This is a genomic window from Nonomuraea sp. B5E05, from assembly GCF_039880665.1.
Taxonomy (GTDB): Bacteria; Actinomycetota; Actinomycetes; order Streptosporangiales; family Streptosporangiaceae; genus Nonomuraea.
Map to the genome: position 1 here is coordinate 1 of NZ_JBDPMJ010000042.1, position 50,943 is coordinate 50,943.

Here is a 50,943-nt window from a genome sequence, read left to right on the forward strand (position 1 = left end):
CTTCCGGGACTTGAACGTGGGGTACTTGGCGCGCTTGGCGAAGAAGTTCGCGAACGCGGCCTGAAGATGCCGGAGCGCCTGCTGAAGAGGGACCGACGACACCTCGGACAGGAAGTCGTGGTCGCCGGTGCGCTTCCATTCCGTCAGGCGCGCGGAGGACTCCACGTAGGAGACGCGGCGGCCTTCCAGGCGGTAGGCGCGGGTGCGCTCTTCGAGTGCCTTGTTGTAGACGAGGCGGACGCAGCCGAACGTCCGGGCAAGCTCGGAGGCTTGCTCGGGGGTCGGGTAGAAGCGGTACGTGTAGGCCCGCTTCACGATCTGCGCCACGCCTCACATGCTACCCCACGATCGGCTAAGGGACGAGTGTGTGTTCGATACGCCGGTTCGCCTGACGGCGAATCGGCTGCCCCTATCCTGCTCCGCAGGGGTCCGATTCCTCCCCCGCCTGAAGGCGGGGGTTTCCACGGAGGTATCTGATGCACGCGAGCCCGCCGCGCGTCGGCCGGAGCAGGCCGCCGGGGTCCTCGGTCATGGTGCCTTCGCGCAGGTGGTCGCCGAGTTCGCGGAGCGCGGCGTCGCCGTAGCGGTAGAGCGTGGCCAGCAGTGGCCGGGTGAGCGGGCGCAGGGGGAGGGTGAAGCGCAGGTCGACCAGCAGGCCGGGGGTCACGCCCGACGACTCGGCCAGGTCGGTGACCGATCGGAGTGCCGCGGCGTGCAGGTTGACGTGGGCCGCGTCGATGATCGGGGCGATCGTCGCCGCATATTCCGACAGGTCATGAAATTTCGGCATCAGGTGGATTATGCCGGTGTGTAGGGAGATCGAGGAGTGCCGAACGGACCGGCCGGACCCCATGGAATGCTGAGCGTATGGCCACGCCGCTCCGCCTCGCCCGTACCACGGTGTTCGCCGTGGTCTGCCTGGGCCTGGGCGTGGCGGCTCACGTGCTCGGCGGCGCCACCGTGCCGGCTCCGGCCATGGCGGGCGGGCTGGCGGTGGCGTTCGTGGCCGCGTACGCGCTGGCCGGGCGCGAGCGCTCGATCACGGTGATCCTGCCGCTGCTGGCCGCGCTGCAGGTCGTCATGCACGTGCTGTTCTCGATGTCGCACGCGGCCATGCCGCACCAGATGGCCGGCCACCTCCACTCCGGGCTGGTCCCCGACCTCGGCATGCTGGTCGCCCACGGGTGGGCGGTCGCGATGACCGCGTTGTGGCTGGCCCGCGGCGAGGCCGCGCTCTGGTCGCTGCTGCGACGCCTGGTCGTGCGGCTGCTGGTCATCTGGCTGCCGCTGCTCACGACTCCTTTCTCCACACCCCTGTGGACGGCGGAGTCGCGCGAGCTCCGCCCGGCCGTGCTGCGCCACGTGGTCAGCAGGAGGGGTCCGCCGCGGGTTGTCGCCGCCTGACCTCCGGGTCGCGGCAGGACGGTTTCTTCCCATAGACAACCCCACGCCCGGCAGGGCCAGCTTCGGCATGCCGGGCGGAGAAAGGCCATGCCATGTTCTCTCGTCATGCCCTCGTGCTCGCCGCCGCCGTGGTGGCGCTGGCCGGCTGCGGCGGCGGCTCGACCACCGCGTCCGCGCCCGCCGCCACCACCGCCACGACAGCGGCCGCGGCCGCGCCCGCAGGGCTCTCCATCACCGACCCCTGGGTGAAGACCGTCAAGAAGGGGATGACCGCGGCCTTCGGGACGCTGGTCAACAACGGCGACACCGACGTCACCATCGTGTCCGGCACGTCGCCGCTGTCGCCTGTCATCGAGCTGCACGAGGTCGTCGAGTCCGGCGGCAAGATGGTCATGCGGCCGAAGGAGGGCGGCTTCGTGGTGCCCGCGCGCGGCACGCACCAGCTCCAGCCCGGCGGCGACCACATCATGCTGATGGGCGTCACGGAAGAGGTGAAGCCCGGGGCGAAGGTGCCGTTCACGCTCCAGGTGAAGGGCGGGCAGCCGCTCGAGTTCAGCGCCGTCGGCAAGGACTTCGCCGGCGGCGAGGAGGACTACCAGCCGGGGCACGAATGATCAGCCGTAGGGGGCTGCTGGCCGGGGGCGCCGCCACCGCGGCGGGCGCCTTCACGCGCCGCGAGACCCCGCCGCCGACCCATGCCGAGCGGGCGAGGGTCGAGCCGTTCCACGGCCCGCACCAGGCGGGCGTGGCGACGGCGCCGCAGCTCCACGCCGCGTTCCTCGGGTTCGACCTGCGCAAGGGCATCCTCAAGGAGGGTGTCGTCCGGCTGCTCCAGCTGCTCACCGACGACGCCGCCCGCCTCACGCAGGGCCGGCCCGCCCTGGCCGACACCGAGCCGGAGCTGGCCGCCGCCCCCGCCGGGCTGACGATCACCTTCGGGTTCGGGGAGGGGCTGTTCGACAGGGCCGGGGTGGACTCGCCGGTCCGCCCGCTGCCCGCGTTCGAGACGGACAAGCTGGACAAGCGGTGGAACGGCGGCGACCTGCTCGTCCAGGTGTGCGCCGACGACGGCCTGACCGTCGCGCACGCCGTACGGATGATCGTGAAGGACGCGCGGTCGTTCACCCGCGTGCGCTGGACCCAGCGCGGGTTCCGTGGCGGGTCCGGAGGGGAGACGCAGCGCAACCTGATGGGCCAGGTCGACGGCACCGTGAACCCCACCGACCTGGACAGGGCCGTCTGGATCGGTCAGGGCCCTGCCGGGATGCGCGGCGGCACCACGATGGTGTTGCGCAGGATGCGCATGCACCTGGAGACGTGGGACGCCGCCGACCGCGTGGCCAGGGAGTTCACCATCGGCCGGCGGCTCGACACCGGCGCCCCGCTGACGGGCGCGGCCGAGCGCGACGAGCCCGACTTCGACCGGAAGAACCATCTGGGGTTCCCGGTCATCTCGGAGTACGCCCACATCAGGCGGGCCCACGTGGCGGATCCGGCGCAGCGCATCCTGCGCCGGCCGTACAACTACGACGAGGGTCTGACCGAGGACGGCGAGTCGGACTCCGGGCTGCTGTTCGCCTCCTACCAGGCGGACGTCGAGCGGCAGTTCGTGCCGATCCAGCGGCGGCTGGCCGAGGGTGACCTGCTCAACGAGTGGGTCACCGCGATCGGCTCGGCCGTCTTCGCCATCCCGCCGGGGTGCGCGCCGGGCGGGTGGATCGGGGAGGGGCTGCTGGGTTAGCCGCTAGCCGTACCGGCCGGTCGAGGCGGGACGCAGGGCGGCGGCGAGGTCGTCGGCGAGCCCGACGATCTCGTCCTGCCCGAGCGTGGCCGCGGTGAGGCGCAGGGCCGGCGGCGTGGCCACCCGGTTGCGGGCCCCGGGGGCGGCCGCCCAGCCGCGGGCCAGCAGCCGGGTGATCGCCGTGGACTCGTCGGCGACGGGGACCCACACGTTGAGCCCGGTGCGGCCGTGCGCGGTGATGCCGCGCGCGGCCAGCGCCTCCACCAGGCCGTCCCGGCGCCGCGCGTATGCCGCGGCCACCGCCCCGGTGTCGACCGCCTCCGTACGCCAGAGGTGGGCGACGGCGCGCTGCAGCAGGTGGCTGACCCAGCCGGTCGCGAGCCGCTGGCGCCCGCGCAGCCGGTCGAGCGTGGTCGGGTCACCGGTGACCAGGGCGAGGCGGAGGTCGGGGCCGAGGGACTTGGCGGTCGAGCGGACGAGGATCCACCGCCGCGTGACGCCGGCCAGCGGGTGCAGCGGCAGGTCCACGAAGCCCGAGCCGTGGTCGTCCTCGACGAGGAGCACGTCCGGGTGCGCGGCCAGCAGCTCGCGCAGGCCGGCGGCGCGGGCTGCGGAGACGGCGGCGCCGGTCGGGTTCTGCGCGCGGGCCGTGACCACCACGGCGCGGGCCCCCGCCCGCAGGGCCCGGCCGAGCTCGTCCGGCAGCGGCCCGTCGTCATCCAGCCTCATCGGCACGATACGCAGCCTCATGGCGGTGACCAGGTCGAGCAGTGAGGTCCAGCCGGGATCTTCGACGGCGACCGCGTCACCGGGGCGCAGGTGGGCGGCGAGCACCCGTTCGACGGCGTCGAGGGTGCCCGACGTGATCGCCAGCGGCGCGGGCGGCAGGCCGTCCGCTCGCAGGCGGACCCCTGCCAGGGCGAGCAGTTCCTCGTCGTCGCCCGTCCCGTACAGCGCGGGTCGTTCCTCGTGCGCGCGGGCCGCGGCGGCGAGGGCCTCGTGCAGGGCCGGCAGCAGGGCGGGGTCGGGGTTGCCCTGGGACAGGTCGCGCACGCCCGGAGGCACCTCGATGCGGATCTCCTCACGGAACGTGCTGGCCGGGCGCGGCCTGACCCGCGTGCCACGCCGCCCGGCCGTCTCGACGACCCCGCGCTCGCGCAGCAGCCGGTACGCCGCCGCCGCCGTGCCGGGGCTGACCCCGGCCGACGCGGCCGCCTCGCGCACCGGCGGCAGCATGCGGCCGGGCGGCAGCCGCCCTTCGGACACGGCGGCCTCGACCCCCGCCGCTATCTCGCTGGCCGACCCACCGGCAATCGTGTACGTTTCTAGCACAAATCCAATTATGTACTAATACAAAGAGGTTCGGGTGCTGATTCATCCGTGGGACGCGGCCCGCGACAAGGAAGAGTGGCAGACCTGGCTCCGTACGCGGGATTTCGGCCAGCTCGCCGCCAACGGCGTGAACGGCGGCCCGCCGATCCTGGTGCCCACGCATTTCCTGTTCGACGGCGGCAAGGAGGTCGTGCTCCACCTGGCCAGGCCCAACCCGATCTGGCCGGCGATCGAAGCCTGCCCCACGGTCGTGGTGAGCGTGCACGACGACTACGCCTACATCCCCACCGGCTGGCGTGCCGACTCGCCCGAGACCGGCGTGCCGACCAGCTACTACGCGTCGGTGCAGCTCACCTGCGTGGCCGAGATCGTGGACGACGGGGAGGGCAAGATGGAGATCCTGCGCCGCCAGCTCGCCCACCACCAGCCGGACGGCGACCACGGCGAGACGCGCGCGGACGCGGGGCCCTACCACCGGATGTTGTCGGCCATTCGAGGGCTGCGGCTGGAGGTGGTGGGGGTGCGGGCCAAGTTCAAGTTCGACGACCACCGGCCGGTGGAGCAGCGCGAACGCATCGCCGCCGAACTCGCCGCACGCGACCTGCCGCACGACGCGGGTGCCAGGGAGCAGCAGCTCAGGCGGATGAGCAGGGCGGTATAGGACAGCGGAAAGTACCGATATGACTGCTTAACGTTACAATGTCCACATGAGCGAGCAGGATGGTCCCGGCCGTGAGCGGGTCCTCGCCTGGGTCGAGCGGGTGGCGGCGTTCGTCTCCGAGGAGTGGGGGCTCGCCCCCATCAGCGGCCGGATCCTGGGCTGGCTCATGGTGTGCGACCCGCCGGAGCAGACCGCGTCCGACATCGCCGGGACCATCGGGGCCAGCCGCGCGTCCCTGACGACCAACCTGCACCTGCTGACGTCCCACAGGCTCATCCGCCGTTTCCGCAAGACCGGGGAGCGCAACGTCTACTACGCGATCGAGGACGACGCCTGGGCCAAGATCGTCCGGCAGAAGCTGGCCGTGTTCGCCGCGTTCGACGAGCTGGCCGCGGAAGGCCTGCGGCTGGGCTGGCGCGACCTGGCCCGGACGGCGCGCATCCGCGCCGCCCGGAAGTCCATCGCCGAGGCGCTCCACCAGGTCGAGGCGGGGACCGAGTGAACAACGCTGTGGATAACCGACCCTCCCTGTGGATAACACCTTCACCCAGGGAGCCTTGACCCGGCCCGGCGGCGACAGCGCCGCGGCACGGCCTGCGGTCTCCACGTCGCCGGAGAACCCGTCGCCCGAACCACCGGACACACCCTTTGACCTTGCATCATCACGTAATGCGATGATTAGTCACGCTCCGACTCGGACGTGTAACAACCTGATATCGCCTCGCCCGAATGGGCTGACAAGGGCTCTGTCCACCGTGCACCGGCCTGTCCACAACCCTGTGGACAACCAGCCCGTCAGGCGCGGGTCACCAGGTCCAGTAGTTGCGCCCTTCCGAGGTCCAGCTCTTCGGGAAATACTGCTGGATCTTGAACGCCATGCCGAGCCCGCGGGCGATGTACTGGTCGCGCTCCAGCTTCCTGGCGATGGGCTTGCCCGGCTTGCCGTTGTTGTCCCACCAGGACTCCCACTGTTTGATGCAGGTCCGCCCGCGGTGATACTTGTTCGAGCAGGAGGCGGGCGGCGACCAGATCTGGGTGTGCCCGAAGTCGACGACCTTGCCCGAGGACTGCTCGGTGATCGTCCCCCACGCCTTCAGGCAGTAGCCCGTCGAGGGGATGCCCCACTTCACGTAGTGCTGCCGGCCGGAGGTCGCGAACGTGCGCAGATTTTTGCACTTCGCGTCGCCTATCTGCTCCTTCGTCACCCGAACCGTGTAGTAGGTGCCATTGTCGCGCCAGCCGTCCAGCATCAGCCAGTTGCCGACGCGGACGAACTTCTCCGCGTAGCTGGGCGGCCACTTCTTCGGGTCGCCCCAGCTGATCTCGGAGGTCCCCGGCCCCAGCGGCTTCCACGTCCACTGCCCGCCGACCTGACCACCGGACCAGTGCTGCCCCGCGCTGCGCTTGGCGAACTGCGAGTACTGGCCGTAGTTCTCCGCGGCCTGAGCCGGCCATGCCATCCCGGACAGTACGGTGATGGCCGCCGTTCCGGCGACGAGAAGCGGCTTCACGCCCACGTCATAGATCTTCACGGCCCGCACGCTACCGACCCTTATGGACCGATCCACCACGCATGAAAAATCTTCGAACCATAGGGCGGGGTACGCGGTGTCCGCCGCGCACCCCGCCACGCTCACATGCCGGCGCGCCCCTGGTAGGGCACGTTGCCTCCGAGCGGGATCACCCTGACGGACGCGCCCGGGCAGGCGGAGCAGCCGGCGTGCAACCAGGGCGGCATGCTGATGACGCCGCGGTGCCGCCAGACGACGAACTCGCCGCCGAAGTCCGCGTGGTAGCGGGCTTCGTAGGTGTCCTGCCAGATGGTGTGGCAGTTCTGGCACTGGAATGACCAGGTTTCGACAGAGGAATCGGTTTCGCGCACGAGGAATCGCCTCCTGGGATCGGCGCGGTCAGACGGGCAGGAAGGGGTTCCCGCCGGCCTAGATGCGCCAGATGCCCAGGTGGGCGAGCCGGTCGACGCCCGTACGCCAGCGCGTGACGAGCCGCGGCCGCGGTGGCTTGACCCGGGCACGCGGAGGCCCGTGATCACGTCCGGGGAAGGGCAGAGGCGCCAGAACCCCGCCGCCGGCGCACCTGCCGCCCGCCGGTTTCCCGGAGTGCCGCTTGAACGCCGAGCGCCGAGGCGGGCACGAGTCGTCCCGCCCGTCACCGTGGTCGACGTGGACGGCGTCTCCGTGGACGACCGACGCGGCGTGCACCGGTTGCCACGGCATCGGCCACATGCCCACGCAAAGCGCGACCCCGATCAGAAGGGTCAACCACCGCTTCCGTCCAGGCCGCTCGATCCTTCGTGAGCCGGAGACCACACGTGAACGCTACATTGCCCTATGTCATCAACCGACTACTTAGAGGTGATATCTGCGTCTATGGCAGGACGTTGCGAGGCCCCATCACGAGGCGGCCCTGGTCAGCTTCGGGGCGGGACGGGTCGGCCCGGTAGACGGAGACCGCGTAGGGCCGTGAGGCGTCCCGTTCCACCCGCTCGGCGAGCTTCGTGACCGCCGGACTTCCCTCGATGAACCCGTGCAGCCGCTCCGCCTCCGGCCACGGGTGCACGAGGACGAGGACGCCCCCGGGCGCCAGCAGCGAACGCAGCCGCTCCGAGGCCCTGCGCAACCTGTCACCACGGCCGATGTAGTAGAGGGTCTCCGCGCAGAACACGAGGTCGTACCGGTCCCGCTCCTCGTAGCCGAGCAGGTCGGCGTGGACGAAACGGACGCGCGCGCCATCACCGGCCGCGCGCTCCCTGGCGCGCCCGAGCGCCCTCTCCGACACGTCGAGCCCCGTGATCCCGGCATCCGGCCAGGTCTTCGCCAGCATCCTCGTGAAGACGCCCTCGGCGCACCCCACCTCCAGGATGCGGGCGTACGTCCCCTCGGGCAGCTGGTCGAGCGTGGCCCGGTATTTACGGCGCTCGTACGAGTCCGTGGCGAGCGACCACGGATCGGGCCGGCGATGCCACCAGTCGAAATACCGGTGCAGCACCTTCCCCTGAGCCCGCGGGCCGAGGAGGGAGACGGTCCGGAAAAGGGTGCGATGCAGCAGCTCGGGGATTCGGGACACGGGATACGACACCAGACCTTTCGCGGCAGTGATCGTGTCCCGAACTTACGAGCGCGACCGCCGGCATGTCATGGCGCTGCAGGGGGATCGTGGGATCTAGCTCCGCCGTAGGGGGTGACCAGCCCGGTCTGGAACGCGTACACCGCCGCCTGGGTGCGGTCGCGCACCCCGATCTTCGTCAGGATGTTGCTGACGTGGCTCTTCACGGTCTGCTCCGCGATGACGAGACTGCCGGCGATCTCGGTGTTGGACAGGCCGTGCGCGATGAGCGTGAGGATCTCGCTCTCGCGCGGGGTCAGCGGGCCCTGGGCCTCCCCGGTGAACGGCCGCGGCGGGCCCAGCCGGGCGAAGGCGCTGATCAACCGGCGGGTGACGGACGGCGCCAGCATGGCGTCCCCGTTCGCGACGATGCGTACGGCATCGCCCAGCTCCCGCGCCGTGGCCTTCTTCAGCAGGAAGCCGCTGGCGCCGGCGCGCAGCGCCTCGTAGACGTACTCGTCGAGGTCGAACGTGGTGAGCATCAGCACCTTGGTCCGCCCGGCGAGGCGGCGGGTGGCCTCCAGACCGTCGGTCCCCGGCATGCGCACGTCCATCAGCACGACGTCGGGCGTCAGCGCGGCAGCCTTGACCAGCACGTCGTCACCGTCGACGGCCTCGCCCACCACCTCGATGTCGGGCTGGGCGTTGAGCAGCACGACGAACGCCTCGCGGACCATCGACTGGTCGTCGGCGATCAGCACCCGGATGGTCACCTGGCCTCCGTCCCGCCGAGCGGCAACCGTACCGTCACCTCGTAGCCTCCGTCCGGCCGCGCCCCCGCCCGCAGGTCTCCGGCCAGCATGGCCACGCGCTCGCGCATGCCCAGCAGGCCGTGCCCGGGACGGGCGGACGAGGGAGGCGGGTGGGGTGGCGGGTCGTTCTCGACGCGGATGTGCAGATCGCCAGGTTCGTACGCCACCTCGACGCCGACCCGTGCGCCCGGAGCGTGCTGGAGCGCGTTGCTCAGCGCCTCCTGCACGATCCGGTACGCCGACAGCTCAACCCCCGGCGGGAGCGGCCGGCGATCGCCGTCGACGCGCATGGTCACCGGCGTTCCGGCCGCCCGCAGCCGGCCCACCAGCTCTCCCAGCCGGTCAAGGGTCGGCTGCGGGCTCGCCTCGTCCGTGCCGTTCCTGAGCAGGTCGAGAATGCGGTGGAGCTCGGTGAGCGCCTCCACCGCGCTCGACCGGATCGTGGCGAAGCTCCTCGCCAGCTCCGGAGGAGGATCGGGCACCCGGTAGGGAGCCGCCTCGGCCTGCACCGCGACGACCGACATGTGGTGGGCCACCACGTCGTGCAGCTCCCGCGCGATCCTGGCGCGCTCTTCCAGGAGAGCGGAGCGGGTCTGCTCCGCCAGCGCCTTCTGGTCCGCGAGGGCCACCCGGCGCAACGCCTCACGATGCCCGCCGAGCGCTCCCACGGTGATCAACACCATGCCCGACAACAACGACATGTCCATCAGGCTCACCAGCGTCTGCTCGCCTGGCAGCCCCGCCCACAGGACGATCCCGGCCGCCAGCGTGCCGAGCCACATCTCGGCCAGCAGCACGTGCCGGGCCCCGAACCCCACCAGGCCCAGCACGGACACATGCGCGACCAGCACGGGCGCGGGCCACACCATCCCGTCCAGCTGGACATGGGACGTCACGGCCGCCGCCACGGCCGCGACCAGCGACAACCACCAGGCCGCCCTGGGCCGGAACCGGGACACCACCAGCGCGATCGCCGTCGCCAGCCCCAGCGTGCCGGCCGTCACGTTGCGTACGCCGTAGTCGTCGAGCAGCGTGTGCCAGACGATCGCGGCCAGCACCACCCCGAGAGCGCCCACGAGCGGCAGGGTCACCGCCGAGCGGAGCGGCAGGGCGAGCCCCGCGCCTTCCGCGCCTTCCGCGTCGAACGCCAAGACCCACCGCGCACCATGTCTCACCCGGTCACTCACCCGATCTCCCTGCCTCGCGCGTCAGCCCCTCTCCGATCAGTCTGTGTCAAGCGCGTACGTCGTGCCGGATGGAAATCGACCGGCCACGGGGGAATCCATTCGTGAATGCACTGACTATGCAGATGACAATTTTCGTGTGAAGTTTGTCAATGGACCGCGCGTGGGCAAGGATAGTGCAGAGAACCCATACAACGAAGGGGCAGCGATGAAACGACGCCCGGTCATGGTGAAGGTGGAAGAGACCCAGCTGCGGGTCGGTGCGGTGACGGCGTCCAACTCCACGGGAAACTGAGGCGCGCGGCGTTTCACTGCGAAAACACGGAAACTTGACGGGAGCGCCGGCTGTTCCCTGCAGCGCCGCACGGCGACGAAATTCATCCCCACTTTTGCCGCTGTGGAGACCGGGGCAGCCTGCCTCCTTTCCGGTGTTCGGCGACCCCACAGCCCGCGTGAGCACGTCACCCGGACGCTCGTTGAGGGTTGCCGTGGCATAACCGACGGCCTCTCTCCCCTTGCCAGGGCCGGGCCAGCAGTGCGGCATCGCCCCGCGTGGCAGGCCGGACCTGGACGGTGGGCGTCGTCATGAGAAAGATCGTGTCCCATCCGGCAGCGCGGACGCCACGGGCCGGAGCCGCGGGCGCCGCCGTCGGAGGGCTCGCAGAGCCCGCGCTGGCCGCCGGCTACCCGTCGTTCAACCGGCGGATCCCCGAAGAGGCGCACGCCAAGATGAAGGAGCTGGCCCCCTACCGCATCACCTCATTCGCCTTCACCCCCTGCTCACCCACCGCGCCGGCATCGCGGGGCGCGGCTCCACCTACCCGCTCGACGCCTGCTCCGGCTTCTCCTCCGGGGGCGGCGGCTTCCCGGGTACGGCCCCGCCGCCACCGTGCCGTCCTTACTGCAGGTCATGAACGGCCAGGGCAACACCCCCAAGATCGAGCTCACCACCGATCCCGGCACCGAATACCACTACTCCGGTGCCGGCTTCGTCCTGCTGCAGCGGATGATCGAGGAAGAGACCGGACAGTCCCTGACGCAGTACATGGACCAGCAGGTGTTCACCCCGCTCGGCATGAGGACCAGCTCGTACGCGCTGGAGCCCGGCTTCGAGCGGGCCGCGGGCCACACCACCACGGGCGCGGTCATCCCCGGCGAGCGCAACCGCTACCCGGAGTCGGCCGCCGCCGGCCTCTACACCACCGTGCAGGACCTGTGCCGGCTCGTGAGCTACCTCAACAAGGCCTGGACGGCCTCCGGTGACGTGGCAGGCCCGCTCAACCGGGCGTCCGTGCGCAGCCTGCTCAGCCCGGGCCCGCAGAGCGGCATGGGCCGCGGCCTGTTCATCTCCGGCGTCGGGACCAAGAACTTCGCCTACACCCACGACGGCTCCAACCACGGCTTCAAGTCGGTGTTCAAGGGCTATCCGGAGCTGGGGGCGGGCTACGCGATCCTCGCCAACGGCGACGACCTGGGCCTGGTGAACGAGATCGCCGCCGCCGTCAGATCCGTCTACGGATGGTCCTGACCGAGCTCAGATCATGACGGGTTGAAGCCGGTCCCGACGCAGTTGGGACACTTACGGCCGTCCTTGTAGGGGTCGTCACCCGAACCACCGCAGTAGTCGCAGCGCTGCCCGGCCTTGCCAGGCTGGTCATGGGCCTCGTCGCTGTTCCGCTTCGGGAGCCAGGAGAAGCCTCCGTCGCCGCTCTTCTTGCCCATGTTCGCCTGCATGGGTCCCGGCGTGTGGTGGGGGACGCCCGCGTACGCGGGGCCGGGCACGGCGCTCGCCGGCCTGGCCCCGTACGCGCCGCGGATGCGCTGCCCGGCGGTGCGCAGCAGATCGATGGCGCGACGCACCAGCGGGACGACCTTGTCGCGCAGCCGCTGCCCGAGCTCGCCGACGACCCGGGCGACCGCGGCCCGCGCGGTCAGCACGCCGCCCAGACCGGCCAGCCGCCCGCCGGGCCCGGCCAGGTTCGCGACGAGCAACTGGCGCGAGAGCCAGGCCAGCCGGGCCAGAACCGCGGTCTTCGCCGCCCGGATCGCCATCGCGGCGAACCCGAGCGCCGCTGCGGTCCAGGCCGCTGCCCGCAGCACGTCACCGGTGCCGCCTTCGCCCGTCATGGTGTTCCAGTGGCCGGTGAAGGCCTCGCCTGCCGCGCCTTCGTCTGCGGCGGCGAAGGTGGCCGCGGACTCGTGCAGGTCGCGCGAGCCGGGCTCGACCTCCCGTACGAACTCCGCAAGGACACCGCCGAGCCGGTCGAGCCGGTCCTCATCCCAGAGGAAGAGCTCGCCCGGCAGGCCGGCCAGAGCGGCCGCCTCCGCGTACGCGGGCGGGAGCGTCAGAGCCATCTCGACGCCTCGGTGGCGCGGCCGTCGGCGGAGCGCACCTCGGCCACGGACTCCGCCATGCCGCCGGCCATGGAGTCGTAGGCCTGCGCGGTGCGGCCGGAGACCTCCACCAGCAGGTCGGTGAACTCGGCGGCGGCCATCGCCAACTCGGAGCCCTCGCCGCCCACCGGACCGACAGACGCCAGTTCGTCATGCATCCGTCTCACCGCCGTGGCGTAGCGCGCCGTCCCCTGGTCCGCGGCCTTGGCCGCTATCCCGGCCGCGTTCGTGTCGACGGACATACGGTCCGGCATCACACCTCCTGCGCCTCCCCTTGAACCAAGCAGGCTCACACGCGCGAGGGGGCGGGCGGGCTCCTTTCGAGGATCGTCGAAGCGTCCGTCTACCGCGAGGCGGCAAGGGCCTTTTTCGTGATCCCTGACAAGTTTAAATTTGAACAGGCAAGAACGTCCGAAGCAGAGACACCAAGGAGGCAGCCGTGCGAACGATCAGGAGATCCGCCAGGCTGGCGCTCGGCGCGACGGCCGGCGCGGCACTGGCACTGTCCGGCACCACACCGGCCTCGGCGAGCACGTGGGAGCTCATGCACTCCCACCAGCAGATATGCGTGCAAACCAACCATGACCGGAGCACCTACCTCATTGCCGCGGTCGTCGGAAGCTGGTCGAAGACCATCCAGATGGGGATGAAGAACCTGCCCGCGGGTTCGACGAGCGAGGGTTCGCCGATCCCGCCCGGATCCAACTACACCGACCCCGAGGACGGGTCCACGACGATCAACGGCTGGATCTGGCTGACGATCCCGCCGCTCCCTGCCGGGGCGTACGAGTCGCGGTTAACGGCCTCGGACGGTACGCAGACCCAGTCCAACCCCGTCACCATCAACGTCAAGGACCGGTGCTAGTCGCCAGGTGATCCCTGGCGGAGCAGGCGGGAGTGTCCGGAACCGGCGCGCGAGCCACGAACCGGACACTCCCGACCGCCCGCGATGATAGAGGCATGGCAGACGACAGAACCCGGTGGGACCTGCACGTGGAGATGTACGCCACCGAGGAGCAGGCACAGGAGATCAAGGAGCAGGTGCAGCGCCTGCTGTGCCCCGATCCCGGCCACCGTCCACCGTGTGCGATCCCCTGGTCCACCAGCCTCTACGAAGCCGAGGGCGAAGACGCGGCCGGCCTGGAGGAGCAGTACCTGATCGAGCACGGCGGCGACTCCCGCGGCTGAAACAGGCCACGCGGCCGGGGAGCCTCAGACCGGGCCACCGCCGAAGCTGATCTCGTTGCCCTCCGCGTCGCGGTAGATCACCTTGGTCACGCCGTCGTACGTCTCACGCCCGGCCGGCTCGATGCCCCGCCGGGCGATCTCGGCGACCCGCCCTTCCAGGTCGTCGACGAACTGCAGCACCAAGGCGTTCCCCGCCCGCTCCGGGTCCTGGATGATGTAGATGTAGCGGTTCTCGGCCGTCTCCCAGACCGCCTCGATGTCGTTCGGCAGGAACGAGGGCTGCCCGCCGAAGAGCCGCTCGTACCACGGCAACGCCGCCGCGTAGTCGGTGACGGGGATGCCGGCGAAGAGGTACTGCGCCATGTCGTCCTCCAGAGGCATGGTCGATGTGTCACCGATACCGACCCCCCGCAGCGCCCAAACTCATCGGGCAGTGCAGGCGAACAGGATGTGGGTGCCGCCGTCCACGGCGCCGGGCTCCTGACAGGCGGCGATCTCGTGCTCCAGGAAGCGCGCCCACCGGTCAGGATCGGACTCGAGCGCCGCGAGCGTGTCCGGGTCGCCCAGGGTGGCCCAGTTGCTGGCGGCGGCCGCAACGATCTCCCCACCGGCAGCCCGGACAAGATCGCTCAGGTCGCTGTGGCGGAACATCCGGCAGACATGACCGTCCTGGTCTCCCTTGTGGCGCAGGTCCCCGGTGCGCAGGATCAGATCGTTGGCGTCCTCACCGATGGCCTCGGCCATCTTGACCACGCCGGGCAGGAAGTGCCGCCACGACCCCAGCAAGGACATGACCGAGCCGACGACCAGACCACCCGGCCGGGTGATGCGCAGCAGGCCGCACAGCGCGTCCTCAGCCTGCTCGAAGGCGTACGACAGCGGGCCACCGTACGCGAGCACCAGGTCGAACTCCCCGTCGGCGTATCGGCTGGCGTCGCAGACGTCCACGATCTCCCGGCGCTCCACCGAGGCGTCGGCCGCGCCACCTCGCAGACGTTCCTCGTTGAGCGCCAGCTGCACGGGGGAGAGGTCCGTGACCACGATGCTCGCCCCCAGGGCGGCCAGTTCGGCGGTGAACCGCCCAGGGTTCGCGCCCACCTCCAGGACCCGATGGCCCGGCCGGACGAATCGGGCGAGAAAGCGGCGGTGCACTTCAAGGCCGACGCGGCCCGCCACGTCACCGGTGAGACGGTGCCACTCGGCGTCCCCGAACGCGTCGAAGTATCGGCGCACCTGTCGCCGCGACTCGATCGTCATGGCGACATGATGACAAGAAGCATGATCGCCGGTCGATGGAATTTCCGGGGGTCAGCTCCAAAGCGAAGGGAGGACGCTCGCCGTCGGAGCTGATCGCTAGGAACCGTAATCACGCAGTAAGATATTCAGAAGATCAAAAAGGCCATTTCCGGTCTCCGGAAACGGCCTCTGATCTGGGTGGGGCTACCAGGACTTGAACCTGGGACCTCTTCCTTATCAGGGAAGCGCTCTAACCGTCTGAGCTATAGCCCCGCGCACACCGAACGTTATCGCATCCGGCGATCGGAGGCGAACCGGTTGTTCGGTCGAGAAGAGCTTACCGTGCCCGGCGTGCTGCTCGCGCCGTGCCGGCGAGGGCACGGCGCGAGCCCACGGGCTATTCGGCCTCGCTGAAGGTCACCTCGACGCCCCCGACCAGGTCGGATGCGACGTTGTAGATGACCGCCCCGAGCGTGGCCAGGGCCGTGATGAGCACGACGTTGACCGCGCCGATCAGGGCTGTGTAGCCGAGGATGCGTACGGGCTCGAACCAGGACGCGATGTCGATCGGGATCGAGTTCTGGCCCTGCTCGCCCTGGCCGAGCTGGTCGACCAGGTCGACGATCGAGTCGAACACCCCCAGGGCGGACAGCACACCGTAGAGCACGGCCACCGCCACGAACAGCACCACGAAGCAGACCAGGGACACCACGAAGCTGAACTTCATGGCCGACCATGGTTCGATGCGCCGCAGGACCAGATGGGCCTTACGGGGGAGCCGCGCCCCCGCGCCGCTCGGCTTCTTCTTGGGCAGCTCGACCGCGGGCGGCGGAGCCTCCGTGGCCAGCGACGGGCGGATGCGAACCGTGTCGTTGCCCTCCGGCTGCTTCGGCGCCTGCGGCTGCGAGGGTGGCGGCGCGGGCTTGGAGTCGTCCTTGGCCGGGAAGGGCCTGCCCTGTGCGGGCGAGGTGTCCCGGCTTTCGTCGAAGGTCTCTTTCTCTGCGGGCCGCTTCGGTTGCTGTCCGTTACCCGAAGCCGCCTTAGTTCTGGCGGAGCCACCTTGGGCGCTCATGACTATTCTCCTCCCCCGTCTTCCTCACTCTCCATCGAAGTCTCCATGGACTCCGCGTTCCGGGCGAGGGCCACCACGCTGTCGCCTTCGGCGAGATTCATCAATCGCACTCCCATGGTCTGACGGCCGGACTGTTTGATCTCACCGGCACTCGTCCGGATCACCCCGCCGGCTGATGTGATCGCGAAGACCTCGTCCTCTGGATTGACCATGACGGCTCCGACCAGCTTGCCACGGGAGGATACGATTTTCGCAGTAAGCACGCCTCTACCGCCACGTCCTTGAACTGGATATTGCTCCACTGGCGTCCGTTTTGCGTACCCAGCCTTCGTGGCGATAAGCACGTGTTGACCGTCGGCGATGCGATTCATGGCAAGAAGTTCGTCACCTTCGAGGAACCTCATCCCGATGACGCCGCTGGTCGCCCGGCCCATGGGCCGCAGCGCGTCGTCGGAAGCGGTGAACCGGATCGACTGCGCCCCCTTGGAGACGAGCAGCAGATCGTCTTCCTCGGAGACCAGGCGTGCCCCGATGACCTCGTCGTCGTCGCGCAGGTTGATCGCGATCAGACCGCCGGACCTGGGGGAGTCGTACTCGGCCAGGCGCGTCTTCTTGACCAGCCCGCTGCGGGTGGCGAGGACCAGGTAGGGGGCGACGTTGTAGTCACGCAGGTCGAGGACCTCCATGACGGTCTCGTCGGGCTGCATGGCCAGGAGGTTGGCCAGGTGCATGCCACGGGCGTCGCGGCCGGCGTCGGGAAGTTCGTACGCCTTGACCCGGTAGACCCGGCCCTTGTTCGTGAAGAACAGCAGCCAGTGATGCGTCGTGGTGACGAAGAAGTGGTCGACGATGTCGTCCTGGCGCAGCTGCGCGCCGCGTACGCCCTTGCCTCCGCGCTTCTGGGCGCGGTAGAGGTCGGTACGGGTGCGCTTGGCGTAGCCGCCCCGGGTGATCGTGACGACGATCTCCTCTTCGGCGATCAGGTCTTCGATCGACATGTCGCCGTCGTAGGCGATGATCTCGGTCTTGCGGTCGTCGCCGTAGCGGCCGACCAGCTCGGCCAGCTCGTCGTTGACGATCTCGCGCTGGCGGGCCTCACTGGCCAGGATCGAGTTGTACTCGGCGATCTGCGTCATCAGGGAGTCGTACTCGTCCTGGATCGCCTGCCGCTCCAGGGCGGCCAGCTTGCGCAGCTGCATGTCGAGGATGGCCTGCGCCTGGATCTCGTCGATCCCCAGCAGCCCCATGAGGCCCTGCTGGGCGGCCGAGGCGGACTCCGAGGCCCGGATGAGGGCGATGACCTCGTCGAGCCGGTTGAGTGCCGCCAGCAGGCCGCGCAGGATGTGGGCGCGCTCTTCGGCCTTGCGCAGGAGGTAGCGGGTCCTGCGGACGATGACCTCGATCTGGTGGGCCACGTAGTGCCGGATGAACTGGTCGAGCCTGAGCGTGCGCGGCACGCCGTCGACCAGGGCCAGCATGTTGGCGCCGAAGGTGTCCTGGAGCTGGGTGTGCTTGTAGAGGTTGTTGAGCACGACCTTGGCGACCGCGTCGCGCTTGAGCACGATCACCAGGCGCTGCCCGACCCGCGAGGAGCTCTCGTCGCGTACGTCGGCGATGCCGGTCAGCTTGCCCTCGCGCACCAGCTCAGCGATCTTCAGCGCCAGGTTGTCGGGGTTGACCTGGTAGGGCAGCTCGGTGACGACGAGCGCCTGCCGCCCCTTGTCCTCCTCGACCTCGACCACGGCCCGCATGGTGATCGAGCCGCGCCCGGTGCGGTAGGCGTCTTCGATGCCGCGCCGGCCCACGATCAGCGCGCTGGTGGGGAAGTCGGGCCCCTTGACCAGCTTGATCGAGGCTTCGAGCAGCTCTTCGTCGCTCGCCTCCGGGTTTTCCAGCGCCCACTTGACCGCCGAGGCGACCTCGCGCAGGTTGTGCGGCGGGATGTTGGTGGCCATGCCGACGGCGATGCCGCCCGAGCCGTTGACCAGCAGCTGCGGGAAACGCGCCGGCAGGACGTCGGGTTCCTGTGACTTTCCGTCGTAGTTGGGCCGGAAGTCGACGGTCTCCTTGTCGATGTCGCGCAGCATCTCCATGGCGATGGGCGCGAGCTTGCACTCGGTGTAACGCATCGCCGCCGCGGGGTCGTTGCCCGGCGAGCCGAAGTTGCCCTGCCCGTCGACCAGCGGATAGCGCAGCGACCACGGCTGCGCCAGGCGCACCAGCGCGTCGTAGATCGAGGTGTCGCCATGAGGATGGTAGGTGCCCATCACGTCACCGACGACGCGGGCGCACTTGAAGTAACCGCGGTCGGGACGGTAGCCACCGTCGTACATCGCGTAGAGCACCCGGCGGTGCACCGGTTTGAGCCCGTCGCGCACGTCCGGCAGCGCCCTGGACACGATGACGGACATCGCATAGTCCATGTAACTGCGCTGCATCTCGGACTGGATGTCCACAGGCTCGATGCGTTCAGCCGGGGGAGTGGTGTTCACGTCCGTCACAGGTTGAGGTCCTTCTTCATGGAACGGTGAGCCATGTCCTGCGGCTCACCGTAAGTAGCCGAATCTGCGCCCACGGCCGGTCGCTCAGACGTCGAGGAATCGGACATCGCGAGCGTTGCGGATGATGAAGTCGCGCCTGGCCTCGACGTCCTCGCCCATGAGCACGCTGAACAGGTCGTCGGCCTGGGCCGCGTCGTCGAGCGTGACCAGGCGCAGGAGCCGGGTCTCCGGGTTCATCGTGGTCTCCCAGAGCTGGGCCGCGTTCATCTCGCCCAGGCCCTTGAAGCGTTGTACGTTGTCGCGCGACCGGGGGTCGGGCTTGCCGTTGGCGATGCCTTCTGCGATGACCGCGTCGCGCTCGGGGTCGGAGTAGGCGTAGGAGGCGTCCTCACCCTTGCGATCCCACTTGATCTTGTAGAGGGGCGGGCACGACAGGTAGACGTGCCCCGCCTCGATCAGCGGCCTCATGAACCTGAACAGCAGCGTCAGCAGCAGCGTGTTGATGTGCTGGCCGTCGACGTCGGCGTCGGCCATCAGGATGACCTTGTGGTAGCGCAGCTTGGTGATGTCGAACTCGTCGTGGACGCCGGTGCCGAGCGCGGTGATCAGCGCCTGGACCTCGTTGTTCTTCAGGACCTTGTCGATCCGCGCCTTCTCGACGTTGAGGATCTTGCCGCGGATGGGCAGGATCGCCTGGAAACGCGAGTCGCGGCCGCCCTTGGCGGAGCCTCCCGCCGAGTCGCCCTCGACGATGAACAACTCGCACCGCTCCGGGTCGTTCCACTGGCAGTCGGCCAGCTTGCCCGGCAGGCCGCTGCCCGACTCGAGCAGTGACTTGCGCCTGGTGAGGTCGCGGGCCTGGCGGGCCGCGAGGCGGGCGCGGGAGGCCTGCAGCGACTTGTTGATGATGTCTTTGGCCTCGCCGGGGTTGCGCTCGAGCCAGTCGCGCAGGTGGTCGTTGCACGCCTTCTGGACGAACGACTTGGCCTCGGTGTTGCCGAGCTTGGTCTTGGTCTGGCCCTCGAACTGCGGGTCGGAGAGCTTGACGGAGATGATCGCGGTCAGGCCCTCGCGGACGTCCTCACCGGAGAGGTTGTCGTCTTTGCCCTCTTTGAGGAACTTCTGCTCGCGGGCGTAACGGTTGACGATCGACGTCAGCGCCGCCCGGAAGCCCTCTTCGTGGGTGCCGCCCTCGGCTGTGTTGATCGTGTTGGCGAAGGTGTAGACCGACTCGGAGTAGGAGTTGTTCCACTGCATGGCGATCTCGACCGCGATGCCGTCGCCCTCTTCCTCGAAGGAGATGATCGACGCGTGCGCCGGCTCCTTCTTGGTGTTGAGGTGCTTGACGAAGTCGGCCAGGCCGCCCTCGTAGAAGTAGGTGACCTTGCGCGGTTCGCCGTTGATGTAATCGGGGCGCTCGTCGGTCAGCGTGATCGTCAGGCCCTTGTTGAGGAAGGCCATCTCCTGGAAGCGCCGCGAGAGCGTCTCGTAGTTCCAGGTGGTGGTCTCGAAGACGTCGGCGTCGGGCCAGAACGTGATCGTGGTGCCGGTCTCGTCGGTCTCCTCGCCCTTGGCCAGCGGCGCCATGGGCTTGGACATGTCGAAGCGCACGCGCCAGTAGTGGCCGTTCTGCTTGACCTCGACGTCCATCGCGGTGGACAGCGCGTTGACGACGGCCGAGCCGACGCCGTGCAGGCCGCCCGAGACGGCGTAGGCCTGGCTGTCGAACTTGCCGCCCGCGTGCAGCGTGGTGAGCACGACCTCGACCGCCGAGCGCTTTTCCACAGGATGAATGCCGGTGGGGATGCCGCGACCGTCGTCGACCACGCGCACACCGTTGTCGGCGAGCAGTGTGATGTCGATCCTGCTGGCGAACCCGGCAAGGGCCTCGTCCACCGCGTTGTCCACGATCTCGTAGACCAGGTGGTGCAGACCTCGCTCCCCGGTGGAGCCGATATACATACCCGGGCGCTTGCGAACCGCCTCAAGCCCTTCGAGTACGGTGATTGAGCTAGCGTCGTAGGACAACTGCGAAATCCTCCTGCCGCGGACACGCGGCGGGGGTCGCCATGATTGTCACAAGCTGCCCCTGCCGTGCCCGTCACCGTCGTGAGTGCCCCGATGCGCGGTCACCCAGGGGAGTCGGCTTGCTGCCGGGGTGACACGCAAGCGGACGTGTCCGGAATCCTTTTTCATTCTACCGCCTCCGGAGCCTCAAGGTGGCAATGAACGCGCCTGTGATGCCCGCTAGCTCGTTCGGCCCCCCGGGCGGCATCCCCCCTCCGGATAGGGGGCTTATCGCGTCTGTGGCTTTCTGATCGCCCTTGGCCCCTATCCACAATGTCCGGGCACGCGTTGGGCGCGGCTATCCATAAGTGTCGCCGGGACCCCGACTTCCGGTCACCCGCAATCCACCTGAAGGGCGCGGGGCGTTCTGCGGCCCTCTGACCTTGACCTTCGTCACCGTGCCGTCGCCGAGCTCCTCGTTGAGCCTGCGTACGAGGGTGCGCGCGAGCAGCCGCACCTGCGTGGCCCAGGCCGTCGAGTCGGCCGCGATCAGCACCTCGCCGTCGTCGAACGACTCGGGCCTGGTGTGGGCGGCCAGGTCGGGACCCACGATGTCGGCCCAGCGCCCGAACACCGCGCCGACGGCCGCCGGGCGTTCCCAGCCGCGGTCGGCGAGCAGGTCGGCGATGGCACGACCGAAAAGCTGGGGATCGCCGCCCTCACGGCGCGGCCCCTTCGCTCGGCGTCTGGGCTCGCGCCGGGGGAGCTGGCCGCGTTTGGCCGCGTCGGCCTTGGCCTGGGCGAGCTTCTCCCTGGCCATCGCGGCGCCTCTGGCGGTGGCGTTCTCGTCAGCGGACACGGGTCACGCCCCCCTCGGCGACGTCGTATCTGCCTCCTGAAAGCTCCTTGGGCACGTCGTCGGGCACGGCCGCGGTGATGAGCACCTGCTCGGCCGGCGCGACGATCTCGGCGAGGCGGCGCCTGCGCTGGGTGTCGAGCTCGGCGAACACGTCGTCGAGGATCAGCACGGGATCGCCGCCGTCGGCACGCAGCAGATCGTAGGCGGCCAGCCGCAGCGCCAGCGCGAACGACCAGGACTCGCCGTGGCTGGCGTAGCCGCGGGCGGGCAGGTCGCCGAGACCGAGGATCAGGTCGTCGCGGTGGGGGCCGACGAGTGTGACGCCTCGTTCCAGCTCGGACTGGCGCACCTCCAGCAGGCGCTCGCGGATACGCTCCTCAAGGGTTTTCCCCAGGTCTGTGGATAACGTCTGCGCAGCGGAAGATCCCCGCTCACCGGCGTCTTCGAGCAGTTCGCCACCCTCGCCGTCATCCCCACCTGTGGACAACGTGCTGCGATAGGCCAGCGTCGCCGGAGCGCTCGCGGGGGCGAGCGCGGCGTAGGCCCCCGCGACCAGCGGACGCAGCGCCTCGATGAGCTCGAGCCGGGCCCGCAACAACTCGGCGCCGTGCCTGGCGAGGTGGGCGTCCCACACCTCCAGCGTGCTCAGCACGTCGCCCGCGCCGGCCGCGGCGAACCCGGTGTCGCTCTCCGCCCTCCTGGCGCTCCTGCTGCCTCTGCGGGCCTGCGCGGCCGTACGGAGCAGGGCTCCGCGCTGCTTGAGCACCCGGTCGTAGTCGGCGCGCACACCGGCGAACCTGGGAGCCCTGGACACCAGCAGCTCGTCGAGGAACCGGCGGCGCTCCGACGGGTCGCCCTTGGACAGCGACAGGTCCTCGGGGGCGAACAGCACGGTGCGCAGCAGGCCCACGACGTCGCGCGCCCTCGGCACGGGCGAGCGGTTGAGCCTGGCACGGTTGGCCCGGCCCGGGTTGATCTCCAGCTCGATGAGCGCCCGCCGGTCGTCGCGCTGCACGGCGCAGCGTATGACCGCCCGCGTGGCGCCCTGCCGGACGAGGGGCGCGTCGCCGGCCACCCGGTGGCTGGAGTGCGTCGCGACGTAGCCGAGGGCCTCGACCAGGTTGGTCTTGCCCTGGCCGTTGGGCCCCACGAACGCCGTGACGCCCGGCTCCAGGCCGAGCTCCACGGAGGCGTAGGACCGGAAGTCGGTCAGCGAGAGGTGGGCGACATGCACCCCACGAAGGTTAGTGGGCCACGCGCGCCGCTGCGGTCACCGGCTCGCGAAAGGCGGCGGGGGCCGTGACGGCTAGCGCTCGCTCTCGCGGGGCGGCGTGACGTCGGCGCCCGGCGCGTCGGCGCCCTTGTCCGTGCTGCCCTCAGTCGCGGTGGTCGCGTGCCCGCCGAACTGGTTGCGCAGCGCCGCGACGACCTTCATCGCGGGGGAGTCGTCCTGGCGCGAGGCGAACCTGGCGTAGAGCGCGGCGGTGATGACCGGCAGCGGGACGGCGTGGTCGACGGCCGCCTGCACCGTCCACCGGCCTTCGCCGGAGTCCTGCGCGTAGCCGCGGAGCTGGTCGAGGTGCTCGTCGTCGTCGAGCGCGCGCACCATCAGGTCGAGCAGCCAGGAGCGGATCACGGTGCCGGTGCGCCAGCTGCTGAAGGAGCCCTTGACGTCCTTGACGACGTCGGAGGCCTCGAGCAGCTCCCAGCCCTCCGCGAACGCCTGCATCATGCCGTATTCGATGCCGTTGTGGACCATCTTCGCGAAGTGCCCGGCGCCGACGTCGCCGGCGTGCACGAAGCCGTCCTCGCCCTCGGGCTTGAGCGTGTCGAAGATCGGCATCAGCTGCTCGACGTGGGCGGACTCGCCGCCGCACATGAGCGCGTAGCCGTTCTCCAGGCCCCAGACACCGCCGCTCACGCCACAGTCGACGAACCCGATGCCCTTCTCCGCCAGCTCGCCTGCGTGCTTCTGGTCGTCGCCGTAGTGGGAGTTTCCGCCGTCGACGACGATGTCGCCCTCGTCGAGCAGCTCGCCGAGATCGTCGATCGTGGTCTGGGTGGGCTTGCCCGCGGGCACCATCACCCAGACGGCGCGTGGCGCTCGCAGGCGCTCGGCCAGCTCTTTCAGGCTGCCCACGTCGCTGATCGCCGGGTCACGGTCATAGCCGACGACCTCATGACCGCCGCGGCGCAGCCGCTCGGCCATGTTGCCGCCCATCCTGCCCAGTCCGACCATGCCGATCTGCATGTTGTCTACCCCCTCGTCAGGCTTCCATCATCCCCGAAGGCCGGGTCAGCCTGACAGGCGGATGGGCATGATCAGGTAGCGATAGTCCGGCGCGGCCGCGTCGTCCACAGGCTTGCCACCGGTGAGGATAGCGGGCTTCGTCGAGGTGGTCATCTGCAGCCGGGCCACGTCGGAGTCGATGGCGCCGAGCCCTTCCAGCAGGAACTGGTGGTTGAAGGCGATGTTCATCTCCTCGCCCTCGTAGTCGACGGGCAGCGCCTCGACGGCCTGCGCCTCGTCGCCGCTGCCCGCCTCCAGCACGACCTCGCCGCTCCTGAACGCCAGCCGTACGGGGGTGTTGCGCTCGGCGACCAGGGCCACGCGCTTGACCGCCTCGACGAACGGGCCTGTGGACAGATCGGCGCGGGCGGAGAACTCGGTGGGCAGGAGCGAGCGGTATTTGGGGAACTCGGGGTCGAGCAGCCGGGTCGTGGTGCGCCGCCCGGCGCTGGAGAAGCCGATCATGCCCTCGCCGGTTCCTCCGGCGGAGCTGAGCGCGATCTCCACCTCGGCACCGGTCGCGCCGAGCGCCTTGGCGGTGTCGGCGAGCGTCTTGCCGGGGATCATCGCGATGGCGGAGAAGTCGGGCTGCCCCGGCTGCCACTTCAGCTCGCGTACGGCCAGCCGGTAGCGGTCGGTCGCGGCGAGAGTCACCGTGTCGCCCTCGATCTCCATGCGCACGCCTGTGAGCATCGGCAGCGTGTCGTCCCGGCCCGCGGCGACGGCGACCTGGCCGACGGCCGAGGCGAACACGTCGCTGCCGACGCGGCCCGCGGCCGGCGGCATGGCGGGGAGCGACGGGTAGTCCTCCACAGGCATGGTCAACAGGGTGAATCGCGCGCTGCCGCACGTGACGACCGCCTTGGCGCCGTCGACCACGAAATCCACAGGCTGTGCGGGAAGCGACCGGGTGATCTCGGCGAGCAGCTTGCCCGAGACGAGCACGACCCCCGGCTCGCCGGTGTGGACCTCGAGTGTCACCTCGGCGGAGACCTCGTAGTCGAATCCGGAGAGCTTGAGCTGCTGCTCGTCCGTGACCTCCAGGCGCATGCCGGCGAGCACGGGCACCGACGGTCGCGCCGGGAGGCTGCGTGCCGTCCATGCCACCGCCTCAGCGAGGACGTCTCGCTCGATTCGGAACATCACGGTGATCAGCCTCCTGGGTTCGTCGTTGCTTCAAGGATCTCAAGGATCCACCCTCCCGGGCTCGCGCTCCGGGAGAACCCCTCTATGGGTCTTTGAGTTTCTTAGTAAGAGAGATAAGAGGTCATCACACTAGGGGCTGTGGATCCTGTGGACAACCGGCGTCTTGGCAGGTCAACGGCCATATTTTCATCCACTGCCGCTGTGGGTGACGCCTGGGGAGAACTTCCGCGCCTGGGGACAGAGATTCTTCGCCCACAGGCCGTCCCCAGATCTTGGTGCCTTCATCCACGGCCGGACCGGGGTTATCCACGAGGTTTCCACAGGTTATCCACGGGGTATTAGAGCCCTTTCTGGAGCCCCAGATCCGTTGTTCACAGTCTGTCCACACACTGTCCACTGGTAGTCCCCAGGTTCTCCCCAGGATGTCCCCACCGTTGTCCCCAACCATTGTGGATGGATTTTTCCCAGCATTGTCGGGCGAACGGCGAGTGAATTTTTGCGTTTGCGCTGGTCCACAGTGTTTTCCACAGGCTGTGTATGAACTTAGGATCCACGGGGTGTCTGCTTGATCCGCATTGTCAGCTCGTTGACCTGGTTGTACATCGACCTTCGCTCCGCGATGAGCGAGCGGATCTTGCGCTCGGCGTGCATCACGGTGGTGTGGTCGCGGCCCCCGAACTGCTGGCCGATCTTCGGCAGCGACAGCTCGGTCAGCTCGCGGGCGAGATACATGGCGATCTGCCTGGCGTTGACGAGCGCCCGGCTGCGGGAGGTGCCGCACAGGTCGTCGATGCTGATGCCGAAGTATTGAGCGGTCTCGCTCATGATCGCCGCGATGGTGATCTCGGTGTCGGACTCCGAGGTGATGAGGTCCTTCAGCACCACCTCGGCGAGCTGGAGGTCGACGCCCTGCCGGTTGAGGCTGGCGAACGCGGTGACCCTGATCAGTGCGCCCTCGAGCTCGCGGATGTTGGTGGAGATGCGGCTCGCGATGTATTCGAGCACCTCGGGCGGCGCGGCCAGGCCCTCCTGGATGGCCTTCTTCCTGAGGATGGCGATCCGCGTCTCCAGCTCGGGCGGCTGCACGTCGGTGATCAGGCCCCATTCGAACCGGTTGCGCAGCCGGTCCTCCAGCGTGATCAGCTGCTTGGGCGCCCGGTCACTGGAGATGACGATCTGCTTGTTGGCGTTGTGGAGCGTGTTGAAGGTGTGGAAGAACTCCTCCTGCGTCTGCTCCTTGCCCTCCAGGAACTGGATGTCGTCCACAAGCAGGATGTCGATCGCGCGGTAGCGGCCACGGAACCCGTCGGCCTTGTGGTCGCGGATGCTGTTGATGAAGTCGTTGGTGAACTCTTCCGAGCTCACGTACCTGACCCGCGCTCCGTCGTACAAGCTCTGGGCGTAGTGCCCGATCGCGTGCAGCAGGTGCGTCTTCCCCAGCCCGGAGTCGCCGTAGATGAAGAGAGGGTTGTACGCCTTCGCGGGGGATTCGGCCACCGCCACGGCCGCCGCATGGGCGAACCGGTTGCTGGCGCCGATGACGAATGTCTCGAATGTGTATTTCTGGTTGAGACGGGCTGGTTCGCTGGGCTTGTTGCTCTTGGCCTCCCAACGGTTCGGCGCCGGCTCGGGACTCTTTTCCACAGGCGGTGTGTACGGCTGCGCCTGTTCAAAAGAGAAGCTCTGCTGTGGATATTCGGTGGATATCTGGGGCTGCTCGGGCTGTGGAGAATAGAATTGTGGAGGCTCGGAAGCCTGGTTGTGCTGCGGTTGCGCAGGCTGTGCATAACGCGGCTGACTCTCCACATCCTGGGGATAACCGTGAGTCACAGGCTGTTGATGAACGTCCCCGGGCGGCTGCTCAGGCGCCGTCGTGTCGATCATCACCGCCAGCCGCATCGTCCGGCCGAGCTCCTGCGACAGCGCGTGCGCGACGAGCGGACGCAGCTTGCCCTCGATGAGGTCCTTGAGGAAGTCGTTGGGGACGCCGAGCACGATCGTGTCGTTGGCCAGGGCGATCGGACGCACCATCGACAGCCATGTGCGCTGCTGCACCGGCACGTTCTCATTGAGGAAGTTGGCCAAGGCCCTCGCCCATACCGTGCCGAGGTCGACAGCGTTCATGATGCGGCTCCCCCTCCTCCCTCTCGCGGCCCCCCGCGATCGTTATCCACATGGCGGGGCCGCCTCCGGCTCTCGGCGACCCCTTCGTCCACAGCGTGGCTGCCGGGCTTCTCGTCCCGGCCTCCACAGGCCCTCCACAGGAGATCCACAGGTTGTGCACAGCCTTGGAGCAGGCCCAGAAGGGCCGACAGTATCTATGTGCACAGCTGCGTTCAAGGCGTTGTCCACAGCGTAGTGGCACCTGGGTGCACATACTGTGGACGCCGGGGCGGCAGTGGAAAAGTCGCCTGTGGATTAGTGGACAACCGGTCTGGTTTGACCTGAGCCGCGCTTCCCCCGTAACGTACGACGGTCGGCTTGTCACGCGACGGCTATTTCGCGTGCCCTCGCTTCACTGACGAGCCATCCTGTGTGTTAAGCGCCGTCGTGGCGCATCATCAAGCCTGGAGCCCACCCGTGAGCAAGCGTACTTTCCAGCCGAACAACCGTCGCCGCGCGAAGACCCACGGCTTCCGGCTGCGGATGCGCACCCGGGCCGGTCGCGCCATCCTCGCTGCTCGCCGCCGTAAGGGCCGCGAGAAGCTGTCGGCCTGATCGACCCGCGCCTGATAGTCGGCCCGCCGGTGCATCTCGCCGGCGGGCGTTAGGCGTATACGGTGCTGTCCCGTCAATCCCGCATGCGACGCGGGGACGAGTTCGAGACGGCGGTGCGGCGCGGCAAGCGCGCCGGCCGACCGACTCTAGTGGTGCATTTCACCATTTCCGGGGAGAACGAACCCCTGGTGGGTTTCGTGGTGAGCAAGGCCGTCGGTGACGCCGTGACGCGCAACAAGGTCAAGCGACGGCTCCGACACCTGATGCGGGACCGTCTTGACCGGCTGCCGCGAGGTAGCCTTCTGGTGGTACGCGCCAATCCACCGGCCGCGTCCGCGCGATTCGAGCAGCTGGCCGCCGAGCTCGACTCCGCACTGGAACGTTTGCTCAGGCGGCACGAGTCCTCGACGGGTGGACAGCAGAGATGACAGAGCAGCCGCAAGTGGTGGCGCCGAGCCCCGCCGCTCGGGCGCTCATCCTCCCCATCCGGTTCTACCGGGCCTTCATCGGCCCGATGCTCGGTCCGCGCTGCCGGTTCTACCCGTCGTGCAGCGCGTATGGACTCGAGGCGATCGCCGTGCACGGAGCATTGCGCGGCACGTGGCTGACTGTCCGGCGCATCGGGCGGTGCCACCCATTCCATCCCGGAGGTATTGACCCGGTGCCCCCACGCCCGGTCCGGTCCCACGAAACGCAAGGGAGATAGCTCGGTGGAGCTGTCCTGGCTGAGCTGGCTGTACCAAGCCGTAGCCCAAGTCATCATCTGGATCCATACTGCATTCAGCACGGTCCTCGACCCGGACAGCGGGCTGACCTGGGCGTTGACGATCATCACGCTGACCGTGTTCATGCGGATCCTGATCTTTCCGCTCTTCCTGAAGCAGATGCGATCTTCGCGGAAGATGCAGGAACTCGCCCCCAAGGTGCAGGAGCTGCGCAAGCGTTACAAGAACGACAAGCAGCGGATGAACCAGGAGGTCATGGCGCTCTACCAGGGCGCCGGAGCCAACCCCCTCGGCGGCTGCCTGCCTGTTGTCGCGCAGTTCCCCATCTTCATCTCCATGTTCACCGTGCTCCAGAAGATGGCCAACGGCGAGCCCGACTACGGCATGACGCAGGAGCTGGTCGACAGCGCGAGAAGCGCCCACATCTTCGGCGCCCCGCTGCCCGCCCACTTCTGGATGTCGGCCGAGCAGCTCGCGACGTTCCAGGCCGGCGCGGTGCAGACGAAGATCGTGCTGGGCATCTTCGTGGCGATCAGCTCGCTCACCACGTTCCTCACCGTGCGGCAGAGCGTCACCCGGTCCATGGCTCAGATGCCGGACAACCCCATGGCGCAGCAGCAGAAGATCTTGATGTACATCTCGCCGCTGTTCGCCATCTTCAGCCTCAACTTCCCCCTTGGCCTGATCCTCTACTGGGTCACCACCAACGTGTGGACGCTCGGCCAGCAGCACTGGTTCTACAGCCGGCACCCGATGCCGCAGTACGACGCCAAGGGCAACGTGATCCCCGTGCCGCCGAAGCAGGGTCTGATCGCGAAGATTCGCAAGACACCCCCTGAGGAGCAGGCGCCGCCGCCCCCGCCGGAGCCTAAGATCATCAGGCAACAGCCGAGCCGCCAGTCCCGCAGCAAGCGCACCGGCAGCAAGAAGTCGTGAACACGAAGGAGAGGCCGGCCATGACCGAGGCCGAGCAGGACCAGGCTCCTGATCTCAGCGCGCTGGAGCAGGAAGGCGAGATCGCTGCCGACTACGTCGAGGGCCTTCTCGACATCGCCGACATCGACGGCGACATCGACATGGACGTCGAGGGCGATCGCGCCCTGGTCTCCGTGGTCGGGCTCAAGGGCACCGAGCTGGTAGGGCCCGGGGGAGAGGTCCTCGAAGCGCTGCAGGAGCTGACCCGCCTGGCCGTGCACCGGCAGACCGGCGAGCGTTCCAGGTTGATGCTCGACGTGGCCGGCTACCGCGAGCGCCGCAGGGCGGAGCTGACCAAACTCGGCACCGAGGTCGCCAACCAGGTCAGGGAGCGCGGCGAGCCGAAGTCCCTGCACCCGATGACGCCGTTCGAGCGCAAGATCGTCCACGACGCCGTGGCGTCCGCCGGGCTCCGCAGCGAGTCGGAGGGCGAGGAGCCTCAGCGGTACGTCGTGGTCCTGCCTGCTTGACACGTCCCAACCGGCCGTCTGCCCGCCGCCTGAACGCGGGGGCAGGCGGCCGTTCGCATGTTCAGCCATCGTGACCGGCCGCCACGCGGGCACCCACGTCGACGCGCTCGGCCGCACGGCTCCTCGCGGCTCGCGCGGCCCGGCGTCAGCCCCGGGACAGCCCGCTAGTCTTCCCCTGTGATCGCACATCTAGCCTTGGGTGGGGGACGAACTCCTGACGTCCTCGCTGTCCCGAGGGCGATCGGCGTCCGGCTTCGACCAAGCACCAAGAAAGGGCCACCGACCAGTGAGCGATGAGCTTCCGGAGCCGCCGGAGATAGCGCGTGACGTCTTCACCGGGGAGGCTTGGGGGCGTGCTAACACGTACGCCGAGCTGCTGGCGGGTCCTGGAGTCGTCCGCGGGCTGCTGGGTCCGCGGGAGGTACCGCGGATCTGGGATCGCCACCTGCTCAACTGCGCGGTCGTGGCGGAGGTCGTGCCGCCTGGCGTGCGCCTGGTGGACATCGGCTCCGGCGCCGGGCTGCCGGGGCTCGTGCTGGCGATCGTCCGTCCGGACATCACGGTCACGCTCCTGGAGCCGCTGCTTCGGCGTACCGTGTTCCTGCAGGAGTGCGTCGACACGCTCAAGCTCGGCAACGTCGAGGTGCTGCGCGGGCGGGCGGAGGAGCTGGCGGGCAAACGCGAGTACGACATCGCCAGCGCTCGCGCGGTGGCCCCGCTCGAACGCCTCCTCCGATGGGCCATGCCGCTGCTGTGCGAAGGCGGCGAGCTGATCGCCATGAAGGGGGAGCGTGCCGCGGGCGAGCTCGCCGAGGCGGAGGCCGAATTGCGCGCCACCGGAGCCCGAACGGCTGAGCTCGTGACCGTCGGGCGCGGTAAGGTCGAGCCGCCTGCAACATTGGTTCGGGTGGTAGCGGGTCGCGCGCCGGAGCGAGCCGGGCGGCGACGAAGGAGGTGACGGTTGTGCCAGTCGCGTCAAGCGGTCTTGGCTGGCCGGACAGCCGTCCGTCCGAGAGTCCAACGGGAGTTGGCTGGCCCGAAATGGGCGTGTCGCGACAGTCAATTCCCGGCACCGGCACACCACTCGTTGAAAGGATGGCCATCGTGACCCAGACCCCCCTGAACCCCGGCGAATCGCCGTTGGTAAGAGAGGCGCTCAGCTCAGTGGTTTCACGTGAAACATCCGCAACCCCGACGGCCGTCCAGTCCGGCGAGAGCCCCAACGGCGGCGACGGCAGCTGGCCTCGCCCGGCCAAGACGAGGGTGATCGCGGTGGCCAACCAGAAGGGCGGCGTGGGCAAGACCACCACCTCGGTCAACATCGCCGCCGCCCTGTCGATGCACGGCCAGCGAGTCCTCGTGGTCGATCTCGACCCTCAGGGCAACGCTTCCACGGCGCTGGCCACGGAGCACCGCGGCGACGTGCCTGATGTCTATCAGGTGCTTGTGGACGACCTGCCCATGGCCGACATCGTCAAGCAAGTGCCCGACATGCCCAACCTCTATTGCGCTCCGGCGACCATCGACCTGGCGGGTGCGGAGATCGAGCTGGTCTCCCTGGTGGCGAGGGAGGCCCGCCTCCGCCGCGCGCTGGCAGCCTACGACGCGATCGACCTCGACTACATCGTCATCGACTGCCCGCCGTCCCTGGGGCTCCTGACCGTGAACGCCTTGGTGGCCGCCGACGAGGTCATGATCCCCATCCAGTGCGAGTACTACGCGCTGGAGGGCCTCGGCCAGCTCCTCAGGAACGTTGACTTGATCAAGGCGCACCTCAACCCGACCCTCAACCTGTCGACGATCGTTCTCACGATGTACGACGGCCGCACCCGGCTGGCCTCGCAGGTGGCGGACGAGGTGCGGGCCCATTTCGGCGAAACGGTGCTCAACACGGTCATCCCGCGCAGCGTTCGCCTGTCGGAGGCGCCCAGCTACGGCCAGTCGGTCATGACGTACGACCCGGGGTCCAGCGGCGCGATGGCCTACATGGACGCCGCCCGGGAGATCGCCCACCGCGCCACGGTCGCCTGAAGTTCGCGCCGCCGCAGGGCGTGGTTGCCGCGCGTCGACCGTCGTCCACACCCATTCACGTCACCTGATGCCGGCTGGGCGGGGAGAAGCGTGAGATCGTGGGGGCGGTCATGAGTTGGGCAGATTTGTGATCGTCTCGGGGTAAATCCAACGGGACGGCGTGTGGCGAGCGGACACTCCGTCCGGCGCACAACGGTAACCTCTCCAGGAGTGACCGGAATGGACCGGCTGGATGAGGAGACGCAGTGAGTCAGCAGCGGCGGGGATTGGGCAAGGGGCTCGGGGCGCTCATCCCGACCGGTCCCATCGTTGACGGCACGGGGGCGGTTCCGTCCTCGGCCAACGGGTCAACGGCGGAGACGGGCCCGAAGCCGGTCGCCGGGGCGTACTTTAAGGAGATCGCCCTGGAGGCGATCGTTCCCAACCCGCGCCAGCCTCGTGAAGTCTTCGACGGCGAACGCCTCGAGGAGCTTGCGAAGTCCATCCGCGAGGTGGGGCTCCTGCAGCCGATCGTGGTGCGGTCCGTCGGCGGCGGGCAGTACGAGCTGATCATGGGGGAGCGGCGCTGGCGGGCGTGCAAGCAGGTGGGTCTCGACCCGGTCCCCGCGATCGTCCGCAACACGCAGGACACCGACCTCCTGCGGGACGCGCTCATCGAAAACCTTCAGCGTGAGCAGCTGAACCCGTTGGAAGAGGCCGCGGCGTACCAGCAACTTCTTGACGACTTCCAGGCGACGCACGACCAGCTGGCACAGAAGGTCGGCCGCTCGCGTTCTCACATCACCAACACCCTCCGCCTGCTGAACCTCCCGCCCGAGATCCAACCCAAGGTTGCCGCCGGTGTCATCAGTGCCGGCCACGCACGGGCTCTGCTCGGGTTGAGCTCCGTAGAAGAGCAGATCCAGCTCGCGCAGCGGATCGTGGCGGAGCTCCTTTCGGTACGGGCGGTCGAAGAGATCGTCGCCATGGGAAGCGCCCAGGCCGCCCAGAAGGCTCCCCGTGAACGCCAGGCCGCCAAGCCCACCGCCCCCGGGCTCACCCATCTCGCCGACCGCCTCTCCGACCACTTCGAGACCAAGGTCAAGGTCGATCTGGGACGCCGTAAGGGGCGCATCGTCGTGGAGTTCGCGACGATCGATGACCTTGAGCGCATCATCGACACCATGGCGCCTGAGGCCGTACGGGCAATGCGGGACGCGCAGGAGTGACCGACCGGCTGTTTCACGTGAAACCACGCTGCGAGTGAGGCGCTGTTTCACGTGAAACAGCCGGTCCCGCTTCACATGCCCGGAGGCGGGCAGGTCGTCGTCGCAGTCCCCTCTGGGTCCAGGGCGATAGAGACGCCGAGAGCGATGAACCGTCGCGGAGTCAAACGTGCGGGCGTGGGAGTGACGTTCGCGGCACTCGACTGCGCAGAGGCAGATCCAACTGTGTGACCCGACAGGATAAGCACGCCGCCACGATGGGGCGCCCGTGCGAGATGTAGTGCTCGAGCGCCCGCGGTGGATGAAGGCTGCTCGGTGGACTTCATGGAAGAGATGCCAGCCCGAGACGGATGCCGCTGTGTTTCACGTGGAACCTGGGCCGGGGATTCTGGCGGGCAGCCTCCCGCGTGTTTCACGTGAAACGCGGGAGGTCACATGGCGGCCTTGCGGAGGTCATCGAGAAAGTCGTCGACATGGTCGGGGGTCGTGTCGAAGGCGGTCATCCAGCGGACGACGCCGGTGGCCTCGTCCCAGTAGTGGAACAGGTACCGCTGCAGGAGCGTCGTGGCCACCGTCGGCGGCAAGGTGGCGAAGACGGCGTTGGACTGCACAGGGTAAGCCAACGACACCCCGGCGATGCCCTCCAGCCCACCTGCCAGTCGCGTCGCCATCCGGTTGGCGTGATCAGCGTTCTGCCGCCACAAGTCGTTCGTCAGGAGCGCCGACAGTTGGGCCGAGATGAAGCGCATCTTCGAGGCGAGCTGGAGCGACTGGCGGCGCAGGAACGGCACGGCCCGGGTCAGCTCGGAGTCGAGCACCACAACGGCCTCGGCGGCCAGCGCACCGTTCTTGGTGCCGCCGAAGCTGAAGACGTCCACTCCCACGTCGGTGGTGATGGCTTTCAGATCGCAGTCCAGGAAGGCGGCGGCGTTGGCGAGCCGTGCGCCGTCCACGTGAAGGCGGAGTCCGGCCTCGTGTGCCGTCTCCGCGAGGGCGGCGATCTCTTCGGCGGAGTAGGTGGTGCCGAGTTCCGTGCACTGGGAGATGGAGACGACGGCGGGCTGGGATTCGTGGTGGTTGCCGATACCGCCCAGGCGAGCCTTGATGTCGTCGGGTTGGAGCTTGCCCTGCGCGGTGGGAATCGTCATCAGCTTCACGCCGAGCAGCCGCTCAGCCGCCCCTGCTTCATGGGTGGCGATGTGGGCGCTGTCGGCGCAGACAATGGCGTCGTAGCGGCCGAGCATCAGGGCGAGGCCGACCATGTTGGCGCCTGCTCCGTTGAGCACCGCGAAGCCCTCCGCGTCCGGCCCGAACACCTCCTTGATCCCTTCTTCGAAGGCTGCGGTCCAGCGGTCGCGGCCGTAGGCGGGCGCGTCTCCGTCGTTCGCGGCGGCCATGGCCGCCAGGATGTCCGGGTGCACGCCCGCGTGGTTGTCGCTGGCGAAGCTCTTGGGGTACGTCGAATCGATCAGCACACCGCAAGGCTACTTTCACAACCGACGCAGACCACTTCGGGGCAGGGGAGACGGGTGCCCGGCAAGCCATCACGGGCCGGTTGTCGACGGGTTCTGTGCTTGCCGCATGCCGGTGGGATTCGGAGTGGCGGCGCTGCCGTGGGTCGGGCGGATTGGCAGTGGCGACGCCGTCGTGGGTCGAACTCCAGGTGTGGGATCAGGTCCGCGCGCGGTGGGTCGCAAGGGCGGGAACGGTCCGTGTCTTGGGTGGGTTCCGTGGGGGGTGTGGGTCCGTGTCCGGGGTCGGCTCCAGAGGCAGTGCGGGACCGTGCCTCAAGTGGACTCCAAAGGGGTGCGGCTCCGGGCCTTAGGTGGACTCCGTAGGGGTGCGGGTCCGTGCCTGGGCCCAAGGGTGGTTGCGGGGCCGCGCCTAGAGGGGGTTTTCGGGGCGGAAGCGGGCGGCGGCGTTCTGGAGGAGCGCGCGGCAGAGGTCGCCCAGGTCCTGGCCGGCCGCTTCGGCGGCCATGGGCAGGAGGGAAGTCTCCGTCATTCCCGGCGCCACGTTGACCTCGAGGAAATGGGGGATGCCCGCCGCGTCGACGATCAGGTCTGTACGGGAGATGTCGCGCAGGCCGAGCGCCGTGTGAGCGGTCACCGCCGTCTCCGCGCATGCCGCGGCGGCCTCGGGGGAGAGGCGGGCGGGGGCGAAGAACTCCGTGTGACCGGCCGTGTAACGGGCCGCGTAGTCGTAGACCCCTTCGTCGGGGACGATTTCCACGGCGGGCAGGGCCTCCGGGCCGTTGCCGATGTCGACGACGGAGACGGCCACCTCCACGCCCTCGACGTACCGCTCGATCAGCGCCGTGTCGCCGTAGGCGAAGCAGCCGACCATGGCGGCGGGGAGCTCTTCCGCGGTGCGGACGATGGAGGCGCCGAGCGCCGAGCCACCGCGGGCGGGCTTGACGAAGAGGGGCAGGCCGAGCCGCTCCACGATGCGGCCGAGCACAACGGTGGCGCCGAGGTCGTGGAACGTCTCCTTCGGCAGCGTGACGGATTCGGGGGTGTGCAGGCCGACGGAGCGTACGACGGCCTTGGCGGTGGGTTTGTCGAAGGCCACCCGGCAGGCGTCGGGGTCGGCGCCCACGTAGGGGACGTTGAGCAGCTCTAGGACGGAACGGATGGCGCCGTCCTCGCCCGCGCCGCCGTGCAGGGTGACGAACACGGCCTCCGGCGGGTCGGCGAGGATCGAGGGCACGAGGGACGCGTCGGTGTCGCGGGCTTCGACGTCGACGCCCGCCGCGCGCAGCACCTCGCTGACTCGGCGACCGGACCGCAGAGACACCTCTCGCTCATAGGAGAGGCCTCCGGCCAGCACGAGCACGTGGCCCAGATCGCTCATCACAACTCCTCCGCTGATCGCACGCTGTCCAACCGTACCGGCGTCGGGGGTGGATGGTGTACGGCAGGGGCTTCGTCCGCGCGCCTGGCCGGGCGGAGAAACGAAAAGGGCCGGCGTCACCCGGCGCCGGCCCTTTTCGTGACGTTCAGGCCAGGTCGGGCCCGGGTGTGTCCACGCCGGCGTGTTCGCGGGCCGACGAGGTGCCGAACGTGTCGCGCAGCTGCATCTCCTGCTCGATCACCCCGGCGAGCCGGCGCACCCCTTCACGGATGCGGTCGGGCTCGGGAAAGCAGAACGACAGGCGCATGTGCCGCGCCCCGCTGCCGTCGGAGAAGAACCCGGTGCCTGGTACGAACGCGACCCGCTCGGCCACGGCCCGGGGCAGGATGGCCTTCGAGTCGAGCCCTTCGGGCAGGGTGGCCCAGACGAAGAACCCGCCGGCGGGGCGGGTCCAGGTGACCTCGGGCGGCATCAGGGCGTCGAGCGCGTCGAGGAGGGCGTCGCGGCGCTCGCGGTAGAGCTCCTTGAAGGTCTTGATCTGCTCGCGCCATGGCTGCGTGGTGAGGTATTGGCCGACGGCCAGCTGGGTGAACGAGGAGTGGGACAGCACGGCCGACTCCATGGCGAGCACGAGCTTGTCGCGGATGGCGTGCGGGGCGAGCGCCCAGCCGACGCGGAAGCCGGGGGCGAGCGTCTTGGAGAAGGACCCGAGGTAGACGACGCCGTCCGGGTTGTCGGCTCGCAGGGCGCGCATGGGCTCGCCGTCGAAGCCGAGCAGCCCGTACGGGTTGTCCTCGATGACGAGGACCCCGGCCCGCTGGCAGATGTCGAGCACCTGCTGGCGGCGGGCGATGTTGAGGGTCACGCCGGCCGGGTTCTGGAAGGTCGGGATCGTGTAGAGGAACTTGATGGGCGCGCCCGCGGTCTCGAGGGCGTAAATGGTCTGGGCCAGGGATTCGGGCACGATGCCCTGATCGTCCATGGCGATGTGAACCACTTTGGCCTGGTAGGCGGCGAACGTCCCCAAAGCCCCCACGTACGAGGGGCCCTCGGCGAGCACCACGTCGCCGGGATCGATGAAGATCCGGGTGATCAGGTCGAGGGCCTGCTGCGAACCGACGGTGACGACCACGTCGTTCGGCCCGGCGTGAATCCCCTCCAGCCGCATGACTTCGCAGATCTGCTCGCGCAGGTGCGGGTCACCCTGGCCGGAACCGTACTGCAGCGCGACGGGGCCGCGCTTGGTGACCAGGTCGGAGACCAGTTCGCCGACCATGTCGAGGGGGAGCGCCGTGACGTACGGCATGCCGCCGGCCAGCGAGACCACCTCGGGCCTCGACGCGACGGCGAAGAGAGCTCGGATCTCGGAGGCGACCATCCCGGTAGCTCGTGCGGCGTACCGATCGACGTACGCGTCGATGCGCGACCCGTGAGTCGCGGGTGCCTGACCGTGATCCCGCTCTGCTGTCACGGCCCACCTCCTAGGTGTCATATCGGACTGAAATACCAGATTACGCTAGACGGACATGTCGCCCGTGCCGGGGCTGACCGTCGTGGTGTCGGCTGGTGGCATCTTCACTGGGCTACGATGCCACCTGTGGACGCGGTTTTCGCGCGCTTTTCCGGGTCAACGATAGGGGCGGTAGTTGTCGCGCCGGCTGGTCAACATAACCCTGGACAATCTTGACGATCTGCCGAGGCGCTGCCGGCGGTGCGTGTTCTGGGAGCTCGATCCCGTCAACGGCGAGCGCGCGGTGGATGCGGGCGACTCCGGGCTGGAGAAGGAGGCCTGGATCTCCGGGACGCTCCTGGAATGGGGGAGCTGCGGGAAGATCGTCTATGTCGACGGGGTGCCCGCGGGCTTCGTGCTCTACAGCCCGCCGCTCTACAGCCCGCGCTCGCTCGCCTTCCCCACCTCACCGGTCAGCGCCGACGCGGTGTTGCTGATGTCGGCCCACATCATTCCCGAGTTCTCGGGCGGCGGGCTGGGCCGGATGCTGATCCAGGGAGTTGCCAAGGACCTGACCAGGCGCGGGGTGAAAGCCATAGAAGCTTTTGGCGACCTCAAGTGGGAAGAGCCTGGTTGCATCGTTCCCGCGGAATACTTGCTTTCTGTTGGATTTAAGACAGTTCGTCCGCATTTGAGATTTCCACGGCTCAGACTGGAACTCAAGACCGCCGTTTCGTGGCGCGAGGACGTCGAGGTGGCGCTGGAACGGCTTCTCGGCTCCATGAGTCCGGAACGCGCCCTACGTCCCGTCTGACGGCATCTCAGCCCTCCATGCGCCCATGCGAAAGCCCCCGCCACGAAGGACGGGGGCTCTGCCGGGCGAAGCGCGCCACGAAGGGCGAACTACCAGCGCCGCAGGGCGCTAGATGATGCCCTCGAGCTCGCGCAGCAGCATGGCCTTCGGCTTGGCGCCGATGATCTGCTTCACGACCTCTCCACCCTTGTAGACGTTCAGCGTGGGGATCTGGAGTACGCCGTACTGGCGCGGAACCTCAGGATTCTCGTCGATGTTGAGCTTGACGATCTCCAGCTTGTCGCCGTGCTCGTTGGCGATCTCCTGGAGGATGGGGGAAACCTGGCGGCACGGACCGCACCATTCGGCCCAGAAATCGACCAGGACGGGCTTGTCGCTCTTGAGGACCTCGTTGTCAAAGGTGGCGTCGGTGACAGCCTTCACGGTGCGCTCCTTCACTTCTCGATGGTGGCCAGCCAGCGCTCGGAGTCGAGCGAGGCCGCGCAGCCGGTGCCGGCCGCGGTGATGGCCTGGCGGTAGGTGTGGTCCACGACGTCTCCTGCGGCGAAGACGCCCTCGATGTTGGTGGCGGTGCTGGGGGAGGCCACCTTGATGTAGCCGTTCTCGTCGAGGTCGATCTGCCCCTTGACGAGCTCGGTGCGCGGGTCGTGGCCGATGGCCAGGAACAGCGCGTCGGTGGCCAGCTCGCACTCCTCGCCGGTCTTGAGGTTGCGCAGCTTGACCGCCTCGACCTTGGTGTCGCCGATCACGTCGACGACCTCGGAGTCCCAGACGAACCGGATCTTGTCGTTCGCGAACGCGCGGTCCTGCATGATCTTGCTGGCCCGCAGCGAGTCACGCCGGTGGACCACCGTCACCATGCGGCCGAACCTGGTCAGGAACGTGGCCTCCTCCATCGCGGTGTCGCCGCCGCCGACGACCACGATGTCCTTGTTGCGGAAGAAGAAGCCGTCACAGGTGGCACACCAGGACACGCCGTGCCCGGACAGGCGCTTCTCGTTCGCCAGGCCGAGCTCGCGGTAGCCGGACCCCATCGCCAGGATGACGGACTTGGCGTAGTAGGTCTCGGTGTGGGTCTTGACGACCTTGGGGCTGGCCTCGAGGTCGACCTCGACGACGTCGTCGGCGACCAGCTCGGCGCCGAAGCGCTCGGCCTGCTTGCGCAGGTTGTCCATCAGGTCGGGACCCATGATGCCGTCGGGGAACCCGGGGAAGTTCTCCACGTCGGTGGTGTTCATGAGAGCGCCGCCCGCCGTGACGGAGCCCTCGAAGATCAGCGGCTTGAGCTCGGCGCGAGCGGAGTAGACGGCCGCGGTGTAGCCGGCTGGGCCGGAACCAATGATGATCACGTTACGCACGTCGCTCAACGCTTCACGCCTGCCTTCCTCGTCTAGCTGATGCCATCGCGTCAACAGATCCTAGGCCGCCCTGATTCCCCACCCCGCCCACAACACCCACCCCAAACGAAAGAGCCCGCCGAAGCGGGCTCTGACGTGGGGTTTCGCCTACCAGCGGCCCAGCGCGGGCTTGCGGAGGTTTTTGCAGTTGAACGGGTCGACGATGTCGATGCGCAGCCTCTGCGCGGCCTTGTCCTTCCACGAGGCGATCACCAGGGCCTCCTGGCCGTTGTACTGCCCCTGGTCGACCGCGTACGTCGGCAGCTTCGACCGGTTGGCCACCCTGCTCACGCACTTGTCGACGCTCGCGGCGTCGGACGTGCCGCCGCCGACGATGGGCGCGGGGCCGAAGACACCTTCGAGAGGCTGCCGCAGCTCGTGGTCGCTGTAGTTGTGCTGGCTGTCGGTCAGCGCGTACGACTTCGCCCGCAGCGGATTGCGCTCCGCCTGCGAGGGCGTCGAGACCGGCTTCGACTGCGTGGGCAGCGCCACCGGTGGGGCGACGGTGTCGCCCTGACCCCCGCCACCGCTCGCCAGCAGGTTGGTGGAGGCCACCGCCGTGCCGACCACGACGGCCGCCGCGGCTGCCGCGACCGCGGGCAACGCCCAGCCGCGTCGTCGTGCGCGCGTGCGCCTGGCCGGGACGATGGTGCCGTCGTCGGCGACCACCCCCAGGCGCACCGGCTCAGCGGCGTCCTCTCCTGGGGCATCGGCCGACACCGGCTCAGGAACCGCGGGCCTGCCGAAGCGTGCGGGCTCGGGCACCTCGGTCGCGCGCTCCCACGGGGCGTCCCGCATGAGCTCGTCCCAGTCCGGTGCGTCCGCGAGGCCGACGCCTCCGCCCTTCCGGGACTCCGCCTCGGCGGCCAGAGCCTTGTCGATGCGCAGTGCGACGCCCATCGGCATGGCCGGTGTGGGGGTCGCCGCGAGCACCTCGCGAACCGTCGCCAGGTCTGCCAGTAGCTCCCCGCATGGGTCGCAGACCGCGAGATGCCCGCGGACCTGGCGTGCCGTGTCGACGTCCAGGAGACCCTCGGCCAGCTCGGCCAGGATGTCCAGATCGTAGTGCGTATCACCCGTCACGAAGTTCTGCTCCCTTCGCGGATGAGACGCGATTGCCGTCCGTTCGGTTCCGCAGATGCGAAAGAATCGGGGCAAGTTTCGCGCGTCCCCTGGCGCACCGGCTCTTCACCGTGCCGCTCGGCACCTGGAGCACCTGAGCTGCGTCTTCGACCGAATAGCCCATCATGTCGACGAGGACGAGAGCCGCCCGCTGATCGCCGGGCAGGAGTTTGAGCGCGGCGGAGACCTCCATGGAGACCTCACGCTCCACGGTCTGGTCGGGCAGGGGGGTCTCGCGCTCTGCGGCCTCGATCAGCTCGTCGTCGGCGACAGGCCTGACGGACTTGCGGCGCATCCGGTCGAGACAGGCGTTGACCACGATGCGGTGCAGCCAGGTGGTGACGGCCGCCTCGCCGCGAAACGTGGCGGCCTTGCGGTACGCGGAGACGAAGGCGTCCTGCACGGCGTCGGCGGCCTCGTCAGGATCACCGAGCGTACGCAGGGCGACCGCCCACATGCGGTCACGGTGTCTCTTGACGATTTCGCTGAAGGCGTGAGGGTCCCCGTGGATATGGGCAGTCAGCAGCTCGGCGTCTGTGACCGCCGGCCGCTCCGCTGCTGAGGGTGTCTCGGGTGGGGAGTTCACAAGAGAGTTTCCTGATTATGCCGATCCGGGAGAGTGCACCACTACTTCATAGATGGTGCCATGAAACTTGCCCGCATCTGCCGGAACGCGCGTAAACCAGATCAAAACGTACTGACCGCTTGCCGGTTCTTCGGGGGTGAGGGTGGTTTTACCTGCTGCGTTCTTCTTGGCCGCCACCGTTTTCAGCCCGTCGAGATCGGCGGAGTCGCCCACCTTGAGCTCCACGTTCGCGCCCGGCGCGTCGCCCAGCGTGGCCACCACGTCGCTGATCTGCATGGACTTGCCCATGTCGAGCAGCAGGCCGACGCCGTCCTTCAGCCGGCCCAGGTCGGCGCTGGTGTAGGCCTCGGTCTTCCACAACGTGCTGGGCTTGCCGTCGATGGCCAGCTTCGCCATGTCGGACTTCTCGTCACTGTCGCCGAGCGGGTCGAAGCCCTTGGCGCTCTCGGGCTTGACGGCCTGGGCCTCGGCGGACGCCGACGCCGAGGTGCTGGGCACGGTCTGCTGCGCCTCAGGAGTGGTGGGGCTGCCCAGACTCCTGCCGATCGTCCACGCGCCCACGCCGACGGCGGCGATGACGAGCAGCACCACCAGCGTCATCAGCGCCCGGTTGACCATGCTGCCCTCGCCCTTGGGCACGCGGTGCGGCGGGGGCTGCGGCGGCGGGACGGCCAGATTCTGGCGGTGGGCGATGTCGAGACCCTCGGTGTGGGAGGCGGAGGCCACCGCGGGGGTCGAAGGGTAGGAGATCGGGATCGGCATCGGCCTGGCGACGTCGGCCAGCGCATCGGCCACCTCGGCCGGAGTGGCCAGCGCACCCTGGCCCCTGCGCGACTCGGGCAGGCACGCCCGCACGGTCACCGCGTCGAGATAGCCGGGCACGCCCGCGGTGACCTGCCGCGGCGTGCAGAAGTGGCCGTCGGTCATCGGCGCCGCGGGCAGCCCGCCCTCTTCCTCGTCGCCGGGCCAGTGGCCGGTCAGCCCCGCGTAGAGCAGCCGGCCGAGGCCCTCGGCGTCGTCGAGCGCCGGCTGGTCGGTGGTGAGACCGTACATGGCCGCGTCGACGGCCACGCCGAGCACCTTGACCGTGTTGCCGGTCGTCCACACCAGGTGGGACGGGCGCAGGCAGAGGTGGTAGAGCTGCGCTTCGTGGGCGTGCGCGAGCGCCTCGGCGGCCTCGGCGACCAGCCCCGCCGCGCGCTCCGGCTCCAGCGGGCCCGAGGCCAGCAGGTCGGTCAGGCTCTCGCCGGTGACCCACTCGCTGACGACGTAGGAGGCCTTGTCGTCCTCCGCCGCGTCGAACACCTGGGTCAACCGCGGGTCGGTGAGCCGGCTCGCCGAACGGGCGGCCGTGACGACCTCGTGGACCCGGGGGAAGCCGGGGGCGAAGGTGTGGACCGCCACGGGCCGGGCGAGGATCTCGTCGATGGCCTTCCACAGGGTGGCGCCGTCGGACTCGCTGACGCGGTCTTCGAGCCGGAAGCGCTCGGCGAGGCGGGTGCCGGGTTCGACGGCCGACGTGCTCACTGGCTCACTCCGCTGGGCCGATCGGGCGTGCTCATGACTCGACTCACCTGCGTGGTCGTGTACCACGAAGGCACGCTATGCCGGGTGGATCCGCCCACGCCCCTCCTGCTTCCATTCGCCGCGTGTCGGGCTCCATGGTAGTGCCGAGTAGATTCCGCCCGCGTTCTTTACCGACCTACCCGCCCCGCGACCATCCCAACGATGGAGTTGACCTCCGGGATGCGCATTCTGTGCGCAACGCCGAGATAGAGGATCAATCCAAGGCCGCCACCGACGGCCAGAACGATCAGCGAATTGACGAACCCTAGCCCGTCGAAGACCCCCGTGACCACCCAGACCGCCCCGAGTGCCAGCACGGCGGTGGGCAGAGCGGCGAGATACATCCTCGTCAGCGCCATGCCGATGCTCCATCCGCCCAGCCCCTGGACCCGGCGGCCGGCCAGCCACCACGCCGTCAGGGCGCCCAGCGCGTACGCGACCGCGTACGCGAGAGCCAGCCCCATCACGGCGTAACGCGCCGGCAGCAGCGTGAAGAACAGCCACATGAGCAGCGCGTTGACCGCCGTCGTGCCCGCGCCGACGAACACCGGCGTGCGGGTGTCGCCGAAGCTGTAGAAGACCCGGAGCAGCAGTTGGAAGAGCGCGAACGGCACCAGCGCCAGCCCGTAGACCTGCAGCACGTTGCCGATGTAGACGGCGTCGGCGACGCTGTTGGCCCCGTGGCCGTAGATCGGCACGGTGATCGCCGGGCCGAGCACCATGAGCAGCAGCGACACCGGCACCATCAACGAGCAGATGAGGCGTACGCTCGACCCGAACTCGGAGCGGACGTCGTCGAACCGCCCGTCGCTGACGGCCCTGCTCATGCGCGGCAGCATGGCCGTGATCACCGAGACGCCGATGACGCCGTAGGGCAGCTGGAAGAGCTGGAACGCCAGGGTGTACGGGCTGATGCCGTGCCCCTCCACCACGGAGCCCGCGGCGCTGGCCAGGTTGGTGGTCAGCACGAAGCCGAGCTGGGTGACGACGGTGTAGCCGATCGTCCAGACGCCGGCCTTGGCCATCTCACCCAGCCGGGCGTTGCGCAGGTCGAGGCGGGGCTTGAAGGAGAACCCGGCGCGCTTGAGCGCCACGATCAACACGGACGCCTGGGCCACGATGCCGGCCGTGGTGCCGAGACCCAGCAGGACGAGATCACCGTCGGTGACCTTGGCGATGTCGCCCTTCGCGGTGCTGACCAGGGCGAAGAGAAGGAACGCGCAGATGACGACGACGTTGTTGAGCACCGGCGCCCACATGGGCGCGGCGAAGCGGTCGCGGGTGTTGAGGATGGCGCCCGCCACCGCGCCCATGCCGAAGAAGGCCAGCTGCGGCAGGATGAAGCGGGCCAGCATGACCGCGACCTCGAACTCCCTGCTGCCCCGGTCCCACACCGTGTAGAGGTCGATGAGCAGCGGCGCGGCGAGAACGGCGGCGACCGCGATGACGGCCAGCGCCAGCGTGGCGAGCGTCAGCAGCCGCTGCTCGTAGGCCCGTCCTCCGTCGGCGTCGTGCTGCTGCGCCCGGACGATCATCGGCACCACGACGCTGCTCAGCACGCCCAGCAGCAGCAGGTCGAGGATGCTGTACGGGATCGCGTAGGCCGCGTTGTAGGCGTCGCCGAGCAGAGCCGTGCCGATGGCGTACGCCAGCACCATGGTCCTGACGAAACCCGTCACCCTGGACACCATCGTGCCCGCCGCCATGATGGCGCTGGCCCGCAGCATGCGGCTCATGCCGTGCTCACCTCCCGGTTCTTGGCGGCCCGGGCGAGCTTGCGTTCTGACCGTCGCCGCAGCACCCGCGTCACCACGGCGGCGAGCATAACGGTGAGAGCGGCTCCGACGATCACCGAGGCGATGCCGGTGTAGCCCGTGGTGCGGATGGTCAGCCGCACCGGCTCGCCGTACGCCTTGCCGTCGGTGGTCTTGAGCTGCACGGTGACCGTCGCGTCACCGTTGCCGGTGGCGGTCATCGGCACCTGGACCGTGCCGCTCTGCCCGACGCCGATGTTGAGCAGCTCGTCCTGAGCTTTCACCTGCAGCAGCTTGCGGTTGTTGGACTGGACGTCGATGTAGAGGGCGATGGGGGCGCCCGTGGAGTTCTTCACGCTGATGGGCACCACGCCGTCGCTGCCGGCCAGCGTGCTCGGCCGGCCGGTGACCGTGACCTTGTCGAGGCGGTCCTCGACCTCCGCGCCCACCACCTTGGTCAGCGCCCGGCCCGTCCGCGAGCTGGTGCGCCAGGCCGAGGAGGAGAGCCTGAGCACGGCCGCGTCGAAGCTCGACTGCGTCCTGGTCGTCGTGATCTCGGCGGTCAGCTGCGCCTGTGCCCAGGTTTCCTTGACCCGCTTGAGGTATTTGCCGCTCAGCTCGTCCTTGCGGTCGGCGTCGGTGTAGGTCAGTCCGGCGCGCGGCACCGACGCCTTGCCCGGCTTGATCGACTCGAGCGTCGTCATCTGCAGCCACGGCAGGCGGCCCGCGGTCTTCATCAGGGCGGAGACGAGCGCCGGGTCGGGGTCCCAGCGCCGGGAGGGGGCGACGACCAGCGACCGCGGCCTGGTCTGGCCCGGCTCGGCGGAGATCATCGCCGTCTCTGCGATGAAGCGCTGCGTGGTCAGCAGCGTGCTCGTGGCGCCTTCGGGCTCGAACAGGGCACTCAGCTGGGGGTCGGCGACGAGCGCGGTGACGGGGCCGTTGACCGAGTCGAGAGTGGAGGCTGCGTCGGGGGTGAAGGTGACGGGCGGTTGCGGCGGCAGGTTGCCGACGTCGAGCAGCACCCGGTCGACCTTGGCCTCGGCGACCGAGAGCAGGTCGAGCGCGTCCGGGTCGAGCCGGCCCGACGGCGGCCAGTTGACGTTGCTCTTCACCTCGCGGCCCAGCAGCTCCCTGGCCTTCTGCCCGGCCAGCTGGATGGCCCTGTTGGGCTGCACGTCGAGGCCGCGGTGGGCCAGCCCGGTCACGTCGGGGTCGGCGTAGGGGACCGCGACCACGGGAGAGGAGGCCAGCGAGGTGCGCATGGTCGTCAGCCACGTGCCGGCCTCGGCGCTGGCCGGCCGCTGCTCGTCGCCGTCCTTCGTCTTGACCGTGTAGCCGCCCTTCATCATGTTGACGTCGTCGAGCAACGCCGGGTCGACGAACCAGCTGACGGTCTTGGGCGCGACCTGCGCGATGCGGGCCAGGTCGGCCAGCCGGCCCTTGCCGGCGATCGACTGGCTCAGCTTGTCGTCCACGAACCGCGACCCGTCGGTCGCCCGGTGCGGCTGGTCGATGACCGGCAGGGCGATGGCCAGCTTGTTGCGCGGCGGCTTGGGGACGGTGGGCGGCGCGTACGTGAGGAAAGTGCGCTGCGCGTAGACCGGCACGCCGTACTGGGCCACGTCGATGGCGATCGGATAGACCCCGAACGAGCGGTAGCCGAGCTGCACCGGCGTCGCGGTGAACTCCCAGCGCGCCTCCTCACCGGCGGCGAGCGGCGGGACGTCCATCGCCGAGGAGGCCGAGACGTTGCCCGGGAGCGTCACGGTGTTCTGGTCGGCCACGTAGGCGGCCATGGAGGCCCGGTCGGTGAGCCTCTGCGGCGTGTAGCGCAGGCGTACGCGCTGGGCCGGCGTGGGCGCCCCGGTGTCGTTGCGGACCGTGCCGGTGAACTTGATCTCGTCGGTCTGCGAGGTGGGCACGTCAGGCGTGATCGACGCGAGCGACACGGTGACGGTCTGCCTGCTCGCGCTGGTGGCAGCCGTGCTCGGCGTCGCCGCCACCATGGGGGCGAACAACGCGGCGGAGAGGACGGCGAGCAGCGTGGCCTTACGGATCACGCGGATGCCCGAGCTGGAGTACGACGACGCACGCCCGCAATGGTACGGGTTCAGTGCCGCCGCGCGACCGCCCCACGTGATCCTCTCAGGCGTGTGCCCCGTAGGTCGGCCAGCTTCCCCGGCAGGAGTGTCAGCAGGTCAACGGCGCGCAAGCAGAGCGCGGTGTGGCGTTCGCCGATGGGCATGAAGACCGGTCCTTCGTCCACGCGCAGCCGGTCGTCGATGAACACGGGCAGCGACTCCGGCAGCAGCAGCGGGCACACCAGCCCGTCGGCGTAGTCGGTGGCCGCGTTGACCACGTGGGCCGGGGCGTAGCGCACCTGGCGCGCCGCGAGCAGACCGCCGACGGCTCCTGGCCTGGGCGGAAGGGCGACGGGGGAGGTCACCCCGATGACGACCTCGCGGCCGACCCTGGTGGCCACGTCGAACACGGTGACCATCAGGCACCTCTCGGGCGCCGCGGAGACCGTCTTCGGCAGCTCTTCCGCGGATGTCATGGGACGCGGAAGGCGTACGATCTCATGATGGACCTGGTGTGCGAGGAGCCAGCGGTGGATCGCGAGGGCGTCCTTCATATAGTCCTCCTTACCTCGTTCCATGGCCCCCGACGGTCCCATGACCGAAGGTAACCCGGACCTGGTGTGGCTCGGGGGATATGTTCCGGAAGGACCCACTGAGTTTGTCCGACTCAACTCTGACCGAAAGCCAGCGGCAGGCCATGCACGGCCTGCTCCGCAAGATCGCTCCGGCGGCCGACGAGCTCGGCCGCCTGTTCGCCGCGCACGGCCACGAGCTCGCCCTGGTCGGCGGGCCCGTACGTGATCTGCTCCTCGGCCGCATCGGCAACGACCTCGACCTGACGACCGACGCCCACCCCGAGCGGGTGCTGGAGCTCGTCAAACCCTGGGCCGACTCCGTGTGGACGATCGGCATCGACTTCGGCACCGTCGGCCTGCGCAAGGGCGGCGCGCTCATCGAGGTCACGACCTACCGCAGCGAGTCGTACGACCCGAAGTCGCGCAAACCCGAGGTCATGTACGGCGAGACGCTGGAGGCCGACCTGGAGCGGCGCGACTTCGCGGTCAACGCGATGGCGGTGCGGCTGCCAGGCCACGAGTTCACCGACCCGTACGGCGGGCTGCGCGACCTGCGCGCCAAGCTGCTGCGCACTCCGGGGCCTCCCGAGCGGTCCTTCGGCGACGACCCGCTGCGCATGTTGCGGGCGGCCAGGTTCGCCTCGCAGCTCGGGTTCGAGGTGGACGACGAGGCGCTGGCGGCGATGTCCTCGATGGCCGACCGCATCCAGATCGTCTCGGCCGAGCGCATCCGCGACGAGCTCGACAAGCTCCTCTGCGGCGCCCACCCGCGCGAGGGGCTGCGGCTGCTGGTCCAGACGGGGCTGGCGACCTACGTGCTGCCCGAGCTGCCCAAGCTGCGCCTCGAGATCGACGAGCACCACCGGCACAAGGACGTCTACGAGCACACGCTGACGGTGCTCGACCAGGCCATCGCGCAGGAGGAGGACGGCAAGCCCGACCGGATCCTGCGCTGGGCGGCGCTCATGCACGACGTCGGCAAGCCGAAGACGCGCCGCCACGAGTCGGGCGGGCGGGTGTCGTTCCACCACCACGAGGTGGTCGGCGCCCAGATGACGAAGAAGCGGATGACCGAGCTGAAGTTCCCGAAGGACGTCGTGTCCGACGTCTCCCGGCTGGTCGAGCTGCACCTGCGCTTCCACGGCTACGGCACGGGCGAGTGGACCGACAGCGCCGTGCGCCGCTACGTGCGCGACGCCGGCCACCTGCTCGACCGGCTGCACAAGCTGACCAGGGCCGACTGCACGACCCGCAACAAACGCAAGGCCGCGGCGCTGTCGCGCACGTACGACCACCTCGAGGAGCGCATCTCCAGGCTCGCCGAGGAGGAGGAGCTGGCCAAGATCCGGCCCGAGCTCGACGGCAACGAGATCCAGCGCGTGCTCGGTGTGGGGCCGGGGCCGGTCGTGGGGCGGGCGTACAAGTTCCTGCTCGATCTCAGGCTCGACAAGGGCATGATCGGCAAGGATGCGGCCACGGAGGCGCTGCTGGAGTGGGCCAGGTCAAACGACCTCGGCACGTGACGTGGTGGTGATCATCCGGTAGGCGAGCGCCGCCGCGGGATAGCCGACCGAGATGATCAGCACGGCGGCGTACGACTTGCCGTCGGGAGGCAGGATCACCGCCGACAGGGCGGCGGCGAGCACGTACATGCCGTTGAAGAGCATGTCGTAGATGGAGAACGCGCGGCCCCGGTAGATGTCCTCGACGTCGCGCTGGACCGTCGTGTCGGCGCAGATCTTGACGCTCTGCCCGGCCAGGCCCAGCACGAACCCGGCCACCGGCAGCCCCCACTCCTGGAACGGCAGCACGAGCACCGCCGTCAGCACCCCGGCTCCGGCCATCGCGATCTGCACCCACCGCTCGATCCCGAACCACTCGGTCGTGTACGGGGTGACGATCACGGCGAGGGCGGTGCCGAGGCCGGCGCCGATCACGACCAGGCTGACCCCGCGCAGCGCGGTCTCGGCGTCGCCGTCGGCGAAGTAGTAGCGGTAGAGGATGATGCCGAGCGCGGTGGACATGCCGAACAGGAAACGGTGCGTGGCCATCGCGCCCAGCGTCGCGGCGGCCACCCGGTGCCGCAGCAGGTGCTTGGTGCCGTCGGCCAGGCCGGTGACGACGTTGCGCAGCTCCTGGCGCGCCTGCGGCTGGTCGGGGTCGGGCCACGGGCCGAGGAGCTGGCGCTCCATCGTCCGAGCCACCAGCGCGCTCAGCGTGAACACCACGCCGGACGTGGCCAGCAGCAGCGCCACGCCGAAGTCGCCGCCGCCGAAGGTCTCCCGCAGCAGGAATCCGACGCCCGCGCCGATGAACGTGGCCACCGTCCCCGAGGTGGGGGTGACCGCGTTGGCCGCGATCAGCCGCTCAGGGGGGACGACGTGCGGCAGCGAGGCGCCGAGCGCGGCCAGGAAGAACCGGTTGACGCCGAGCACCAGCAGCGCCGCACCGTAGAACAGCGGATCCGGTACGTCGGCGGCGATCAGCCCGGCGGCCACGAGCAGCAGCAGACCGCGTACGAAGGGCGCGACGACCAGGATCTGCCGCCGCGACCAGCGGTCGATGAACACGCCGACGAAGGGCCCGAGCACGCTGTACGGCAGCAGCAGCACGGCCAGCCCTGTGGCCACCTCGAGCGCGGTCGTCTGGTTCTCGGGGCTGAAGAAGGCGAAACCGGTCACGCCGAACTGGAAGATCCCGTCGGAGAACTGGGAGACCAGCCGGGTCCCGAACAGGCGCCGGAAATCCCGGCCTCGTAGGACCACGCGGAGATCGGCGACGAACGACACTCCGTCAGCCTAGCCCTGTGCCCGCCGCCTGGGACGCGCGGATGCCGGTCCAGCAGGTGACCCGGGTTCCGCACAGCACACATGATCACGTACGCTTCGAAGCGTGACGACTGAGGAACACGTTGTGCTGGTCGATCGCAGTGGCCACGCGCTCGGCACCGCGCCGAAGACGTCGGTGCACTCCCGCGACACCCCCCTCCATCTCGCCTTCTCCAGCTACGTCTTCGATCGGGAAGGCCGCGTCCTGCTCAGCAGGAGGGCCGATCACAAGATCACCTGGCCGGGCGTCTGGACCAACAGCTGCTGCGGCCACCCGCTGCCGGGCGAGCCGCTGGATCAGGCGGTCATGCGCCGGCTCTCCTACGAGCTGGGGCTGAAGGCCGAGCGCGCCGACCTGATGTTGCCCGGCTTCGCCTACCGCGCCGTGATGGCCAACGGCATCGTCGAGCACGAGCTCTGCCCGGTCTTCCGGGTCACGGTCGACGCGCCCGCCGTGCCCAACCCCGACGAGGTGGGGGAGGTGTCGTGGATGCCGTGGAAGGAGTTCACGGAGGGCGTGCTGAACGGCCTGCTGGCGATCTCGCCGTGGTGCAGGGAGCAGGTGCCGCAGCTGGCGGAGCTCGGCTCCGACCCGCTCACCTGGCGGCCTGCCTCCGCAGGCGAACTTCCTCCGGCCGCCCGCCTCTGAACCGCCCGCCTCTGGGCCGCCCCTCTCTGAACGGCCTTCTCCGGGCCGCCCGCTTCGGCGCCGCCCGAGACGCGGAAGGCGCCGCGCCCGTTCCGGGGTGCGGCGCCTTGGAGACGGTCAGGGGTCAGCGCTCGACCTCTCCGCGGATGAACTTCTCGACGTAGTCGCGGGCCTGGTCGTCGGAGTACTGCTCGGGTGGTGACTTCATGAAGTAGGAGGATGCCGACAGGATGGGTCCGGCGATGCCGCGG

Annotated in this window: 53 protein-coding genes, 1 tRNA gene and 1 pseudogene; 20 read left to right on the forward strand and 35 right to left on the reverse strand. The window is 69.1% G+C overall.

Annotation, left to right across the window (positions count from 1 at the left end):
• Positions 1 to 327 (reverse strand): transposase (locus ABGB01_RS42165; RefSeq protein WP_347779617.1); only part of this gene is annotated, 327 nt, incomplete at its 3' end.
• Positions 328 to 409: 82 nt separating this feature from the next.
• Positions 410 to 790, reverse strand: coding sequence for a hypothetical protein (locus tag ABGB01_RS42170; RefSeq protein ID WP_347779619.1), 381 nt, complete (start codon positions 788 to 790; stop codon positions 410 to 412).
• Between the two features lie 77 nt (positions 791 to 867).
• On the opposite strand from ABGB01_RS42170, the gene ABGB01_RS42175 reads away from it, so the two are divergent.
• From ABGB01_RS42175 to ABGB01_RS42185, 3 genes are all read left to right on the forward strand, one after another.
• On the forward strand, positions 868 to 1,404 hold the full coding sequence (locus tag ABGB01_RS42175; RefSeq protein ID WP_347779621.1) for an MFS transporter: 537 nt from the start codon (positions 868 to 870) through the stop codon (positions 1,402 to 1,404).
• A gap of 92 nt (positions 1,405 to 1,496) precedes the next feature.
• Positions 1,497 to 2,018, forward strand: coding sequence for a copper chaperone PCu(A)C (locus ABGB01_RS42180; RefSeq protein ID WP_347779622.1), 522 nt, complete (start codon positions 1,497 to 1,499; stop codon positions 2,016 to 2,018).
• A complete protein-coding gene (locus ABGB01_RS42185; RefSeq protein WP_347779624.1) occupies positions 2,015 to 3,145 on the forward strand; it encodes a Dyp-type peroxidase in 1,131 nt (376 codons plus the stop codon). Before ABGB01_RS42180 ends, ABGB01_RS42185 begins: the two co-directional genes overlap by 4 nt.
• 3 nt (positions 3,146 to 3,148) lie before the next feature.
• On the opposite strand, the gene ABGB01_RS42190 is transcribed toward ABGB01_RS42185, so the two are convergent.
• A complete protein-coding gene (locus ABGB01_RS42190) occupies positions 3,149 to 4,477 on the reverse strand; it encodes an aminotransferase class I/II-fold pyridoxal phosphate-dependent enzyme (protein ID WP_347779626.1) in 1,329 nt (442 codons plus the stop codon).
• Positions 4,478 to 4,511: 34 nt separating this feature from the next.
• Between ABGB01_RS42190 and ABGB01_RS42195 the strand changes: the two genes are divergently transcribed.
• Together ABGB01_RS42195 and ABGB01_RS42200 are read left to right on the forward strand one after the other, a co-directional pair.
• Positions 4,512 to 5,138 (forward strand): FMN-binding negative transcriptional regulator, encoded by a 627-nt coding sequence (locus ABGB01_RS42195; protein ID WP_347779628.1) that lies wholly within the window; start codon positions 4,512 to 4,514, stop codon positions 5,136 to 5,138.
• 46 nt (positions 5,139 to 5,184) lie between these two features.
• A complete protein-coding gene (locus tag ABGB01_RS42200; protein ID WP_347779630.1) occupies positions 5,185 to 5,640 on the forward strand; it encodes a transcriptional regulator in 456 nt (151 codons plus the stop codon).
• Between the two features lie 304 nt (positions 5,641 to 5,944).
• Here ABGB01_RS42200 and ABGB01_RS42205 read toward each other — a convergent pair whose 3' ends face one another.
• The 6 genes from ABGB01_RS42205 to ABGB01_RS42230 form a co-directional block, all read right to left on the reverse strand.
• Positions 5,945 to 6,670 carry a hypothetical protein gene (locus tag ABGB01_RS42205; RefSeq protein WP_347779632.1) on the reverse strand — a complete coding sequence of 242 codons (726 nt, stop codon included), beginning with the start codon at positions 6,668 to 6,670 and terminating at the stop codon, positions 5,945 to 5,947.
• Positions 6,671 to 6,771: 101 nt separating this feature from the next.
• On the reverse strand, positions 6,772 to 7,020 hold the full coding sequence (locus tag ABGB01_RS42210; RefSeq protein WP_347779634.1) for a hypothetical protein: 249 nt from the start codon (positions 7,018 to 7,020) through the stop codon (positions 6,772 to 6,774).
• Between the two features lie 58 nt (positions 7,021 to 7,078).
• Positions 7,079 to 7,417, reverse strand: a complete 339-nt coding sequence (locus tag ABGB01_RS42215; protein ID WP_347779636.1) for a hypothetical protein — start codon at positions 7,415 to 7,417, stop codon at positions 7,079 to 7,081.
• Positions 7,418 to 7,523: 106 nt separating this feature from the next.
• Complete coding sequence (locus ABGB01_RS42220) at positions 7,524 to 8,222, reverse strand: class I SAM-dependent methyltransferase (RefSeq protein ID WP_347779637.1); 699 nt, start codon at positions 8,220 to 8,222, stop codon at positions 7,524 to 7,526.
• Between the two features lie 68 nt (positions 8,223 to 8,290).
• Positions 8,291 to 8,974 (reverse strand): response regulator transcription factor, encoded by a 684-nt coding sequence (locus ABGB01_RS42225; protein ID WP_347779639.1) that lies wholly within the window; start codon positions 8,972 to 8,974, stop codon positions 8,291 to 8,293.
• The gene (locus tag ABGB01_RS42230) at positions 8,971 to 10,164 is read right to left on the reverse strand and encodes a histidine kinase (RefSeq protein ID WP_347779641.1); all 1,194 of its coding nucleotides are present in this window, start codon (positions 10,162 to 10,164) and stop codon (positions 8,971 to 8,973) included. Before ABGB01_RS42230 ends, ABGB01_RS42225 begins: the two co-directional genes overlap by 4 nt.
• Before the next feature lie 172 nt (positions 10,165 to 10,336).
• Here ABGB01_RS42230 and ABGB01_RS42235 point away from each other — a divergent pair, with 172 nt between their 5' ends.
• Both ABGB01_RS42235 and ABGB01_RS42240 read left to right on the forward strand, forming a co-directional pair.
• Positions 10,337 to 10,492 carry a hypothetical protein gene (locus tag ABGB01_RS42235; protein WP_347779643.1) on the forward strand — a complete coding sequence of 52 codons (156 nt, stop codon included), beginning with the start codon at positions 10,337 to 10,339 and terminating at the stop codon, positions 10,490 to 10,492.
• Between the two features lie 615 nt (positions 10,493 to 11,107).
• Complete coding sequence (locus ABGB01_RS42240; RefSeq protein WP_347779645.1) at positions 11,108 to 11,725, forward strand: serine hydrolase domain-containing protein; 618 nt, start codon at positions 11,108 to 11,110, stop codon at positions 11,723 to 11,725.
• An 11-nt stretch (positions 11,726 to 11,736) separates the two neighbouring features.
• Here ABGB01_RS42240 and ABGB01_RS42245 read toward each other — a convergent pair whose 3' ends face one another.
• On the reverse strand, positions 11,737 to 12,552 hold the full coding sequence (locus ABGB01_RS42245) for a hypothetical protein (protein ID WP_347779647.1): 816 nt from the start codon (positions 12,550 to 12,552) through the stop codon (positions 11,737 to 11,739).
• On the reverse strand, positions 12,543 to 12,845 hold the full coding sequence (locus ABGB01_RS42250; protein ID WP_347779648.1) for a hypothetical protein: 303 nt from the start codon (positions 12,843 to 12,845) through the stop codon (positions 12,543 to 12,545). Before ABGB01_RS42250 ends, ABGB01_RS42245 begins: the two co-directional genes overlap by 10 nt.
• Before the next feature lie 185 nt (positions 12,846 to 13,030).
• On the opposite strand from ABGB01_RS42250, the gene ABGB01_RS42255 reads away from it, so the two are divergent.
• Both ABGB01_RS42255 and ABGB01_RS42260 read left to right on the forward strand, forming a co-directional pair.
• Positions 13,031 to 13,456, forward strand: coding sequence for a DUF5980 family protein (locus ABGB01_RS42255; RefSeq protein WP_347779650.1), 426 nt, complete (start codon positions 13,031 to 13,033; stop codon positions 13,454 to 13,456).
• Between the two features lie 95 nt (positions 13,457 to 13,551).
• A complete protein-coding gene (locus tag ABGB01_RS42260) occupies positions 13,552 to 13,779 on the forward strand; it encodes a hypothetical protein (protein ID WP_347779651.1) in 228 nt (75 codons plus the stop codon).
• 24 nt (positions 13,780 to 13,803) lie between these two features.
• Here ABGB01_RS42260 and ABGB01_RS42265 read toward each other — a convergent pair whose 3' ends face one another.
• The 11 genes from ABGB01_RS42265 to dnaA form a co-directional block, all read right to left on the reverse strand.
• Complete coding sequence (locus tag ABGB01_RS42265; RefSeq protein WP_347622915.1) at positions 13,804 to 14,142, reverse strand: VOC family protein; 339 nt, start codon at positions 14,140 to 14,142, stop codon at positions 13,804 to 13,806.
• Positions 14,143 to 14,202: 60 nt separating this feature from the next.
• The gene (locus ABGB01_RS42270; protein WP_347779652.1) at positions 14,203 to 15,036 is read right to left on the reverse strand and encodes a class I SAM-dependent methyltransferase; all 834 of its coding nucleotides are present in this window, start codon (positions 15,034 to 15,036) and stop codon (positions 14,203 to 14,205) included.
• A gap of 178 nt (positions 15,037 to 15,214) precedes the next feature.
• Positions 15,215 to 15,288, reverse strand: a tRNA-Ile gene (locus tag ABGB01_RS42275).
• Positions 15,289 to 15,412: 124 nt separating this feature from the next.
• Entirely contained in the window at positions 15,413 to 16,087 is a 675-nt protein-coding gene (locus tag ABGB01_RS42280) for a DUF3566 domain-containing protein (RefSeq protein ID WP_347779654.1), read from the reverse strand.
• A 2-nt stretch (positions 16,088 to 16,089) separates the two neighbouring features.
• Positions 16,090 to 18,588: a DNA gyrase subunit A gene (gyrA, locus tag ABGB01_RS42285; protein ID WP_347779656.1), complete on the reverse strand. Its 2,499-nt coding sequence runs from the start codon at positions 18,586 to 18,588 to the stop codon at positions 16,090 to 16,092.
• A gap of 84 nt (positions 18,589 to 18,672) precedes the next feature.
• Complete coding sequence (gene gyrB / locus ABGB01_RS42290; RefSeq protein ID WP_347779657.1) at positions 18,673 to 20,616, reverse strand: DNA topoisomerase (ATP-hydrolyzing) subunit B; 1,944 nt, start codon at positions 20,614 to 20,616, stop codon at positions 18,673 to 18,675.
• Positions 20,617 to 20,953: 337 nt separating this feature from the next.
• A complete protein-coding gene (locus ABGB01_RS42295; RefSeq protein WP_347779658.1) occupies positions 20,954 to 21,454 on the reverse strand; it encodes a DciA family protein in 501 nt (166 codons plus the stop codon).
• A complete protein-coding gene (gene recF, locus ABGB01_RS42300) occupies positions 21,444 to 22,688 on the reverse strand; it encodes a DNA replication/repair protein RecF (RefSeq protein ID WP_347779660.1) in 1,245 nt (414 codons plus the stop codon). The genes ABGB01_RS42295 and recF overlap by 11 nt, the downstream gene beginning before the upstream one ends.
• 72 nt (positions 22,689 to 22,760) lie before the next feature.
• Positions 22,761 to 23,705: a phosphogluconate dehydrogenase (NAD(+)-dependent, decarboxylating) gene (gene gnd / locus ABGB01_RS42305; RefSeq protein WP_347779661.1), complete on the reverse strand. Its 945-nt coding sequence runs from the start codon at positions 23,703 to 23,705 to the stop codon at positions 22,761 to 22,763.
• Between the two features lie 45 nt (positions 23,706 to 23,750).
• Positions 23,751 to 24,890 carry a DNA polymerase III subunit beta gene (gene dnaN, locus ABGB01_RS42310; protein WP_347779663.1) on the reverse strand — a complete coding sequence of 380 codons (1,140 nt, stop codon included), beginning with the start codon at positions 24,888 to 24,890 and terminating at the stop codon, positions 23,751 to 23,753.
• Between the two features lie 543 nt (positions 24,891 to 25,433).
• Complete coding sequence (dnaA, locus tag ABGB01_RS42315; protein WP_347779665.1) at positions 25,434 to 27,014, reverse strand: chromosomal replication initiator protein DnaA; 1,581 nt, start codon at positions 27,012 to 27,014, stop codon at positions 25,434 to 25,436.
• Positions 27,015 to 27,470: 456 nt separating this feature from the next.
• On the opposite strand from dnaA, the gene rpmH reads away from it, so the two are divergent.
• From rpmH to ABGB01_RS42355, 8 genes are all read left to right on the forward strand, one after another.
• Positions 27,471 to 27,608 (forward strand): 50S ribosomal protein L34, encoded by a 138-nt coding sequence (gene rpmH / locus ABGB01_RS42320; protein ID WP_043614899.1) that lies wholly within the window; start codon positions 27,471 to 27,473, stop codon positions 27,606 to 27,608.
• Between the two features lie 62 nt (positions 27,609 to 27,670).
• Entirely contained in the window at positions 27,671 to 28,036 is a 366-nt protein-coding gene (rnpA, locus tag ABGB01_RS42325) for a ribonuclease P protein component (protein WP_347779666.1), read from the forward strand.
• Positions 28,033 to 28,314: a membrane protein insertion efficiency factor YidD gene (gene yidD / locus ABGB01_RS42330; protein WP_132632270.1), complete on the forward strand. Its 282-nt coding sequence runs from the start codon at positions 28,033 to 28,035 to the stop codon at positions 28,312 to 28,314. Before rnpA ends, yidD begins: the two co-directional genes overlap by 4 nt.
• Positions 28,315 to 28,318: 4 nt before the next feature.
• Positions 28,319 to 29,269 (forward strand): membrane protein insertase YidC, encoded by a 951-nt coding sequence (yidC, locus tag ABGB01_RS42335; RefSeq protein WP_347650659.1) that lies wholly within the window; start codon positions 28,319 to 28,321, stop codon positions 29,267 to 29,269.
• A gap of 20 nt (positions 29,270 to 29,289) precedes the next feature.
• Entirely contained in the window at positions 29,290 to 29,778 is a 489-nt protein-coding gene (locus ABGB01_RS42340) for a R3H domain-containing nucleic acid-binding protein (protein ID WP_347779667.1), read from the forward strand.
• Positions 29,779 to 30,064: 286 nt separating this feature from the next.
• Positions 30,065 to 30,736, forward strand: a complete 672-nt coding sequence (rsmG, locus tag ABGB01_RS42345; protein ID WP_347779668.1) for a 16S rRNA (guanine(527)-N(7))-methyltransferase RsmG — start codon at positions 30,065 to 30,067, stop codon at positions 30,734 to 30,736.
• A gap of 146 nt (positions 30,737 to 30,882) precedes the next feature.
• Entirely contained in the window at positions 30,883 to 31,809 is a 927-nt protein-coding gene (locus ABGB01_RS42350; protein ID WP_347622934.1) for a ParA family protein, read from the forward strand.
• Between the two features lie 245 nt (positions 31,810 to 32,054).
• A complete protein-coding gene (locus tag ABGB01_RS42355) occupies positions 32,055 to 33,017 on the forward strand; it encodes a ParB/RepB/Spo0J family partition protein (RefSeq protein WP_347779669.1) in 963 nt (320 codons plus the stop codon).
• Positions 33,018 to 33,445: 428 nt separating this feature from the next.
• Here the strand turns inward: ABGB01_RS42355 and ABGB01_RS42360 are convergent, their stop codons facing one another.
• From ABGB01_RS42360 to ABGB01_RS42370, 3 genes are all read right to left on the reverse strand, one after another.
• Positions 33,446 to 34,489: an aminotransferase class V-fold PLP-dependent enzyme gene (locus ABGB01_RS42360; protein WP_347779670.1), complete on the reverse strand. Its 1,044-nt coding sequence runs from the start codon at positions 34,487 to 34,489 to the stop codon at positions 33,446 to 33,448.
• A 409-nt stretch (positions 34,490 to 34,898) separates the two neighbouring features.
• Positions 34,899 to 35,867 (reverse strand): D-alanine--D-alanine ligase, encoded by a 969-nt coding sequence (locus ABGB01_RS42365; RefSeq protein WP_347779672.1) that lies wholly within the window; start codon positions 35,865 to 35,867, stop codon positions 34,899 to 34,901.
• Between the two features lie 145 nt (positions 35,868 to 36,012).
• Positions 36,013 to 37,245 (reverse strand): PLP-dependent aminotransferase family protein, encoded by a 1,233-nt coding sequence (locus ABGB01_RS42370; RefSeq protein ID WP_347779683.1) that lies wholly within the window; start codon positions 37,243 to 37,245, stop codon positions 36,013 to 36,015.
• Between the two features lie 268 nt (positions 37,246 to 37,513).
• On the opposite strand from ABGB01_RS42370, the gene ABGB01_RS42375 reads away from it, so the two are divergent.
• On the forward strand, positions 37,514 to 38,131 hold the full coding sequence (locus ABGB01_RS42375; protein ID WP_347622938.1) for a GNAT family N-acetyltransferase: 618 nt from the start codon (positions 37,514 to 37,516) through the stop codon (positions 38,129 to 38,131).
• Between the two features lie 108 nt (positions 38,132 to 38,239).
• On the opposite strand, the gene trxA is transcribed toward ABGB01_RS42375, so the two are convergent.
• From trxA to ABGB01_RS42415, 8 genes are all read right to left on the reverse strand, one after another.
• Positions 38,240 to 38,554 carry a thioredoxin gene (gene trxA, locus ABGB01_RS42380; protein ID WP_347622939.1) on the reverse strand — a complete coding sequence of 105 codons (315 nt, stop codon included), beginning with the start codon at positions 38,552 to 38,554 and terminating at the stop codon, positions 38,240 to 38,242.
• Positions 38,555 to 38,565: 11 nt separating this feature from the next.
• The gene (gene trxB, locus ABGB01_RS42385; RefSeq protein ID WP_347779673.1) at positions 38,566 to 39,498 is read right to left on the reverse strand and encodes a thioredoxin-disulfide reductase; all 933 of its coding nucleotides are present in this window, start codon (positions 39,496 to 39,498) and stop codon (positions 38,566 to 38,568) included.
• Between the two features lie 138 nt (positions 39,499 to 39,636).
• Positions 39,637 to 40,611 carry a hypothetical protein gene (locus tag ABGB01_RS42390; protein WP_347779674.1) on the reverse strand — a complete coding sequence of 325 codons (975 nt, stop codon included), beginning with the start codon at positions 40,609 to 40,611 and terminating at the stop codon, positions 39,637 to 39,639.
• Positions 40,601 to 41,236 carry an RNA polymerase sigma factor SigM gene (sigM, locus tag ABGB01_RS42395; protein ID WP_347779676.1) on the reverse strand — a complete coding sequence of 212 codons (636 nt, stop codon included), beginning with the start codon at positions 41,234 to 41,236 and terminating at the stop codon, positions 40,601 to 40,603. Before sigM ends, ABGB01_RS42390 begins: the two co-directional genes overlap by 11 nt.
• 15 nt (positions 41,237 to 41,251) lie before the next feature.
• Positions 41,252 to 42,763 carry a protein kinase family protein gene (locus ABGB01_RS42400; protein ID WP_347779677.1) on the reverse strand — a complete coding sequence of 504 codons (1,512 nt, stop codon included), beginning with the start codon at positions 42,761 to 42,763 and terminating at the stop codon, positions 41,252 to 41,254.
• 167 nt (positions 42,764 to 42,930) lie between these two features.
• On the reverse strand, positions 42,931 to 44,538 hold the full coding sequence (gene murJ / locus ABGB01_RS42405; RefSeq protein WP_347622944.1) for a murein biosynthesis integral membrane protein MurJ: 1,608 nt from the start codon (positions 44,536 to 44,538) through the stop codon (positions 42,931 to 42,933).
• Positions 44,535 to 46,619 carry a DUF6049 family protein gene (locus ABGB01_RS42410; protein WP_347779678.1) on the reverse strand — a complete coding sequence of 695 codons (2,085 nt, stop codon included), beginning with the start codon at positions 46,617 to 46,619 and terminating at the stop codon, positions 44,535 to 44,537. The genes murJ and ABGB01_RS42410 overlap by 4 nt, the downstream gene beginning before the upstream one ends.
• Positions 46,620 to 46,669: 50 nt before the next feature.
• On the reverse strand, positions 46,670 to 47,194 hold the full coding sequence (locus ABGB01_RS42415; protein ID WP_347779679.1) for a YbaK/EbsC family protein: 525 nt from the start codon (positions 47,192 to 47,194) through the stop codon (positions 46,670 to 46,672).
• Between the two features lie 143 nt (positions 47,195 to 47,337).
• On the opposite strand from ABGB01_RS42415, the gene ABGB01_RS42420 reads away from it, so the two are divergent.
• Positions 47,338 to 48,738: a CCA tRNA nucleotidyltransferase gene (locus tag ABGB01_RS42420; protein WP_347779685.1), complete on the forward strand. Its 1,401-nt coding sequence runs from the start codon at positions 47,338 to 47,340 to the stop codon at positions 48,736 to 48,738.
• On the opposite strand, the gene ABGB01_RS42425 is transcribed toward ABGB01_RS42420, so the two are convergent.
• Complete coding sequence (locus ABGB01_RS42425; protein WP_347779680.1) at positions 48,718 to 50,004, reverse strand: MFS transporter; 1,287 nt, start codon at positions 50,002 to 50,004, stop codon at positions 48,718 to 48,720. The genes ABGB01_RS42420 and ABGB01_RS42425 overlap by 21 nt on opposite strands.
• A gap of 103 nt (positions 50,005 to 50,107) precedes the next feature.
• On the opposite strand from ABGB01_RS42425, the gene idi reads away from it, so the two are divergent.
• A complete protein-coding gene (gene idi, locus ABGB01_RS42430; RefSeq protein ID WP_347779682.1) occupies positions 50,108 to 50,692 on the forward strand; it encodes an isopentenyl-diphosphate Delta-isomerase in 585 nt (194 codons plus the stop codon).
• A gap of 124 nt (positions 50,693 to 50,816) precedes the next feature.
• Here the strand turns inward: idi and ABGB01_RS42435 are convergent.
• Positions 50,817 to 50,943 (reverse strand): annotated as a pseudogene (locus ABGB01_RS42435) (inositol-3-phosphate synthase); the annotation flags it as partial.

Bases quoted from the DNA above. Each gene is read 5' to 3' on its own strand.
- ABGB01_RS42170 (WP_347779619.1), bottom strand. From the start codon at position 790: ATGCCGAAATTTCATGACCTGTCGGAATATGCGGCGACGATCGCCCCG.
- ABGB01_RS42175 (WP_347779621.1), top strand. From the start codon at position 868: ATGGCCACGCCGCTCCGCCTCGCCCGTACCACGGTGTTCGCCGTGGTC.
- ABGB01_RS42180 (WP_347779622.1), top strand. From the start codon at position 1,497: ATGTTCTCTCGTCATGCCCTCGTGCTCGCCGCCGCCGTGGTGGCGCTG.
- ABGB01_RS42185 (WP_347779624.1), top strand. From the start codon at position 2,015: ATGATCAGCCGTAGGGGGCTGCTGGCCGGGGGCGCCGCCACCGCGGCG.
- ABGB01_RS42200 (WP_347779630.1), top strand. From the start codon at position 5,185: ATGAGCGAGCAGGATGGTCCCGGCCGTGAGCGGGTCCTCGCCTGGGTC.
- ABGB01_RS42240 (WP_347779645.1), top strand. From the start codon at position 11,108: ATGAACGGCCAGGGCAACACCCCCAAGATCGAGCTCACCACCGATCCC.
- ABGB01_RS42245 (WP_347779647.1), bottom strand. From the start codon at position 12,552: ATGGCTCTGACGCTCCCGCCCGCGTACGCGGAGGCGGCCGCTCTGGCC.
- ABGB01_RS42250 (WP_347779648.1), bottom strand. From the start codon at position 12,845: ATGCCGGACCGTATGTCCGTCGACACGAACGCGGCCGGGATAGCGGCC.
- ABGB01_RS42260 (WP_347779651.1), top strand. From the start codon at position 13,552: ATGGCAGACGACAGAACCCGGTGGGACCTGCACGTGGAGATGTACGCC.
- ABGB01_RS42265 (WP_347622915.1), bottom strand. From the start codon at position 14,142: ATGGCGCAGTACCTCTTCGCCGGCATCCCCGTCACCGACTACGCGGCG.
- ABGB01_RS42270 (WP_347779652.1), bottom strand. From the start codon at position 15,036: ATGACGATCGAGTCGCGGCGACAGGTGCGCCGATACTTCGACGCGTTC.
- ABGB01_RS42280 (WP_347779654.1), bottom strand. From the start codon at position 16,087: ATGAGCGCCCAAGGTGGCTCCGCCAGAACTAAGGCGGCTTCGGGTAAC.
- gnd (WP_347779661.1), bottom strand. From the start codon at position 23,705: ATGCAGATCGGCATGGTCGGACTGGGCAGGATGGGCGGCAACATGGCC.
- dnaA (WP_347779665.1), bottom strand. From the start codon at position 27,014: ATGAACGCTGTCGACCTCGGCACGGTATGGGCGAGGGCCTTGGCCAAC.
- yidD (WP_132632270.1), top strand. From the start codon at position 28,033: ATGACAGAGCAGCCGCAAGTGGTGGCGCCGAGCCCCGCCGCTCGGGCG.
- ABGB01_RS42340 (WP_347779667.1), top strand. From the start codon at position 29,290: ATGACCGAGGCCGAGCAGGACCAGGCTCCTGATCTCAGCGCGCTGGAG.
- ABGB01_RS42365 (WP_347779672.1), bottom strand. From the start codon at position 35,867: ATGAGCGATCTGGGCCACGTGCTCGTGCTGGCCGGAGGCCTCTCCTAT.
- ABGB01_RS42370 (WP_347779683.1), bottom strand. From the start codon at position 37,245: ATGGTCGCCTCCGAGATCCGAGCTCTCTTCGCCGTCGCGTCGAGGCCC.
- murJ (WP_347622944.1), bottom strand. From the start codon at position 44,538: ATGAGCCGCATGCTGCGGGCCAGCGCCATCATGGCGGCGGGCACGATG.
- ABGB01_RS42415 (WP_347779679.1), bottom strand. From the start codon at position 47,194: ATGAAGGACGCCCTCGCGATCCACCGCTGGCTCCTCGCACACCAGGTC.
- ABGB01_RS42420 (WP_347779685.1), top strand. From the start codon at position 47,338: ATGCACGGCCTGCTCCGCAAGATCGCTCCGGCGGCCGACGAGCTCGGC.